Raw genomic sequence first — 57,671 nt, 5'->3', positions numbered from 1 at the left:
TCATCTATTATTGATTTTGAATAAGCTAACATTGTTGCATCACCAGTTGAAGTTGTATAAGTAAATTCATAGTTATAATTATCTCCATCAATTGGTTTTAAAGTACCTTTTACTTTAACTATTCTTTGTCCCCAAACAACAGCTGTATCCCAATCATTTTTGCTCCACAATTCTTTGTCAAGTGTAAAATAATTTATTGTATTTCCTGTACTTACTGTTGTAGAAGGAGAAGTTATGTTTTTAAATCTAAAGTTATGATTATATGTATCTTGATAAATTTCACCGTCTATCTTTATTTTGTCTCCAATATTTATTCCAGAAATTGAATAATTCACATATATACCAGTTTTATCATCGTTTAAGTAAGGCTTTCCACTCTTTATATAAACAACTTACCTTCAATGTTTTTAAATGTATTACTTGCAGAATTAGTTAAAAAATCATTTTTTACTTTTTCGATTCCTGTATAAGTTGATTCAGGTGTTGGTGCTGGTGGTGCTGCTTCTAAAAGAGTTGTCCAACTTGCATCTGATGTGAATACCCTGTAACCAAAACTTTGGCCAACTACACCTGTTACTGTATATGTAGAGTTTGGAGTTAATGTACCTATTGTTGAATGGGAATCAATTACAATAGTATCTCCATTTGCTAAAGTAAAGTTTTTATTTTGAAATTGATCAGAATCTACATACTTTCCAGTGAACTTTATTAAGTTTGCAAAATTAGAACCCGTTAAAGATGAAGTTTGATTTTTTGCACTGCTTAAAACAATACCATGATTTGCTTCTAATACAGTTATTGTTCCATAGTTGCTTATATCCATTCTCAATTCATAAACATTAGGATCATCCCAAGTTTTGTAGTATGGAACACCTTTTATTTTTATTTTATCATTTACATTAAATAAATTTTCATATTCATTTTTGTGTAAATAAGATAATTTTATACCATTTCCTTTATCATCAACAACATAAACATAATTTTTAGTAGAATCAGAATTCGAAACATATTCATAAGCTACGGTTCCTTCTGTTTCATAAAGTCTATCTTTTGCATCAAAATCTGTCCAAGTATCTTTGTTATTCATAATTAATGTTCTCAGTTCAGGTATCGTTTTTAAAGTAGCTGTACCAAATTTTGTCTTTGGTAAACATCCTGTAAATACCATTAATATGGCTACCACTAATACCGATAATGTTAAAACTTTTTTCACGTTAATCCCTCCCAGTTTTTATTGTGTTCGAATTATTATATATTTTTACATAGGAGTACATTATAACATAAAGTAAAAGTTTTTTAAAATTAATATTAAGCAAAGTAAAGTTTGTAAATTCTAATTATTTACAAATATTTAGTTTTAATCATGTTTTTTACAATTTTATACTTTATATTTAAAATTAACATCAACTTTTTTTATTAATTTATTTGTTTTTTTTCAAAAAATGTGATAAAGTTGATATTCTAAAGAATAAAAATTTGGGAGGTTGTAAAAATGAAATTAAGAAACTTGATATTTGCTTTTTTAATTGTTATTGCATTACTTTTTACTGGTTGTGCAAAACAACAAAATAAAAAAATTTTAACTCCAAATGGTTATGAAAGTTTTTCTATTTTAGATATTGCTGATGGAGATACTATTAAAGTATTAGATGATGGTCAACCAACGAGTGTTAGATTCATAGGAATAGACACACCAGAAACACATGTTAGTTCAAAACCACTTGGTGAATATGGAACGGAAGCTTATTATTATACAAGAAAATGTGTAAAAGTATACAGTAAAGATGTTGTTTACTTGGATTTTGATCAAGATAAATATGGAAATTATGGAAGACTACTTGGATACATTTACTATAAAAAAGATGGAAAATATCATTTTTTAAATGAAGAACTTTTAAAAAATGGTTTGGCAAGGCCTCTTTTTTATGATGACTCTTCAAAAAACAAAGAAATCTTCATAAAAGCTTATGAATATGCTTTTGAACATAAAAATGGTATTTTTTCAAAATATAATGATAATACCATAATAAAAACACCAAAACAATTGACAAAGAAAGATATAGGAAAAATAAGATGGATAGAATTTACTGTTGGTAATGTTGGACGCTCTGGAAGTTTTTACAAAATTTATTCAAATGAAAATGATTTCGTAGTTTCTATTAGACAAGCTGAATTTAATGCTTTTTTTAAAAATTTCAACTTATATGAATTAAAAGGTAAAAAAATAAGATACTTTGGTGAAGTTTGGAAAGAAGGATCAAAATATGAAATTTTAGGAAGGGCAAAATTTGAGATAAATGTTTTAAATTGACATTTATTTTTAAATATTCTCAATAATGTCTTCTTATACTGATTGAAAATTTTTTCATATTTAGTGTAAAATAGTTATGAGAATAACTATAAGGAGGCTTTATATGAAAGATTTTAAAGAATTAATAGCAATGGCTAAATCAAAAGGTAAAAAAAGAGTTGTTGTTGTTGGAGCAGAAGATTTAGAAGCAGTTAAAGCTGTTTCAATGGCATATGACGAAGGATTTGTAGAACCAGTTCTCGTTGGAAATGTTGAAAAGATAAAATCAAACTTAAAAGAAGTTGGAAAAGATTTTGATATAGTTGAAGCAAATGGAGATATTGATGCTTCTGAAAAAGGAGTTAGATTAGTTTCATCTGGAGCAGCAGATGTTTTAATGAAAGGTCTTGTAAAAACAGCTTATCTTTTAAAGGCAGCTTTAAATAAAGAATGGGGACTTAGAACTGGTAGTGTTCTATCTCATGTTGCTGTTCTTGATACTCCAGCTCTTGAAAAATTAGTAATGGTTACAGATGGCGGTATGATCCCTTATCCAACACTTGAACAAAAAGTAGCTATAATAAATAACTCTGTAAAACTTGCAAAATCTCTTGGAATTGAAACTCCAAAGGTTGGCATATTGGCACACGTTGAAGTTGTAAATCAAGATATGCAGCCAACTATGGATGCTGCTATATTAACTCAAATGAATAGAAGAGGTCAAATAAAGGGTTGTATTGTTGATGGTCCTTTAGCTCTTGATAATGCTTTAAGTGAAAAAGCAGCAAAGATTAAAAAAGTTTCAGGTGAAGTTGCTGGACATGCTGATATTTTAGTTGCTCCAGATATAATGGTTGGAAATGTTCTTGGAAAATCAGCTATTTATATTGGCGGAGGAAATATAGCTGGATTAGTTTTAGGTGCAAAAGCTCCTATTGTAATTGTATCAAGAGCAGACAATTCAGAAGCAAAACTTGCATCTCTTGCCATGGGGTGTTTAAATATTTAATGTCCTTTTTCTTTAATGTTTTTTTATTATACTCTTTAATAATATTACTTACATATATAAGCAAAACAATTGCCTTAATTGCAGTTGTTTTGCTTTTTTTGCTTGAAAAAAAATCTTTTAGAAGAAAGTTAATATTATTATTTATAATACCAGCATTTTTCTTTACTCCCTTTAAGTATAAGGGAGAAGTTGGAATAAATGGGAAAATAATAAACAAAAGAGACAATCAATACACAATATTGACAAATTCAATATATACAAAAAAATGGAACAAAGTAAGAAAAACATATACTTTTTATTATAATAAATTTTCAATTGAACCAATTTATTGTGGTAAAGATGTTTATATACATGGAACTTTAGAAAATAAATTAAGAGTAGATTATATTGCACCAGGATACAAAACTACAATCTTTCATTTAAAAGATATCGCAATAAAAAATATACAAAAAGCTGTTTCAAATAAAGATGAACAGGATATTTTAATTTCTTCATTTATGGGAGGAATTAAAAATAAAAATCTCTTTAAACAAACGGGTACTCTCCACTTATTTGCTGTTTCAGGAATGCATGTTTATATTATTTATTTTATCTTTTCATTCTTAATATCACATGTAATATACAAAAGAAATTTAAGAATATTATTAGTTTTACCTTTTTTATTATTATACTTAATCTTTACTGGATTTTCTCCAAGTTCTGTTAGAGCAGTTTTATTTTTAATAACAATAAATATTTTTAAATTATTTGATTATTATTATGAACCATTAAATATTTTAAGTTTTATTGGTTATTTAAACTTATTACTTTTTCCCGAATCAATACTAAATCCAGGGTTTCAAATGAGTTATTCTGCAACTTTTATGATACTATTAACTTTAAAGTATAATCCCAAACACTACGAACTTTTAATACCAATATCTGCTTTCATTGGAGTACTCCCATTTTCTATTTTATATTTTAATTCATTTTCTTTATTAGGAATATTATTAACTCCTTTATTATCTCCAATAATAGCAATTATAATATTTTTAGACATTATATTAATAATTTTTCCAATTTCATTTGTTGGTAAAATAGCTTCTTTTATTGCAATTACAACAAAAAGCTTTTTAACTTTATTTTGTTTTATTCCTAGTATTTCTTTAAATGAAAAAATAATTCCTTTAATACTTTCTTCTTTAATTTTAGTATTTTATATTTATTTTATCTCTTCAAAAAAACATACAGTAAAATTTTAGTGATTTTGTGATAAAATATTTTGGAAACGATTTCAAAAAGGGGTGATAGTTTTGAAAGGGGATAAAAAAAGATACTTTAGTTTTGGAAAAAAAGTAGGTGTATTGCTAATATCTATGGCTATTTTACCTGCAATAATAACTGTTTTGTACTTTTCATTTTCTGTAATTCAAAATTCAAAAGAAAGTGAAAACACTATAAAACAATCAGTGAACTCTTTAAAAGAAACTTATAAAAAATCTTTTGATACCTATAGCAACTCTGTAAAAAAACAAATTTCAGATTATAATAATTATATAAAATCAGAGACTAAAAAAATAGAAAAAGATATTTCTTTAAAATTCGAAAATTCTTATAAAAAATCTTTTGATAACTCTCTTGATACATTAAATAAAGTTTTTTCAAACTATATCTTTTCACAAAAAAATAATATTGAAAAAAATGGAAGGTTAATATCTTCAAATGAATTAATTAAAGAAAAAACATCAAAAAAAAGTATTTCTATATTAGATAGATATAAAATATTAACTCCATTTATAAATGCCCTTGAATACAATGGAATTCAATTATGGATAGTCAATCCAAAGGTTGCAACTAAAAAAAATAGATTTGATATAAAAATTAAAGATAAAGTTTATAAAGTTCAAAGAAAAGCTGAATCTTACTTACCAGGATACGATAAAATAAAAAATATAAATTTAAATACTTTTTTAACGGATATTTTTAAAGACTATTTATCTTCAGATAACAAATATCCCATAATAAAAACTTTAACTATAGAAAAAATACCTTATTTTTTAGGTGTTTTCCCAATTGTTGATCCAATAGCTCAAAGTACAATAAATGGCTTTATCGTAATTTTAAATCAATTTAATTATCAAAAAATACTTGAAGTTTCAAAATTATTAAATGCAAATATTGCTATTTATTCAAAAAACATGAATATAATTTTTTCAAATATGCCTTCTGATATTTTAAATATATCAAAAGAAAAAATAAATAAAAAATATATTTTAGAAAAAATTTTAAATAAAAATATGCGTTCTGTATACTCTAAAATAAATGAATTTGGAGGAATTTATATTCAAATTTCAAAAGAATTCAATTCAACAACAGCTCAAATAAACATTCCATTGAAGACAAATATAGAAATTCCAAAAGCTACAATAAAAGATGTAAAAATAAATATTGATTTAAACATTCAAAACATAATTAAAAACATTATAATGTGGTTAATAATAATATTTATACTATCTATAGTAATATCATATTTTCTTGGAAAAAATATAGGTAATCATGTAAAAAGTATAACTGAAAAATTGACAAAAATTTCTAATGGAGATTTACACTTTGATGATACAAAAATATTTAAAGTCAAAGATGAATTTGGAGTAATGGCTAAAGAACTTCAAAATACTGCAAAATCTTTAAAAAATTTAATAACAAATTTAATAAAAGATTCTAATAAATTAATTGAATCATCAAACAATGTAGATCAAAAATCGTCTGAATTAAAAAATACACAAAAAAGCCTTGAAAACATGCTAAAACAAACAAAAGAAATTGAAAATATTATGAATTATACTATAGATAATTTGAGTGAAAGTTTGGAAAAATTATCAGAAAGCTCCGAAAATATTAGTTCTTCAAACTCTAATATACATCAAATTTCATTAAATACAATAAAATTAGCTGAAAATGGTGAAGTTTTAGTAAAAACAATAACAGAAACTTCAAATAATGTTTCTGAAACTATGAAAGATACTGTAATGAATATTGAAGTTTTTTCAAAAGAAGTAAATAAAGTTTCTGATTTTATAGAAAAAATAACGGATATTGCCAATCAAACAAATTTATTAGCTTTAAATGCAGCAATAGAAGCAGCAAGAGCTGGAGAAGCAGGAAAAGGATTTGCAGTAGTAGCAGAAGAAATAAGAAATTTATCTGAAGAAACATCTACAACGGCAACTGGTATAAATTATGAAATGGATAAAGTGAATAAAAATCTTAAAAATGTAATAAACGAAGTAATGAACTCAAATGAGAATATGAACATATTAAACAAAAAAGTTTATGACTTTAAAAATGAATTTGATAAATTAAAAATTTATTCAAATAACCTTGGAAGTGTTGTTGAAAACTTAAACATTGAAGTATCTGAACAAAAAGCTATAATAGAAACTTTTAAAGAAATTTCTAAAAAAATAAAAATTGAAACTGAAAGTTCTGAAAAACAAATTGAAAGAACTAAACAAGACATAATATCAGAAACAAATTCTATTAATTCACTAATGAAACAAGTAGAAATTTTAAATGAAGTGACTAAAAATTTAAAAGAAGAAATAAATAAATTTAAATTATAAAATATACTCTCTCCTTGTAATACTATACAAGGAGATTTTTTTTATGGTAAAATAAAATATATAAAAATTAAATATTAAAGTTTTGAATATTGGAAAATGGTGAAATTCCATTGCGGACCAGCCACCGTAATTACGGACGAACTCTATAAAAGCCACTGAAAGGGAAGGCATAGATAGTAGAATGATGTATAAGCCGGGATACTTTATTCAAAATTTTAGTAACTTCTCAATCTCTAGGAGTGGATTGAGAAATCTTTAGTTTATGGAGGGAGAAAGATGAAAGAACAAATTCAAAAAAGGTTAGACAGCTTAACAAAACCTCAAGGAAGTTTGGGAAAATTAGAAGATATTGCTTTAAAAATGGGATTGATTCAAGGAAGAATACCAAAATTACCTAGAAAAAAAGCCGTTTATGTCTTTGCAGGCGATCATGGAGTTGTAGAAGAAGATGTATCAGCTTCTCCAAAAGAAGTAACACCTCAAATGGTATTAAACTTTTTAAATGGTGGAGCAGCAATAAATGTTTTTTCAAGGCATACAAATAGTGATGTTTTAGTTGTTGATGCTGGGGTAAATTTTTATTTTAAAGATAATCCAGGTTTAATAAAGAAAAAAGTAGGATATGGAACTAAAAATTTTACAAAAGAAAGAGCAATGAGTATAATAGAAGCAAAAAAATCTATAGAATACGGTAGAGAAATTGCTAGACATTCAATTGTAAATGGTGTTGAGCTTGCTGCTATTGGTGATATGGGTATTGGAAATACAACAACAGCTACAGCAATAGCTTGTGCTTTTGGTATCCCTTTAAAAGATATAATTGATATAGGTACAGTAATAACAAATGAACAGTTAAACAACAAGAAAAGAGCCGTTGAAAAAGCTATTGAACTTCACAAACCTTTTAAAGACAGTATAGATGTTTTATCAAAGGTTGGAAGTTATTGTTTTGGAGAAATGGCTGGCTTTTTACTTGAATGTGCTGAAAATAAAATCCCAGTTGTTTTAGATGGATTTCCAACAACAGCAGCAGCAATGATTGCCTATAAAATAAATCCTAAAATAAAAAATTTCATATTTGCTGGTCATAAATCTCTTGTAAAAGGTCACTCAGTAATTTTAAAAAGTATGGAATTAGATCCAATTTTAGATTTAAACATGCGACTTGGTGAAGGTACTGGAGCAGTTTTATCTTTTAGTTTAATAGAAGCTGCAATAAAAATGATAAATGAAATGGAAACTTTTGAAAGTGCTAATGTTAGCAAAAAAGAGTAGTGCAAAGCACTACTCTTTTTTTTAATTTTTTATTTATTTTAATCCACAATAACTCATTGAGTTATTTATTAATACATTCCTGGCATTCCGCCCATTCCTGCTCCACCCATATCTGGTGCTGGAGCTTCTTCTTTTGGTTCATCAGCTACTAAAACTTCTGTTGTTAATAACATAGAAGCTATTGAAGATGCATTTTGAAGTGTACTTCTTGTAACTTTAGCTGGATCAATTATACCTTTTTCAAACATATCAACAAATTCATTATTTAAAGCATCGTATCCATAGGAAGTTGAGTCATTAGATAATACTTTATCTACAATTATAGCACCTTCAACTCCTGCATTTTTAGCAATTTGTCTTATAGGAGCATCTAAAGACTTAAATACAGTAACAGCACCTATTTTTTCATCACCTTCAAGAGTTTCCACAACTTTTTCAACTGCTTTTTTAGTTCTTAATAATGCAATTCCACCACCTGCAACAATTCCTTCTTCAACTGCTGCTCTTGTTGCTGAAAGTGCATCTTCAATTCTATGTTTCTTTTCTTTTAATTCAGTTTCTGTTGCTGCTCCAACTTTTATAACAGCTACACCACCTGCAAGTTTAGCAAGTCTTTCTTGAAGTGTTTCTTTTTCATAATCAGATGTTGTTGCTTCAATTTGTGCTCTAATTTGTTTTACTCTTTCTTCAATATCTTTTGGATCACCTTTTCCACTAACAATTATTGTATCATCTTTTCCAATTCTTACAACTTCTGCAGAACCTAAATCTTCAATAGTTGTATTTTCAAGAGTAAGTCCTAAATCTTCTGTAATTACAGTTCCTCCAGTTAAAGCTGCAATATCTTGAAGCATAGCTTTTCTTCTATCTCCAAATCCAGGAGCTTTTACTGCTGCTGATTCAAGAGTACCTCTTAATTTATTTAATACTAAAGTTGAAAGTGCTTCACCTTCAATATCTTCAGCAATTATTAATAATGGTTTACCTGCTTGTGCTGTTTTTTCTAGAAGTGGTACTAATGGTTTAACGCTTGTTATTTTTTTATCTGTTATTAAAATATATGGATCTTTCAATTCAACTTCCATTTTATCTGTGTTAGTTACAAAGTATGGAGAAATATATCCTCTATCAAATTGCATACCTTCTGTAAATTCAACAAAAGTATCCATTGTTTTTGAATCTTCAACAGTTATAACTCCATCTTCTCCCACTTTATCCATAGCTTCTGCAATAATATTTCCAATTTCTTTATTATTTGCTGAAATAGAAGCAACATGAGCTATGTCTTCTTTTCCTTTTAATTTTTTACTCATTGATTTTACTTCTTCAACTGCTACTTTTGTAGCTTCATTAATACCATTTTTCATGAGCATTGGATTTGCACCAGCAGCTACATTTTTTAATCCTTCTTTAATCATAGCTTGAGCTAAAACTGTTGCTGTTGTTGTACCATCACCAGCTACATCATTAGTTTTTGAAGCAACTTCTTTAACAAGTTGAGCACCAAGATTTTCAAATTTATCTTTTACTTCAATTTCTTTTGCAATTGAAACACCATCATTAGTTATAGTTGGAGAACCCCAACTTTTTTCTAAAACAACATTTCTTCCTTTTGGTCCAAGAGTTATTTTAACTGCATTTGCTACAGTATCAACACCATTTTCAAGTGATCTTCTTGCTTCTTCACCAAACTTTAAAACTTTTGCCATTTCTTACACCTCCGATTCGTTAATCTTCTACTTTTGCCAACACATCATCAACGTCTATTATGATGTGATCTTCATCTTCAATTTTGATTTCAGTTCCTGAGTACTTTGCAAAGATAACTTTGTCGCCAACTTTTAAAGTACAATCTTCATCAAGTGTTCCTACTTCTACAATAACTGCTTTTTGTGGCTTTTCAGTAGCTGAATCTGGAAGTACAAGTCCTCCTGCTGTTTTCTTTTCTTCTACAACTGGTTTAATAAGTAATCTATTACCGAGAGGTTTTACCATCATTTTAAAAACCGCCTCCTTAATAAGTATTTTGATTTTATTTTTAGCACTTTTTAAGTTTGAGTGCTAATTACGTTTTTATGTTATCATTTAATATACCATTTTAGCAACACCAATTATTATCAATTAATTACAATTAACAACAAATAAATGCGTTTATATTTAAAATTCTTTGTTTTTTTTAATTATAATATATTTTGTTCTATTTTATAATAAAAAACGGCTTTAAAAGCCGTTTTTTATTAATCTCCAAATGAAACACCTATACTTTGAGCTACTCTTACTAATTCACCATTAGGATCAACTGTTTTTGTAGTTCCAATTACGTCTTCAAGCGAAACACTAACTATTTTATTTCCCTGTAAGGCAACCATTTTACCAAAGTCTCTATTATGAATTAAATCAACTGCTGCAACACCATATCTTGTTGAAAGAACTCTATCAAAAGCACTAGTATTTCCACCTCTTTGAAGATGACCAAGAACAGTACATCTTATTTCATGATCAGAAATTCTTTTTTCCAGATCTGCAGCAAGTTTATTTCCTATTCCACCAAGTCTTATAGGATCAGGACTATCTTTTACAACTTTATTTACCACTACTTCTCCGCCTTTTGGTTTAGCTCCTTCAGCTACTACTATTATACTAAATTGTTTACCTGAATTACTTCTTTGTTTTATTTTATTAACTACTCTATCTAAATCATAAGGAATTTCTGGTATTAATATAACATCAGCAGATCCTGCAAGACCTGAATGAAGTGCAATCCATCCTGCATTTCTTCCCATAACTTCAAGTATCATTACCCTATGATGAGATTCAGCTGTTGTATGTAATCTATCCAAAGCTTCTGTAACTACATTAACTGCGGATTGAAAACCAAAAGTAAGATCTGTTGCAGCTAAATCATTATCAATAGTTTTAGGAATACCTATAACATTTACTCCTTTTCTTGCAAAGTCTCTTGCACTCGTTAATGTTCCGTCACCACCCATTATTACTAAAACATCAACGCCTTCTCTTTTTAAGTTTTCAACGGCAACATCTGAAACATCTTTTTTTACCATTTTCCCATTTTCTTCTACTTGATAATCAAATAAGTTATCTTTGTTAGAACTATAAAGAATGGTACCCCCTTTGTGTAGAATTCCGGAAACCGTTTTCGTTGTCATTGGTATGTAATCGTTGTTATAAAGACCTCTGTATCCAAATTTGTAACCAATGACTTCATAACCATGTTTTAATATAGCTGTTCTGGTTACAGCACGAATAACAGCATTGAGCCCCGGACAGTCTCCTCCGCCAGTTAAAAGTGCTATTTTTCTAATTTCCTTGTTCATAATATCCCTCCATTCTCTGTAATCATTAATAATTATACACCAAAAATGTTAAAATAATAACGATAAGTATATCATAAATCATTTAAGATTCTATAAAACTCTTTAAAATGTTTTATTGAATATTTAGCTAAAATATTTTTTTCACCAAAAATATTAAAATAAACAGTATCTATTTTACAATTTATTCCTGCTTGTATATCAATTTCTCTATCTCCAATTGCAATCCATTTTAAATTATATTTTTTTTTAAAATATTCATAACCTTCTTTATTAGGTTTTCTTTTCAATCCATCTTCTATACTTTTTATTTCAAAAAAATATTTTTTTAAATCATAAAAATTTAAAAGCTGAAAAACAGATTCTTTATTTCTATGTGTAAAAATAAAGTTTTTTCCTCCATTTTCATTTATATATTTTAAAACTTCTATTATGTATGGAAAAGGAGGTCTATCTTTTAAATTTATTTTTTTTTCGTATAATTCTACATTTTTTATAAATTCATTTTTTAAATTATATTTTTTTTTAAAATATTCAATGCCTGTTTTTTTAGAAATCCTTATTTTTTCTAATATATTAATATCTTTTTCGGCAATGTTATAATCTAACAACGCTTTTTTAAAAGCAAATACCATTCCAGGATAAGTATCAAATAAAGTTCCTCCCAAATCCCATATAAATCCTTTGTATTTCATAAAAATCACCTCTAAAAAATTATATCATATTTTTTTAGTTGCGATAGCAACAAAAAAGATACATTTTTTAGTTGCTATCGCAACATTATTTTTATATAATTAAATCATAAAAATAATTGGAGGCCAAAAAATGAATGAATCATTTGGAAAAACAATTTCTCATATCTCAAAAAAAATGTATATGTATTTAAATAAAAATTTAGAAAAATATAGTATAAGTAAAGGTCAAATTCATTTTTTAATGTTGTTATACAGAAAAGGAAATGGATTAACTCAAGAACAAATAAGTAAATTCTTAGATATAGATAAAGCAAATACAACAAGGGCTTTAAAAAAATTAATAGAAAATGGGTACGTAGAAAAAAAACGTGACGAAAAAGATAAAAGAATTTTTAGAGTTTATTTAACTGATAAAGGATTAAATTTAAAACCAAAAATAAAAGAAATCTTAAATGAATTAGACCAAAAGTTAACTTTTGGTATTACTCAAAAAGAAATTGAACAAGTATTATCTACTTTAGAAAAAGTAGATAAAAATTTATTAAAAATACAAGAAGGTGATATATGTGAATAAAAATAGTAAAATACTTGGTAGTGAATCAATTTGGAAATTATTAATTAAATTATCTTTACCAGCAACAATAGGTATGATGGTTCAGGCCTTATACAATTTGGTAGATACCATCTTTGTTGGAAGAGGCGTAGGAACTCTGGGAATTACAGGAATTACACTTTCATTTCCTGTTCAAATGATAGTTATGGCAATAGCTCAAATGATAGGTATTGGTGGAGCTTCTATAATTTCAAGAGCTTTAGGAGAAAAAAACGCACAAAAAGCTGAAAAAACCATGGGAAATATTTTTACTCTTGTTATTTTAATGAGTGCAACTATTTCTATTCTTGGATTAATTTTTATAAATCCTTTGTTATCCTTACTTGGAACAAATTCTGTATCTATAAATGCAGCAAAAGATTATTTAAGTATTATTTTATTCGGTACTATTTTCTTTTCTTTTTCTATGGCTTCAAACAATATAGTTAGAGCTGAAGGTAATGCAAAAACTGCTATGTATACTATGCTAATTTCAGCAGGTTTAAATATAATTTTAGATCCAATTTTTATTTTTATACTACATCTTGGAATAAAAGGTGCTGCTATTGCAACTGTTTTATCTCAAGCAACAACAGCTCTTTATTTAATTTATTATTTTTTGAGTGGAAAAAGCTCTATAAAATTACACTTTAAAAATTTTAAATTAAAATCAGGTATAATTACTGAAATAATGGCAATTGGATCTTCTGCTTTCGTAAGACAATCTGCTGGTAGTTTATTAACAATTATTTTAAATAATATCTTAATGGTTTATGGTGGAGTTCTTTATGTCGCAGTGTATGGATTAACAAATAGACTTTTAATGTTTGTTTTAATGCCACTTTTTGGAATAGCTCAAGGATTCCAACCCATTGCAGGTTTTAATTATGGAGCTAAAAATTATTCTAGAGTAAAAGATGTTACAAAAGCTTCTATAATTACAACAACTATATTATCTTCAATTGGATTTTTTATTTTGATACTTTTCCCAAAACAATTATTAAGTGTATTTACAACAGATACAAATTTGATTTTAACAGCATCAAATGTTTTAAAAATAATAATATTATTTTTACCATTAATTGGTATTCAAATAATAGGAGCAACTATGTTCCAAGCTATTGGAAAAGCTTTTTCATCTTTAATTTTAGCTATGTCAAGACAAATAATTTTCTTAATACCCTTAATTTATATAATGCCAATATTTTTTGGAATAAACGGAGTTTGGATATCATTTCCAATATCTGATTTCTTAGCAACGTTATTAACTTCAATATTATTTTATTTTCAAATGAAAAAGTTTAATACAAATTCAACTTTATCAAAAGATATAAATTTATAAAGCAAGATGGTAAAAAGTATAAATATACTTTTTACCATCTTGCTTTATGTTCTTCAATTATTCCAAAAATATCTTTAAATTCAATCTCTTTATTTTTAAATTTAATTATTCCAGAAAAACTTCCAATTGCTTGTTTTAAATTTGATTTTAAAACTACAACATTTGTTTTTTCTTCTCGGATATATTCTGTTTTAAAAACTATATCAACTTCTGAAGATTTTATTATAACTTCTTTATCTAATTTATCATAAATAAATTCAACTTCATCATTGAGTTTATACATTTTATTATCATAAAACACACAATTTTCATTCACTCCACTACCTTTTGTCCAACCATAACCAAGATTTATTCCAAACTTTTCTCCATCTTTAAATCCCGAAAACGATGCCCAATTCCAAAATGTTTTGTATGGCCAAATTCCTCTTCCATAATCAAAAGAAGCAAGTGTATTTTTTATATGAAAAGAATAAATTCTACCTTCAATATTAATTCTTCCCATTGCAGGTAAACAATTTTGTTTTGAAGTAAAATGAAATTTTTTATTATTCCAAGGTACAATTAAGTTTAAACTCTCAACGTTTTCAGGATATTTAACTTCTATGTCTACCTTAAATTTCTTAGTATCAGCTTTTAATATTGCATTATTTCTAATGTATTCATTAGAAATTTGATACTCTCCTTTTTTCATACTGCTATTTCCATATACAAATTCAGATAACTTAAAATTTTTAGCAAATGGAACTTCTATTACTTCTTCAAAGTATTCTTTTCTCACTCTATCATAAAAAAATAATATTCCTTTTCCTGTATAATCAACATCCACTATTGCAATAGAAAATAAAAAAATATCATTTTTTACTGTCCAAAAATTAAATCTTTTCTTTCTAATTCCTTTTAAATTACTTATAATATGTGGATACTTTTCATATCCAATTGTTTCTAAATTTAAATTACCATTTTCACAGCATAATTTTTTTCTTTTTTTTATTAAAGTTTTCATTAAATCCCCCTATTTATTTACTTTAAATTCATAAAACTAAACTTTAAAGTTATTCATTTGTTCAACAAGAATATTTGCATTTTCTTTTAATTTATCACTTGAATTATTCAAAACTTCAATTTCATTATTTATTTCATTTAAATCTTCTGAGATTTTATCCAATTTTTCAACTATATCAGAAACACTTGTAGCAGCAGTCCCAATTGCTTGAGACATTTCATTTGAGGCTGTAGTTTGTTCTTGAGAAATTTGAGAATTTCTATTTGCCATATCACTCATTTTTGAAACTAATTCAATTACTTTTTCTTGTTCTCCACTAATTTCATTGGTTGTTTCAACAGCATTTCCAACATCTTTCAATACTACATTCACTTTTTTTTGTGCATCTTGAGTACCATTTTTTATAGAGTCAAGTATTTGAGCTATATTATCTGTTGCTTCTTTAGATTCTTCTGCAAGTTTTCTTATTTCATCTGCTACCACGGCAAATCCTTTTCCTGCTTCTCCAGCTCTTGCTGCTTCTATTGCTGCATTTAATGCTAATAAATTTGTTTGCTCTGTAATAGATGAAATTGTACTTACTATATCTTCTATATTTTGCGCATATTTGTTTACATTATTTATACTATTTACAGTATTGTTCATTTCTTTATTTATATTGTTCATAACTTTTACTGTCTTTTCAACTGTTTTTCCAATATTTTTTATAAATTTTTGAACATTTTGAGTTTCATTTGATAAGTTTTTTGAACTCTCAGAAACCGTTTGTGTACCTTCTGAAAAATCTGCAACACCTGCATTTAATTCTTCAAGTGAAGCTGAAATATTTTGAGAATTTTGATTTATTATATTCATCTCTTCAACAACATTTTTAATATATTCTCTTTGATCTAATGTCGTTTTGGCAAGATATTCAGAAGAGTTTTGTATTTCTTTTGATGAATTTATATTTATCTTTACTAATTCAGAAAGGCTCTCAATAAAATCATTGAAAGAAGATGCCAATACACCTATTTCATCTTTAGTTTTTATATTTAATCTTACTGTTAAATCACCCTTTCCTTTTGATAGTTCTTTAACAAGAACATTCATTTTTTGTAGTGGTTTTACTATTTTTAAAATAAATAAAACTATTATTATAATAATAATTGCACCTATTATTAAAGCAACTATTGATTGATATATCATAGCTTTAGAAATGTTATCTTTTGAATCTTTATTAAATTTACTTAACAATGATTCTTTTGTTTTTTTATTTTCAACTTGGAGAGTTAATAAATAATTTTTATCCAATCCAAGTTCAACCTTTCCTATTTTTTTATCTCCATACATTATATCTGCTTTATAAGATATTACATTAGATCCTTTTTTTTCACCTGCGAGTAAGCTTCCAGAATCATCATAAACTACTGCATATACAATATTTGGAAGTTTAATTACATTTTCAACATATCCATTTAAAAGATCTGTATTAAAGTTCCAAATTGGATCTGCAGATATTTTCCCAAGATAATCCGCTATACTTTCTCCATAACTTTTTAAATAATTAGCATCTTTTTTGTTTTTGGTTTCAATATCATTTGTTAAAATTTGATCTGTGGAATTTATTACAGCATTTGCATATTTGTTTAAAGAATTAGTAGATAGAATTATTAAAGCAATAACAACTGTGACAATCCCCAATGTACTTAATAATGTTAATTTAAAAAGTATACTGCCTTTTTTCATAAAATCACCCCTTTTTATTAATCACATTTTTAAAATCATACACCTTATTAATATTATACATCATTTTTTTTAATTTTGTGTTTCTAAAAATTTTTTTGATTTTAGCGTGATATAATAAAGTAAGTATTCCTAATTAATTAAAGAGGTGAAAACATGGCTACTTTGTCTATATTGTTGGGATTTTTATCGCTTATAATAACCATTAAGTTTTTCAAAAAAGTTTATATTGGGGTATTTAGTGCATTATTAACGACCGCTTTTATTTTTTTTAAACCAAGTTTTATTGTTGAAGGATTTATAAAAACTATATCTGGTACAAGTTTTTATGAATTAATAATAATAGTAACTGGGATTTACTTAATATCAGATACAATGAAAATTTCTGAAAATTCAAATAAATTTGCAGAAAATATACATTCAATATTCAATAGTAAGCAGGCAATAGCTTTTATGCCTATGTTTTTGGGATTATTGCCTATGCCTGGCGGTGCTATGTTTACTGCTCCAATGGTAAAAGACATAGCAGAAGAAAAAAACATAGATAATTTAACTGCAGCATCCATGAATTATTGGTTTAGACACTTAATGGAGTTTTTTTGGATATTATATCCAGCTGTAATTTTATTTAGTTCTTTAACAAATATAAAGATTACAAAAATACTTTTAATAAATATACCAACAGGAGTTTTTGCTTTTATTGGAGGATGGATTTTTTTTAAAGTTGGAAAGATAAAGTTTTCTGGTACATTAGAAAATTGGAAAAACCTGTTAAAATCATTAATTCCAATAATTGCTGTTATGATAGGAGTCATATTAAGTATACCAGGTTGGATAGTTGTTCTTGTTGTTTCAATATCTTATGCCATTTATTATAAAAATTTCTCTGGATTAGTGAAAATAAAATGGGAAATCTTAATATTATTATTATTAGTCTTTTCTTATAAAAATTTTGTTGAATTATCCGGATTATCTAAATCTTTTGTAAACGAACTACAAAGTATGGGATTAAGTCCTTGGTGGATAATAATTTTAGCTCCCTTAACATTAGGTATGATCACTGGAATAACTCAAGCCGCTTTTGCGGTAACTATGCCTCTTACAGTTTCACTTGTAACAGCTGGTGTTTTGCCATTAATGGCTGCCGGAATTACAACTTATTATTTTTCTGTAGTTGGTGTACTACTATCTCCTGTTCATTTATGTTTACTTTTAACTTCTGATTTTTTTGAAGTTAAAATGGAAAATATGATAAAGAAAATATTAATACCAATGATTTTTTCATCTTTTGGTTATTTACTAATGATGTTCATTTTATTAAAGTAATATGATAAAATATTATTGTTCATATAATTTTATTATTAAGGAGCTATCTATGAAAAAAATAATGCCTTTGTTTTTTGTATTAATATCAACAATATACTTCTCTTCAGCAAGAATAACTACATCTAAAAATTTTGATTATTATTTTTATAATATAAATACATATGATACACCCGTTTATTCAAATAATACAAATGAAGGAATAAAAAACTCCTTCATTTGCTATTTTCCATTTAAATATGAAAATAGAATTAAAAATGATTTTTTTATGCCAAAAGTTAGATATGAAAATTCATCTATAAAAGAAAATTTATTTAGAGATATAATAATAAAAAATGGAGATGTTTTTTCATTTGCCTTTATAAGTTCCTTTAAAGATACTTTTTTTGCAAGGTTTGCTCCAGACTTAATAATGGCAGATACTTCATATTTTCTTTACCCAAATATGAATTTTTATAACATAGATGACTTTACTAAAATTTCTGTTGATTTTCCAAGATTTTCATATCTTTCATTAAAAGAAGATAGCTTTGAATTTATACTTGGAAGAACTCAACTTTCTTCTGGACCACTTGACTACGATTTACTTTTATCAAATAATGCTCCATATTATGACAATATGAGTTTAAAAGTTTTTTTTCAAAATAATATTTATTATAGATTTAGTATGTTATCTTCTGTTCCATTTATGAGTAAAGAAGAATATACATATCTTTTTAATCATAATATAAAAGAAGGGTATAGAAATGATTTTTTTAATAGTCTACACTTAAAAAATAACAACTTTGAATTCTCTTTAAATTCATTAAATCATATAGGAGGAAAACTTCCTCAATTAACGGATATCTTTTTTAAATCAAATACTGGATTATTTTCTATAAATGGTAAATTAAGTGGATACCTTAATTTATATGGTGAGTATGCAATAAATTATGAAAACTATAACTCTTCATTTGGTATAGGTATAGATAAAGTATTTGATTTTAATTCATTCAAAATACGACCATATATAGAATATTATTCTGTAAATAAAGGGATTTATAAAAGCACTCCTTATAAAAGTTTATTTTATCGTTCAATAGCTCTTTCAAATAAACCCGGTTCAAGAATATTATTTGATTATCCCTTTGGTTTTAAATACGGAGAAAACTCCAATATAACAACTATAAACTTAATTTTAGGTGCCAAAAAAGGGTACTTTAAAATTAAGTATGATTTTGGAAATGTAGAAGAAAAACAACTTACATCTTTTGACTTCTTAATAAAAATAAATTTATTTTATGGAAACTTAGAAATTGGATATACAAACTTAAATTTTGAAAATATTTTTTCTTCATTCAACATAAATTATACAATAAAATTGGATGTGGGACTATGAAAAAATTTATTTTTTTTATATTAATTGAAATAATATATATAATTACTTTCTCCGAAATAATAAATGACAAAACTTACTTATATAAAGAATTATACTATGGAAATAATTATATAAATATAACCCCTTATCCAAAAATAAATCAAAAAGAATTAAAAATAACTAAAAATTATATTTATTTAAATACAAATCCTTTTTGGATTATTTATGGAAAATATAGAACTAATTGGTCAGATCTTGAACATGGTGTATACTTATCTGATTCATTACCTTATGTAAATGGTATAATGGGAGGATATGATACTAAAGTTTTAAAAATGATATTTGGAGTTTATTCTTTTTCACCAAATTTATCTTCGACTGAATCATTAATACAAAAAAATGGAAGTATAGATCAAAATTCAGATAGAGTTGGTTTTGAAGGATACACTTCAAAGTATAAAACTCTAATAATACACAGATTAGAATTAAAGCCTTTAAATACGATAAGAATATCCTTTAACGAATTAAACTTAGTTGGTGGGAAACTTCCAGATATAGTAGATATAAATCCAATGGGAATACTTCACAACACTTATGGAGAAGGTTTTTCAAATGCAATGTTGGGAGTAGATTTTTCTTTTAACCCTATAAAAAACTATCAATTGTACTGTCAATTTGCTATGGATGACTATATGGTTCCTGAAACAGAAGCAGGAGCAGAAAACTATAAACCAACTGCTTTTGCATATGGTTTAGGAAATAGATTCATATTTAAAATAAATAATTTCTTAATTTCTCCCAAAATAGAATATTATAAAGTTTATACTTGGATGTATAATCGTTGGCAAGAGTTATTAAAATTTACTGGAAAATATAATGATATAGATATACCAATGGGTTTCAAATATGGAAACGATATGGAAGGATATCTTTTTGGTACAGATATATTAAATAAAAAATTCAATATAAAATTATTATTTGAATTTTATAAAAAAGGTGAAATTGATTTAAATACACCATATAATGATCCAAGAAAACCTGAATCTGACAAATGGGAAGGGCCTTATGGAAATACAAAAAATTTTATTGTAATATCTGTTTTTTTTGTATTAAAATAATAAGTATCCTCAATGAGGATACTTATTATTTTATAATTATCCATAAGCATTAAAGGAATTTCCCATAGAACTCATAATAATTTCATTTAAATACATTGAAATATAAGAATCAATACTCCCTCCAGTATAATTTAAGTAATTTCCAGATGAATTTAATGCACTAGATAAGGAATAAGTTGATGATTCTGAAATTGTATTTGCTGTAGTTTTAACTTCATTTGCAACACTCTCTACTATTGGCTGCACTGTGGATTCTATATTATCTGGATTTTTTGCTAAATCATAAAATTTATCAGTTATTTCAAATTCACTTCCATTGTAGTTTATCCCTATAGCACTCAATGTACTTGCAACACTCTCTATACTTTGTGCCGAATTTTGTACGTTTTGAGAAATAAATTCACTGTTTTTTTCTACTGTACTTAAGTAATCATTTAATTTGTTTACAAAATTTTCAACAGAAGAAGTTACTCCTTCTGAATTTGCTGTTGCAGTTATTTCAAAAGCACCTGCCTTTGTAACATCTGCAGTTAAATTATCATCAATTTGTAGAGTGTTGGATTCACTTTCTTGTTCATTACCATTATTTACAGTGTATATTGCATTTTGAGCATTTTGAGTTGTATTAGAAAAACCTCCAACTTGGTTTATGTTTCCAGAAACATCATAAATATTAAATGCAGAACTTTCACCTGTATCGGTCGTTACAATTGAAAGTCCAATATTTCCACTTGTATCTTCATTTAATGTCGCTGTTAATCCAATGTCTTTGTTGTTTATATCATTTGCAATATTTTCAAGAACGCTCTTATTTGTTGAACTACCATAAACATATGTATCAAAAGTATATTTTTGGCCATCTTTTTCTATTGTAAAAAAATTGTGACCAGATTGAAAATCAAGATTACTTCCATTGATTGTATTTCCTTTATTTACTTGATTTGTTGCAAGTTGAGATACATTTACAGTATAGCTATTTTTATCCACTTTTCCTGTTGCTGTTGCAGTAGCTGAATCAGAATTAGTTTCTACGCTTGAAGTATCAAATATAGAATTAGATGAATATGAAGAGAGAGTATCGGCAGCTTCTGATAAGTTTTGAGCTGATTTTTGAATATCTGTAATAGAGTTCATCATATCAGATGGATTTGAATAATAATTATTAAAAATATTCATCATTGTTGGTGGAGAATAAAGCGTATTGTCTTGACCATTTATTGCATTTAAAAAATAACTCGAATAAACACCTAAAGAATAAAGATTTGCCATTTCATTGATATTCATAAAGAGTCACCACCTCTTTATAATATATAATATATCTTTATACATTTATTAGACTCTCATTTTTTAAATAAAGTTCAATGTGTTATAATTAAATGCATGATATATTTAAATCTTATTTTTTTAATGATGGTGATTAAAAAATGAAAAAAAACTTTATTTTATTTACTTTGTTTATTGTATCTCTATATAGTACTATATATTCAGAATTTTTTATTATAAATAATACTATAATAAAAGGAAAAATTTTATACGCTAATGAATTTCAATGTCAAATAGAAGTTAATGGACAAGTAAAAAAATTTCCAACAAATCTTGTTTCTAATATTGGAAATAACATAAATGATTTGCTTAAAAATGGAATTTTATTAAAAAATAACATAAAAATATATGGGAATTACTCAATTTTTGAAGTAAAAAAAGATATTATAACTTTTAAATCTACAGATTCCGTATTAAATATAAATATAAATGATTTAATTTCTTATTCAAACTCAAAAAATAACGAAAATATTATCTATATAAAAAAATCTGTAATAAACTATAACAAACTTAATTTAAATATCGAAAAAGGTATTATAAGTACAAATTTTGGAAGTATAAGCATGGATTTTAATGATTTAACAAAGTTTGAAATAGGTAAGTATTTAATTAGTGCAGAAGGATTATTATACTTTTTAAATTCCTTAAAAAAAGAAAAAAATAAATTTATTAGCAGTGAATTAAATTTTACTTTTGATAAAATCTATTCCATTATTAATTTAAAAGAAAATAAACAAATATACGAAAAAGAAAACCCTTATCTTGTATTTAAATTACCTTATAATTTAAAAATAGAAAATATTATTTATTCAGAAAACAGTATGTACATTCTTGGAAAAGATAACTTATATATTTATGACATACATGGATTCATTAAAAAAATTATAAATGTTAAGTATAATACTTCAATCAGAATTATTGATTCACACTTAATAATTTTTTCAGACAAAAAAATAAGTTTTTATGATAAAAAAACATTAAAGTTAGAAAAAAGTTTAAGTTTAAATTTTGATAAATACATTAATAAAATAATTGAGCCACTATCAAATGATACTTATTTATTTGGGACACTTATAGATAAAAATCTTTTTTTATATAATTTTAAAAAAAATAATATTACTTTTCTAAATTTAAACTATATTCCTCATAAAATAATAAATAATAAAGATGAAAAGATACTTCTTGAACTCAATAAAATTATATTTTTAAACAATAATTTAGAAAAAATAAGAGAAATAAACAAAGAAGCTTCTTTAAAAAATAAGATTGTCTTTCAAAACAACAAACTTTATTATTTTTATACAAAAATAAATTGCTATAACAAAGAAAAATTGTTATATTCTTTTGATCCAAAAATTGATTATAGAAGAAACTTTTTAGATAATAAAGATAACTTATACTTAATTTCAAAAAATACTATTAAAAAATTTTACTTTGGTAAAGAACTTTGGAAAAAAACTTTCAAAGAATATATAGTAGATTCTTTTTCAACAACAAATGGTATATACGTATTATTTAAAAATAAATACATAGTACTAAACAATACAGGTAAAATAATTAAAACAGAATATCTGAAATATAAAATAGATAAATTTTATGGTATTATAAAAGATTTTATAATCTATAAACAAAATAATTCATTAATTTTTGTCAAAACAAATTTTCTTTTAAATTCATGGAGCATTGATAATCATTATATAAATAAATTTCATAATGCAAAATAAAAAAGTGCCTAAGGCACTTTTTTATTTTTAAACTTTAAATTTATCTATTTGTTCTGAAAGATTTTCTGATAGAGCTTCCAATTCTTCAGAACTTGCACTGACTTGTTGAGATGATTCAGATTGAGAATTAATACCTTCATTTACATCTTTTATTCCATTTGTTATTTCATTTATTATCTTTGAAACACTTGACATTGAAGCATTGATTTCTTCCGTACTTGCACTTTGCTGTTGTGAACTTGCACTTAATCCTTCTATCATATTATTCATATTAGAAACTTTATCTTCAATATTTTTAAACTTTTCAATCAATCTTTCAGAACCTTTTTCTACTTTTTTTATCATTTCTGCTGTTTCAATAGTTTCAGAGTTTGCTATTTTTGATTTATTCTTTAGTTCTCCTAAAATTTGAGCTATCTTTTCAGTTGCACCTTTAGATTCCTCGGCTAATTTTCTTATTTCATCGGCTACTACTGCAAATCCTTTTCCTGCTTCTCCAGCTCTTGCTGCTTCTATTGCTGCATTTAAAGCTAAAAGATTCGTTTGTTCTGTTATAGAATTAATTGTTTCAACTATATTTTCTATATTCTCTGCTTCATCTGCTAATTCTTTTACAACTTTTTCTGTATTTGATGATTTTTCATTTGCAACTTCTACAATTTTAGAAACTTCACTTAAAATATCTGAACCTTCTTTTGTTTCTTTTACTGTATGATTTGCAGAATCATTTAATTCTTGAGCAGCTTCAGAAACACTTTGTGCTGCCATCGAAATTTCATGTATGGCTTCTGCCATATTTTCAACATTAATTGCTGCATTTTCTGCATTTTCAGTTATATTATTACTTCTTGCTGATAATTCTTCATTAGTTGCTGTACTTTCTTCTGCATTTGCTGCTAATTCTTCCGATGATTCAAGAATATTTTCAGAAGCTTCTTTTATACTTTTAATTGTACTACTCAAATTATTACTCATATATCCTAAACTTGCTACCATTTTACCTATTTCATCGTTTGTTTTTTGCTTAAATCTTATAGTTAAATCACCACTACCAAATTTTTCAACTTGTTGTGAAAGATAAATTACAGGATTTACAATACTCATACCAACAAAATATGCTACAACAATAGAAATTAAAGCAAATATTATACCAATTATTAACAATAAATTTGAAATTTTTCTTGTTCCTTCATATAAATCACTTTTTAATATTGAAATACCAAGTCCCCAATTTGCTGATTTAATTGGCATATAATAAATAAAAGCTTTTTTATTGTTTGATAAAGTTACTTCATCATTTCCACTTTCTCCATTTAAAAGTTTTCTTATAGCTTCAGAAGCACCTTTATAACCATATTTTGAATCTAAATTTAAAGCATTTTCTTTTCCTATAAAATCTTTGTTTTCATGTTGAACAAAAATTCCTTTTTGATCAATAAGCCAACCATATCCTTTATTCATTATTTCTATATCATTTACCATTTTTTGAAGATTATCAAGTAAAACAGTTGCTCCAAAAACTCCCACTCCTGTTGAAGTTTTTATAGGAACTGCTATAACAACAATTACATTGTTAGTTGCCTTTGATACCAAAGCTTCAGAAACATAATAATTTAATTTTTCTTGTGTTATTTTTTTAAAGTATTCTCTATCAGAAATATTTACTATACTACCTGATGGTATCAACGCATCACCATTTTCATCCGAAATAAATAACATTTCAAATTTTTTTGAATATTCATCATTAAATAAACTAAGTTTATTAATAGAATCACTATTATGTATATCAATATTCTTAAAGTTTTTAGAAATCATATCAACATAATGAATAGAGCTGTTTATCCATTGATCTATTAATTGGCTTTTATTACTTAAAATTTCCGATGCCATTTCATTAGAAACTTCATTTACACTTTTGGTAACAAAAAATATAGAAATACCGCTATAAATCATTAAAAATATTATTACGGTAAGACTAAATACTAATATTAACTTAGTTTTTAAACTTTTCAATTTTGATACCCCCTTCAATAATAGTTTGTTTACCGAATATATTTTACCACAGTATTTTAAAAAAGTATATTTATTATATTTTAAATATGTATTAATTAACAAATATTTTTTAACTTTATTTTTACATTACTAGCATAAGTGATATTTTAATTATTTTTTATATAATTTAATTTGATTTTTTTTATAAAATATTGTATATTTTATATATACAATATTACCTTAAAAAATTATTTAATATTTTAACTGGGGGGAAAAATGAACAAATCTTTTAAAAGTTCCGAATTAAAAATTTTAAACAAGAGAAAAATTTTAAAACACATATTTTTAAATAAACAAGTAACAAGAAAAGAATTGGCAAATATAACAGGGTTAAGTAATAGTTCTATAACAAGAATTATAACAGAGTTAATTTTAGATAATTATATAATTTCAACACAGAAAATTAATGAATCAAAATATGGAAGGAAAAGCGAAGTTTTAAGTATAAACAAAGAAAAAATGAGTGCTTTGATAGTAGATATAGATATAAAAACTACTATGCTTGGATACGGAAGATTCGATGGGAGTGTTGAAATATTAAAAACAATTCCAACTTTAAATGATTTTAAAAAATTCAAAGAATACATGATAAAATTTATTAAGCTATTTAATTATAATTTTGAATATATAAGTTTTTCTATACCAGGTATTGTAGATTCCAATAATAAAAAAATAATAAATACTCCCAATCTTGGATGGAAAAATTTGTTTTATAAAGATATAAAATTAAAGAATGTTTTATTGGATAATGATTCAAACTTATCTATGTTAGCAGAAAAAACCTTTTCAAAAGATATGAAAAATATAGAAAATGCAATTTTTATTCTTGTAAAAGAAGGAATAGGTGCTGGACTTTTAATAAATAATAATCTTTATAGAGGGAAAAATTATGGTGCTGGAGAAATAGGTCATAATATAATCTTTAATAAAAATAAAGAAATTCCATTAGAAAAAACTGTTGATTTTCAAAATAATTATAATAATACTTTAAAAATTTTGGCTCAAAATATTTCTCATTCAATAAACTTACTTAATTTAGAAAAAGTAATTCTTGGTGGAAAAATTTTGAATTTACAAAATGAATCAATAAATAAATTAAAAGAAATGATAATTGATTTTACTTTTAAAAATAATAAAATTTTAGATATACGAACAACAAATTTTAATTATGTTCCAGCTAGTATGATAGGCGCTTGTTCGAATGCAGTATTAAATTTTATAAATAAAATTTAATATTAATCAAAATGTATTTAAATAAATTCTTATTTTGTAATCTAAAAAAAACTAAAAAAATAAAATACCTTCAAAGTAATTAGTAAGAATTACAAATTAACTTTGAAGGTATTTTTATTATATAAAATTACTTTAATTCAACACTTAATCCATAATATCTTTGATTAGAAGATAAATTTAAAGAAGATTCAAGTTTAAATCCTAATCTCATGCTTTTAAGAACAGACTTTGGATCTTTTATTGAAAATCCAACAATAGTTTTAGTTTTTTTATCTTCATAATAAAAACTTTTTTTTGCCTGATATATAACAGCTTCTTTATTTTCTTCAATAGCTCTCCTTAATATTGCCCTAATATAAAACTTATTAAATTCATACTCAGAAAAAACCCTATTTGATATTGTTGATAAAACTGAAGTATATTTTCCTATTTTTAAAATTTTACCTTTGTCATCTTCAAAATATTCTGGAAGCAGATTTTTTTCTAAAGTTTTTTCATTTCCAAATTCTATAGCATTTTTTAATATTTGTGGATATAATTCATTTCCAATTTCATTAAATCGTAAACTTTTATATAAAAAATTTTTTTTTATATCTAATTCAACTTCTTCTAACATATATTTTCTAGTTTTTTCATCTAAATTTTTAAAAAAATAACTCATTCTATCTGCCTCCAAAGATAAAATGCAAAAAAACATATCTTATCTTTTTTCTTTTATAATTTTTTTTAATTCTTTTATTAATAAATCATGTTTTTTTGAAATATCTTTTTGATTAATTGGTTTTTGAGCAAGTATTTTTATAAGTTTTTTATTTAAATTTTTATCCATAAAAATCTCCTCTAAATTTATTTTTACTAATAATTATTATTAACAATAGGCGAAGTTCCTTCTTCTGGACTAATTATATCACTTGGATCAGCAAAACATGAACTAACGAAAATAACACTCAAAATAACCATTAAAAATATAATCTTTTTCATAAAACTCCCTCCTTTTTCGTTCTTAATAAAATTATATATTATAATATATGATTTTAAGTTTTTTTTTATTATTTAAAAAATGTGTTATAATTAAATTATATAAGTTTACAAAAAAATAACATTAAAAAAAATAAAATTAAGTTTACTGAGAGGAAATTTATGAAAAATTATGAAAATTCTATAATTGAAATTTTACATACACAAGGATCTTTTTCAAAACCATTTATAAAGTATGGTATATCTCTTTTAAAAAATTGTCCATTAAAAAAATATCTTGAACTTCGTATTTTTTTGTGGAATAGTAATGATTCTGAAAAAAATTTAAAGATGATTAAAGAATATGAATTTTTTATAAAACAAAATAAAAACTTATATTTTAAGCTAATGAATGAAAAATTAATAAATTTACAAAGATCAAAAAAAAAATATGAAAGTATAATTGTTTATAAATGGTTGAAAAAAAATTTTAAAAATATATCTCCAAAGTTTAGGTCTATTATATCTATTTCTTTATTTAATTATGTGGCTTTTTCAAATTTTAAAGTCAATAAAGTAAGATTATGGGGAGAAGAAATAGAAATAAATAAAACAATAAAATTATTTTATTTAATTGGAAAATCTAGAGAATCTGCAAAAAAAGAACTTTATGAAGAATCTTTAATGTATCTAAATGAAGCTTATATTATTTCAAAAAAAATATATCATATTCCTGGTATATTAAATTCTCTAAATGATTATGCCTGGTACTCAAAAAAAATATTAATTAAAAATTATAAAATCATTGGTAGAGAATTATTTTATATTTTAGGTTATTTCAAAGAAAAAAATGAGATTAAAATAAATATTTTAGATACTTTAGATTATGTTTTTGATGATTTTTCAAAAAATAAAATAGAATTATATTTATTAATTAATACACTTGAAAAAAAAAATATACCAAAAAAATATATAAAATTATTTAAAGAAGCAAAAAAATATGAACTAAAAACATATATAAACTCTTATGAAATAAAAGAAGATTTAATAATTTTTTTTAAAGAAAACAATTACTTAAAAAAAGGAATATCTAAAACAACTTTTTTTAAAATAGTAAACAATAAAAATAAAACTATTAAAAGTAATACAATAAAATCTATATTAATGAAAAATCCAAATATAAAAATCATTGATAATATTCCCTACGATTTTAAAAATGAATTATATAAAATACAAATAATAAAAGAATATGAAAAAAATAAAAAAATTTTTAAATCATTGAAATCTATCAAAAATAAATTAATGTCTACATATTCGGCAACTTTAAATAGAAAAAAAATTTTTCCAAATATAATTAAAAACTATGATATCTTTATAAAAAAAGATTTTAAAGAAATAGAAAAAAGTATAGAATACATGTTTTTTGTCTTAAAAATTATAAAAAGTGACGAATTTACAGAATCGAGAAAGGATTTATTTAATAAATTTATAAAAAAAATAAAAAACAAAGAAAAATTTTTAAATTCATATTTAAACTCATATGAATATGAAAAAAATGTTATGGATATTTTTATAAGAAATTATGTACGATATAATATAAAATGGAAAATAAAATTAATTCCAAATAAAAAAATTTTTAAATTTATAAAAGTATACGGATTAAATGAACAAACAGCAAATATATCTCTTTGGTATTTTGAAAATAAGGAAAAATTCTATTTTTTTAAAGCAATAAAAAATTTTCTATAAAAATTCATTTAATTTTCAAAACAAAAATATTCAACTAATATGATATAATAGTATAAAGAGATTTATTAAAAAAATTTTCATATAAAAAATATATTATAAAAATTTATATAAAGGAGGTAATATAATATGGTTGATGTACTTTCTTTTAACATAGGTGACCAAGAGTTTGCTGTTGATGTTGATTTAATAGAAGTAGTTACAGAAATTGATGATATAACCCCTGTACCAAAGTCAAAACATTTTATAAACGGATTGATAAATCTTAGAGGTAAAATAGTTTCTGTTTCTGATATTACAAAAATATTAGATATAGAATTACCAGAAAATCATGAATATGAAAACATATTAATTTTAAAAATGAATAATGAAGAACTTGGTATCTTTGTTGATGAAGTAAAAAATGTTTTAACAGTAGACAATTCTAATTTAGAAAATATAAGTAATAATATTACTTATAAAGAAAAATCAAATGGTATAATAAAAATCGATAACAGACTTATAGTTTATTTAAACATGTTTAAAGTTTTTGATTTAGAAAATAGTTTATAAAAAAAAATCTTGAAGAGAAAACTCTTCAAGATTTTTTTTATTTTACTCTATTTTTTAATTCTGTTCCTGCCTTAAATTTAGGTGCTTTATGAGCTGGTATAGTTATAGATTCTTTAGTTTTTGGGTTAACCCCTTTTCTTTCTGATCTTTCAACAACTTCAAAAGTTCCAAATCCAACTAATTTAACAGCTTCACCTTTTTCAAGAGTTTCAGAAACAACATTTACAAATTCATTTATAAATGCTTCTGATTCTTTCTTTGTTATTCCTGATCTGTCTGCAAGTGCAGCAACTAGTTCTTTTTTGTTCATACTTTTTCCCTCCTGGTTTTATAATAATACATAGCAATTATACCAGATATTTTAAAATATTAAAAATTTTTACTTATAATATTTATAAAAAGGTTTTTCATATTTAACCTCTTTTTTTGAGATTAAATATTTTAATCCATTTTTTGCATATTTAGTATCCTCTTTATTATAAACGTATTTTGAAATTTTTGCAAGTGACTTTTCATGAATATCTTCATCTTTTAATATTCTTTTAATAAAAAACGTATCTAATACCTCTTTAAATTCCTCAAAATCACCTATTAAGCTAACTGGAGTTTTTAAACTAACATAATCACTACCATCTTTACCTCTAAATAAACCTGAAAATTTTAATGCCATTCCAAAAGATCCTATTATTTTATTTGTTAAATTTAAATTTTCTTTTGAAACATGTAAAGCTTCAGATATATTTGAAACTTTTTTACTTTCAAAAAGATTAAAAATAAATTTAGCAAATTTTACTCTTATTTCTGGATAAGGAAGAATTTTTTCATACCTTATTTCCCATCTTCTTGGCGCTGGTACCTTTAAAATTCCTAGTGAATTTTTCTTTATTTTATTTGATTCTATCATATTTTCTATAAAATTTTTCAATGAATATTTAGAATTTTTTGTTATCCATTGATGTCTTGAAGAAGCTATTTTTTCGAGTTTTTCAACAGTTAAAGGAATATTTTTCATAACAATTAAACGTTCTAAAAATCTCATATAATTTTCTTCATATTCACTAAGTTCTTCGTCTGTAAATAAAGTATTAGTCATTCTCTTTTTAATATCTTCTACAAAAGAACTAAATGTACTATATCCAAGATTTATATAATTAACTTTAATACCTGTTAATATTCTTTTTATTATATTTTCATCTGGTGTAAGATTTTTTTCTTCCATTATTCTTGTTACTTCATCAACTATATCTTCAAAAGTATCCGTAGAATCAATTTTTTCTGATTTAACTATATCTTCATATGGAATATAAGAATCAGCAGATGTTTGCATATCAATAGAAGTATTTTTACTTCTACTAATTACCACAACATCTTTTCCATAAGTTCTTAATTTCTTTATTAATGGGACAAAATCAGCATCTCCAGTTACCAAAATAAATATTTCTATATGAGGTAAAGAAAACATGGTTTCAATGGCATCTACTGCAAGCTTTATATCATTTCCTTTTTTATTTGCAAAACCATCTTCTGGTCTTTCAATCAACTCAATTCCATGTCTTGAAAAAGAAAACATAGTTGCAGGATATTTAGACCAATGCCCATAAGCCTTCCCACCAACCATTTTCCCAAATTCTTCAATTTTTTGAACTATTAATTCAGGGTCTACTGGTTGATTTTGATAATCCATAAATATAAATGTATTTTTTATATGTTTATCATTCAAAACTATCACTCCATTTTATAAAATCATAAAAGGTGTGGTTAATTTAACCACACCTAATTTACTTTATCTTTCACCTTTTAATACAGCCGCACACCTTGGACATACATCAGTATATTCTGAATCATTTCCAACTTCAGTATCTATTTTCCAACATCTTTCACATTTTTTACCCTCAGCTTTAGTTACCTTAACTTTAACTATATTACCTTCAAATCCATTTTCAACCTTACCAATTTCAAACTGTGATGCTATAATTGAATCTGCCAAAAAATATGTATCAAAAGATTTTAATATTTCTTCATATTCTTTTGATTTTGCTTCAACAACAACTTTCGTTTCCAAAGAATGACCTATTTCTTTATTTTTTCTCTTTTCTTCAAGAGCTTTCATTATTTCTTCTCTCATTTCAAGCAATTTATTCCATTTCTCTTCAAGTTTTTTATCATTGTATTCTTCTTTTATTTCTGGCCATTTTTCTAATTGAACTGTTTCAAATGTCTTAGCTTCTTCTGGAAGATTCAAATAAATTTCTTCACCTGTAAACGTTAATATAGGAGCCATCATTTTAGTTAGTGCAATTGCTATTTCATACATAGCAGTTTGAGCAGATCTTCTTAACTTTGATTTAGTACTTTCTGTATACAATCTATCTTTTATTATATCAAGATAAATAGAGCTCATATCAATTGTACAGAATTTATTTAAAGCCTGATGAACCTTATAAAATTCATAACTTTCATAATAATTAGTAACGGTTTCAATTAATTTATTTAATTTCAACAATGCCCATTTGTCTATTTCTTCCATATCTTTATATTCAACATAATCATTTTTAGGACTAAAATCAGCAATATTTCCAAGTAAAAATCTTATAGTATTTCTAAACTTTCTATAAACTTCTGCTTGTTGTTTTAAAATATCAAAAGATATTTTTATATCCCCTCTATAATCAGCAGAAGAAACCCATAATCTTAAAATATCTGCACCATATTGGTCAATTATTTCTTGAGGGCTTATTACATTACCTATTGATTTAGACATTTTTTTACCTGATTCATCTTTTATAAAACCATGAGTTAAAACAGACTTATAAGGTGCTTTACCATACTTTGCAACAGATAAGAAAATAGAACTATTAAACCAGCCTCTATGTTGATCACTACCTTCTAAATATAAATCAACAGGAAATTTATTTAATTCTTCTCTTGAATTAACAACCGATTCAAATGAAGCACCTGAATCTATCCAAACATCTAGTATATCTTCCATTTTTTCAAAAGTACTTCCTTTATCATAATCTATTCCTTCAGGAAATATTTCTGATAATTCTTTTTTAAACCAGGCATCAGTACCTTCTTTTGAAACTATATTTATGAATTGATCCATCATTTTTGTAGTTAATACAACTTCACCAGTCTCAACACATCTAACAGCAGGTATAGGAATTCCCCAAGACCTTTGCCTTGAAATACACCAATCTGGTCTATCTGCTATCATAGAGGTTATTCTATTTTCACCCCATTCAGGAATCCAATTAACTTCTTTTATTTCATCTAAAACCTTTTGTCTTAATCCTGCATTATCTACACTAACAAACCATTGTTCTGTTGCTCTAAAAATTATAGGACTCTTACATCTCCAACAATGTGGATAAGAGTGTTTAATTTTTTGTACAGCAACTAAATGACCAGATGCTTCAAGGTCTTTTATAATTACACTATTAGCATCCCAAATTTTCAAACCAGCATACTTTCCTGCTTCTTCTGTTAAAAAACCTTTTTCATCAACAGGAGAAATAACAGGTAATTTATATTTTAATCCTGTTTGATAATCTTCAGCTCCATGACCTGGTGCTGTATGTACACATCCAGTACCGTCTTCAAGAGTTACATAATCTGCAAAAACTATTAAAGAATCTCTATCAATAAATGGATGTTTTGCTTTCTTACCTTCCATTTCTTTTCCTAAAAACTTTTCAACTATTTCATAATTTTCTATTTTTGCAGTTTTCATAACTTTATCAACTAATTCTGTTGCCATTATCCAATATTCATTATTAACCTTAACTTTTGAATACTCAAATTTTTCATGAAGTGCTATAGCAACATTTGCTGGTAACGTCCATGGTGTAGTTGTCCAAATAACTATATAAGTATTTTTTTCTAATTCAAATTTTACAAATATAGATGGCGAAGAATGATCATGATATTCAACTTCTGCTTCTGCAAGAGCAGTTTGACACTCAGAGCACCAATAAATAGGTTTTTTATTTCTATATACATTTCCAGATTCAACTAAACTTTTTAAAACATTCAAAACACCAGCTTCATACTCTGGAATTAATGTGAGATATGGATTTTCCCATTCTCCCCTAACTCCTAATCTTTGAAATCCTTTTTTTTGTTTTTTTACTTGTTTTAAAGCATAATCTTTACAAATTTTTCTCAATTGTACTTTTGAAAGTTGTTCTGCTTTTTCACCAAGTTCAGTTGTAACTTTGTGCTCTATTGGAAGTCCATGTGTATCCCATCCAGGAACATATGGTGCATTAAATCCTTGCATAGTCTTATATTTTATTACAACATCTTTCAAAACTTTATTTAAGGCATGCCCCATATGAATGTCACCATTTGCATACGGAGGTCCATCATGTAAAAGAAATTTTGGTGCGTCTTTTCTATTTTCTCTAACATATTTTTCAATGTTCATCTTATCCCATTTTTTCAACATTTCTGGTTCTTTTTGTTTTAAATTTGCTTTCATTTTGAAACTCGTTTTTGGCAAATTTAATGAATCTTTATAATCCAATATAAACACCTCCGTAAATATTTAAAATTTTTATTATTTTTTAATTAATACAATCTAAGGACGCTCTAAAAGAACGTCCAAACTTTTTTGATATTAATATGTTTTTACAATATAATAATCAATTTTTTATTTCTTTTGCGTTACAATTTCAATAAGTTGTTTATAGTTTCCTTTAGTTCAGTTAAATCCATAGATTTAACAACATAAGCATCAGCTGCCCAAGACGCCATTTCACTTTTATAATGAGAATATGCAGTTAATAAAATTATTTTTTTATTTGGATATTTTTTTCTTATTTCACCAGCAAGTTCTAATCCATTCATATCAGGCATTTCAATATCTGTACAAACTATATCGAATTCTTGATCATTTGAAAGAATTTGAAGTGCTTTCTTAGCACTTGGAGCATCTACTATTTCAAAATTACTATCTTCTAATTCTTCTTTTATTAACATTCTAATGTTATCTTCATCGTCAACAATTAAAATTCTTGCCATTAATTATCCCTCCCTCATTAATTTAAAGGTATTTCTACTCTAAAAATAGTCTCTTTTTCATCTGATTTAACAAGAAATAACTTACCACTATGTTCATTTTCTATTATTTTTTTACAAATTGGTAATCCAAGACCCGTTCCATGTGTTTTTGTAGTAAAAAAAGGTAAAAATAATTTTTCTTGATTTTTATGAGATATTGGTTCTCCATTGTTACTAACTTCAAAAAAAGCATTTAAATCTTCTACCCCAGAAATTATTCCTATAAATCCATTTTCTTCAACCACTTCTATTGCATTTTTTACTAAATTTATTATTACTTGTTTTAAACGACTTCTATCTGCATAGATTTCTATTGGATCCATTCCATAATTTAATTTGAGCCTTATATTTTTTTGTGCAAAAAAATCTTCAAACATAAAAACAATATCTTTAATTAAATCATTTAAATTTACTTTTTCAAATTTAGGCAATTTTTTGCCCCTTGAAAATTCGAGTATTTCAGAAACTATGCCTTCTAATCTATACAATTCATCTTTTATTATAGTACTATACTTTTCTACTGCTTCAGGATTATCTTGTTTTTTTAACATTCTATTTAAGAATCCACCTATTACAGTTAATGGATTCCTTATTTCATGCGCAATTCTCGCTGTCATTTCTCCCATAGATGCTAATTTTTCGCTTCTTTCCATCTCTTGATGCAAAACAAATATATCAGTAACATCATCAAAAACTATTATAACTCCTTCAATTACACCAATTTCTCTATTCCAAAGAGGCGAAAACTGTATATCAAAAATTTTTTCCTCATTAGACATAACAAGCTTATAATTTGGATACTTTAAACTTTCTCTTGTTTCATATATTTCATCTATAGTATTAATTATATCATCTCCAACAAATTCTGCCAAAAAATTTATTGGACTTCCTATTACATTTTCTCTTGGTCTTGAAAAAATAGTTTCAGATTTCTTATTCCATTCAACTATCTTTCCGTTTCTATCTACAACAACAATACCAACATCTAAGTTTTGAAAAATATTTTCTTTAAATCTTCTATAATAGTCCATTAAATCTTTTTGTTCTTCTAAACTTTTTGTTTTTTCACGAAGTTCCTCATAATTTTCAATCATTTCAAAAGCAAGGCCTATACTATCTTGAAACAATCTAATTATTTCTATATCTATATTAGTTATAGGAACATTATTTATTTTATTATCAATAATTATGACACCCTTTGTATCAAATTTACCTGTTATTGGAAAAATTAAAAATTCATCACATTTTATAATATCATAAATATCTTCTAATTCTTCTTTTTTTATTTTTAACATATGCGGAACAACATGAATTATTTGTTTTTTGTTTACTACTCTTTCAAGAACAGGATGTCCCTTATATGCAAGTAATTTATTTTCTAATTTTAATGTAAGTTTATTGTTAGAAGGTAATTGTAAAGATTCTTCTCTTAAATATTGAATTAAATCACCATACTTTAATGAACGTCTATTTGCCTCTTTCCAAATATTTTCAACATCTTCATCTTCATTTGGTCCCAACCAAAGTTTTGGTATTAAAAATCCTCTAACTCTATCTCTTTCAAGATAAAGAGCTCTATTATATCTTAACCCTCTTCCTGAAGTTAAACCTAATAAAGTAATTTTTATAGCATTATTTTTATCATAAGTAGATCTAACAGCTTGACTTATTTTGTGTAATGAGTTCATTTTATCTAAATGCTCTTTTTGTAACTTAATAAGAGCTTCATGACTACTTTTTAAACTTGTTAATTTATCAATTTCTGTTTTTATCTTATTATAATAATTTATACGACTTAAAGCTAAACAAAATCTTCTAGAAGCATCTACTAAAAATTTTAAATCTAATTCATCAAAATTTTTATAAGTTTTATAATTATTTTCATCCATTCTATTATATAGAGCAAGAACCCCTATTATTTCTCCATCAACTTTTAAAGGAACATACATTGAAGATTTTATTTTATTTTCAAATGGAAGTTCCATATTTTTTAATTTATCATATCCAATTATTAAAAAACCTTTATCATCTTTTAAACATTTTCCTTCAACGGAATTATTTAAACTCAACATTGATTTTGGAATATGTTCTCCCAAAGAATCTAATTTAAATAAATTATCCTCTTCTACTTTCCAATAAACTATGTCCAATGCTCTCAAAGAAATTTTTATTTCAGTTAAAACCATTTTAATTAACTCATTTTTATCCAAAGTATTTTCTATTATTTGAGTCATGTTTTCGCTTAATCCTATTTTTTCTTTTAATTCTTCTATTATTAAAGATTCTGTAACTAATTTCATAATAACAGCAAAAGGTTTAAATATTTCTTTTATAAAATTTTTTCTAACACATTTTTCAAATAAACCAATAGCTCCTATAAAAACATCATTAGAAAAAATAGGATATAAAAATATTTTTTTATTTGCAAAAAAACCATTTGTATCATCAAAAATATACAATTGTTCTTTACCATCTTTCAAGTTATTTAAAACTTCTTTTTGATATGATAAAAAAATTTTATAATTTTCAATATCATCAGCAACAAAAGTTTTTCCAAGAAGTTTTAAAACTTTCCTTGGAGATTCATAAACAAATATCATAGTTTCTTGATTTATTTTTTTTTTCAATTGTTCAGCTATTTCTAAAGAAACTGTTTTAAGGAGCACTGTAGGATTTTCATTAGCAATTATACCAAGAATATTTTCCACACTCAACCACCTCATTTTTAAAACTTATATATTAATTATTTTTTTTCAAAAAATCATACTCATTATAATTATACTATAAAATTAACAAAAATTAAACACATTATATAACTTTTTAAGTGTTACAAAAAAACGGATACATTGGTATCCGTTAATATTCTATTCCTAAAAATAAAGTCATTGGATCTATCCATAAACCTATTTTAAAGTATCCCTCCCAATTTCTTAATAAAATACCAAATTGTGTACCATTTTTTGTATCGATAGAAGCAAATAGTTTTGATCCAAAAGTACCAACTTTTAATGAAGCATTTGCTGCAGCTTCTGGAAGAAGAATTCCACCAACATCTAAACTGTAGTTAAAATTTTCTGCAACAATTCCCTTTAATAAAGGAAGTTCAACACCAGATACAAAATTCAAAGAGCCTCCAAAAGGATATGATATACCAAAAGTTCCTCTTGCCATGTCGAGAGTTGGAAAAGCCGTTTCAAGGGTTAAAATACTTGCTGAAAATGTAAAAATAGAAATAAAAATAATAAAAAATAAAAGTATACTCTTTTTCATAATCCACCTCCGATCTACTAATTACTTTAATTATACTCCAAGAACTCTAAAACTCAAAATATTTAGTTTTAAATTTTTTATGTTATAATATTTTGTACTGATACAATTGAAGAGGTGAAATATGAATTTTGATTTTGAATTAAAAAAAAGGAAAGATAAAAATCTTTATGTACAGTTATATGATGGACTAAAAGAAATGATAATAAATAAAAAATTTAAAGAAAATCAAAAACTTCCAGCTATAAGAAAAATAGCTAATTTTTTTAAAGTAAATACTTCAACCGTTGTAAAAGCTTATGATTTGCTTGAAAAAGAAGGGTTTATTTATAAAAAAACTGGAAGTGGTTGTTTTATATCAAATTTAGAAATTAAAAATAAAAAAGAAATCAATGATTATGATACAAAAGATTTTGAGAGTTTTAAATATGGTCAAATACAATTGCATTCAAATATAAATTTTGCAAGTTCAACACCCTCAATAAATCTTTTTCCCATTAAAAATTTTAAAAAGGTAATAAATAAAGTTTTAGATAGAGATGGTGGAGAAGCTTTTACTTATCAAGAAACACAGGGATATTATCCTTTAAGAGATACAATAAGTAAATCTTTAAAAGACAAAAATATAAATTCTTCTGCTGATAGAATACAAATTGTTTCTGGAGCTCAACAAGCAATAGATATACTATCAAAAATTTTAATAACTCCAGGTGATAAAATAGCTGTTGAAAACCCAACTTATTCTGGAGCAATTTCTTCTTTTAAAAATAGAGGAGCAATTATACAAAGTTTTTCAATAAAAAATGATGGTATTGATTTAAATGAATTTGAAAATTTTTTAAAAAAAAATAAAATAAAATTTTTATACACAATGACTAACTTTCATAATCCTACTGGAATAAAATGGAGTAGTAAAAAAAAGAAAACCCTTTTAAATTTAGCTATTAAATATAATTTTTTAATATTAGAAGATGATTGTTTATCTGAATTATATTTTTATAATAAAGAACCATTATCTTTAAAATCATTAGATACTGAAAATAAGGTTATTTATATAAAGAGTTATTCTAAAATTTTTATGCCTGGTTTAAGACTAGGATTTATCATTCTTCCAGAAAAACTATACATTCCAACACTTGCAGTTAAATATGCAACTGATATTTCAAGTTCAGGATTAAATCAAAGGGCCTTTGAATTATATTTAAAAGAAGGATACTGGAATAATCATATTCAAACAATGAAAAGTTTATTTAAAGAAAGATTTGAATTAATGCTAGATTTAATTCTTAAATATAATATGAATTTATATGCAAAACCACAAGGTGGACTTTATTTTTGGTTAAAAACCAATATTAAAATAGAAAAAGTATATAAAAAAGCTTTAAAAAGAGGAGTTTCAATTTTACCTGGAAGTATTTTTTCATTAAATAACACATCAAATTATTTTAGATTAAGCTTTGCAACCGTTGAAAAAAATGAAATTATTAAAGGTATGAAAATTTTAAATGATATTATAAATAATGATGAAGAAAAAAAGACTTACTTTCCAATAGTTTAATTTAAAAGAGCAATAAATATCTTATTGCTCTTTATTAACAATTACCTTTAAGTTCTTATTACACACACCACACATAGAACAAGAACTCCATCTACAATCTTCAGTTTTTTCTATATTTTTTGACTTTTCCCATTCATTTTTTAAAAATTCTTTTGAAACACCTGTATTTATAAAATCCCAGGGCAAAATATCATTAAAACCATTTAAGTATTTTGATGCATCAAACTCATTTTTATTAAAAATCCTAGCCCAAGAGTTAAAGTTAAAGTTTTCATCCCATTGCTGAAAAATTGAATTTTCTTCAAAAACTATATCATAAAGTATTTTTGAAACATTTTGATCTCCTAATGCAAATATTGCTTCTACATAACTTTGATATGGATCTTGTATATTTACTCTTATTTTATATTTTTTTAATTGATAAAGTATCTTTATTTTATTTTTTAAAGACTTTAAATCTTCAAATTTAGAGTATTGAAATGGAGTATGTGGTTTTGGTATAAAAACAGAAATATTTACCGTGATTTCCTTTAACTTTGAATGCTTTTTTAAATTTTTTGCAAGCTTTACAATTTCCTCAACATCTTCTTCTGTTTCGTTTGGCAACCCTATCATAAAATATAATTTTATTCTATTCCAACCATTTTCTTTTGCAGTTTTTACTACATCAAAAATTTCTTTTTCATCTATTCCTTTATTTATTATATCTCTCATCTTTTGGCTTCCAGCTTCTGGTGCAAAGGTTAATCCTGCTTTTCTACCACTTGATAACTTTGAGCTCAATTCAACGCTAAACTTATCAACTCTACTTGATGGAAGCGATAAACTAACATGTTTTTCATTTAAATAAGGTAATATTCTATCTATTAGTTCATTTAACATTGAATAATCTAATGTACTTAATGATAGTAAAGAAATTTCATGAAATCCTGTATTTTCTAAAATTTCATATATAATCTTTTCCATATTTTCAACTGAACGTTCTCTTGTTGGCCTATAAAACATACCAGCATGACAAAATCTACATCCTCTATTACAACCTCTCATTATTTCAACAATAGCTCTTAAATGAACTATTTTTATATTAGAAACTATTTGATTTATTGGAAATTTAAAATTATTTAAATCACTTAATTTTATTGAGTTTATTATTTTATTTTTATCATGTACAAGTAATCCATTTTTTAGTATTGGTTTATTTAACTTTGGAACATAAATACCTTTTAATTTTGATAGTTCTATTAATCTTTGTTCTCTACTTTTAAATTTATTAAATACTTCAACAATATTTTTTACAATTTCTTCTCCATCACCTATAAAAAAAGCATCAAAAAAAGGAGCTACTGGTTCTGGATTAGAAGAACAAGGACCTCCTCCAAGTACTATCGGATCTTCTTCTTTCCTATCTTTAGAATAAATAGGTATATCTGACATAGACAATATTTTTAATATATTTGGATAACTCAACTCATATTGTAAAGTTATACCTAATAAATCAAAATTTTTAACAGGTGTATATGTTTCAAGTGAATATAATGGAATTTTATATTTTTCCATCTTTTCAATCATATCTATCCAAGGCAAAAAAACTCTTTCAGCAGATACACTATCATAATAATTAAATAAATTGTATAATATTTGAAATCCTGTATGAGACATTCCAATATCATATATATCTGGAAAACATATAGCTATTTTAAGTTTAGTTTTATCTTTTATTATTTCATTGTATTCTCCACCTATATATCTTCCAGGTTTTAATACATTATGAAGAACATCTGTAGAAAAAAGAAATTTAGAAATATTCATAACTTTTTACCTCCATTAAAAAAAAACGGATTCCTTTGGAATCCGCAATAATGTTCTGAGTTTATCTCAGGGGGGATAGGGGGATCTATCTTCATTTATATATTACTATAAAATATGTTAACTAACAAGGATAAATGGTAAAAATTAAATATGAAATAGTTAATGTTAAATAATACATTGTAACAAAAAACGCAGTAGAAATCTACTACGTTTTTTGTTAATTTAATTTAAATTTACTTGAAAATTCATTCAATGAATCTATTGTATTATTAAGCTTAACAGCAAGATCTCCAAGTTCTTTAGCTGAATCTAATTGTTCTTCAATTTTATTAAATACTTCATTTATTTCCTTAACCACATTTTGAACAGATACATTTATTAAAGCCATAGATTCATCAATTTGTTCAAGAGAGGCACCTTGTTGTTGTGAACTTGCAGCAGTATTTTCAACCATTTCAGAAATTTCTGTTACTGCACTGAGCACACCTTCTAAACTGGTTCCAATATTTTTTATACTTGAAGTTATTTCCGTTACATTACCAGTCATTTTGTTGCTTTCTTTTGCAACACTCGTTGCATCTTTTACTAAATAATCTATATTTTCTTCTATTTTCCCAGCAGCAATATTACTTTCTTCTGCTAGTTTCCTTATTTCATCTGCAACTACAGCAAAACCTTTTCCTGCTTCTCCAGCTCTTGCCGCTTCTATTGCTGCATTTAATGCTAAAAGATTCGTTTGTTCTGCAATTTTGTGTATTGATTCTGTTATATCTTTTATAGAAATAGTCTTTGTAGAAAGATTTTGTATACTTTCATTATTCCTTGTCATCATAACTTGAATATCATCAACACTTACCATCATAGAATTTATTTCGTTTTTACTATTATCAATTTTTTCAACAATATCAGATGTTTTTATTGATAAATCAGCAGAAGCCGCAGAAATACTCTTTGCCCCTGTTGAAACATCTTCTATACTTGCTGTTGTTTCCTCAACTGAAGCTGCCATACTTTCAGTATTAGCTTGGATTGACTGCATTGAAGATTTTATTACTTCTGAATTATCAATATTTTTATTGCTCTCTTCTTCAATTTTTTCTGCATTTATTTCTATGTTTTTAGACTCTCCACGTATTTTTTCAACAATATCTATAATTGTTTTTTGTACATCGCCAAACATTCTTCCTATTATTCCAAATTCATCTTTTCTCTTTATTACTAATTTTTTAGAAACATCACCATTTGAAATTGCTTTTACAGATTCTTGTATCGTTTTTACTGGCTTTACTAAGTATTTTGTAAATATAGTTACTAAAATTAAAATAAATACAATAACAGAAACTATTATTATTAAATTAACTTGAACTAACTTATAAACAAAAGCTAATGCTTCTTTTTCATTTACTTCAATTACTATATATTTTTCATTTCCTGGAGCATTTATTTTTCTATATGCTCCTATAACAGTATTTCCATCAAAAGATTTATAGTTAGCTATTCCATTTGTTCCCTTTATAAAAGATGTATCAACCTTATCTTGAAATTTTTTTAAATTCTTAATATCATTCATCAATGTTCCGTCTTTTAAAATTATATATATTTTTGCACTTTTACCTAGATTTGTTTTTTTATTTAAAATAGAATCTAATGCATCTACTTTTTTAGAAATTATCAAATATCCATCTATTGCATATTTTTTTATTGGTATACCATAATATTCTAAAACCTCTTTTTTTGATTTAGAATATGTGAAATCCTTTAATATAGGATGTATGTGATCTTTATCTTCCTTTTTTAACTCATAAAATAAATCTCTTAAATTACCAGGTATTTTATTCAAATTTCTTGCAAAAGCTGGTCCCTTTTTATTAGAATAAACAACTCTTCCTTTTAAATCAATTAAATAAAAATCATCAAGTCCCTCAACTTTTACATAATCATTAATTATTTTATGATTTTGACCATGGAATAAATCATAATCAAAAATTCCATAAGCATCATCACCAAATTCTTCTTCTAATTTATTTTGTAAATCATCATTTAATCTTAACATTTTAGAAGGATCCTTAGGATTGGTATTTAATTCAACATAAGCTTTTCTAAAAAATGGTGTAGGATTTTCATATTCATCAAATTGTCTTGACATTGATTTAACCATAGAAGATAAAAAATCTAACTTAGCCATACTGTCTATTGTTTTAGAAAAGCTTTCATAATAATTTGTTACTTTTTCAGAAAAATTACTTGCTATAGTATCTATGCTACTGTGTGTCTGAGTTACAAGTGCATTTTTTGACATATTATAACTTATTCCCCAAACTAAAAAAAGAGGAATCAAAGCAAAAGAAAGAACTACTAATAGCAACTTAGAAGATAATTTCATCAGTACACCTCCAAAAATATTCATTTACGAATATTATAACATTTTTTTATTGTATCATCAATGTTTATTTTTTTATTTTGTAAATAAACTTGTAACAATTTAGAAAAGAATTATTTTTTGTTTTCTTTATATTTTTTCATCTCTTCATGTTCTAAATTTAATTCTTTAATTAATTCTTCTACAGTCCATTTTTTACTAGTTTCCGTAACAGTTGCAAAAATAATTTCTGGCATTCCTTCTAAACTTTTAATAGCTCTCATTATTTTTAAAGTTTGTTCATTTGTAAAACCATCCATTATAATTGTTGAAATATCAGACATTTTATTACCTCCTTATTCTTACTTCATATAAATATTATAACACATCATTCTCATTTATTAGTAAAAAATTTATTTTTTATAGTTCGATTTTTACTCCCAAAATGCACACTAAAGTTTACATTATTTGAGTATAACTTTAACGCATTGAACTATATTATGTTACCTAAAAATTATTTAATATAAAGCGAAAAAACAAATCTAAATTTGGAGGTGTCGGATTTTGAAACTCAATGAATTAATAAGAAAAGCAGCAAATATTTTGGATACTCCTTTTCTTGTTTTAGATCTTAGCTATGTAGATAAAAATTATGATAGATTAAAAAAATCAATAAGTAATGTTGAAATATATTATGCGGTTAAAGCTAATTCACACAATGAAATTCTAGAACTTTTAAATAATAAAGGAAGTTCTTTTGATGCAGCATCAATTGGAGAAATAAAAAAGCTTTTATCAATTGGAGTTGATCCTAAAAAAATAAGTTTTGGAAACACAATAAAAAAGGAAAAAGACATAAAATTTGCATGGGAAAATGGTATTGAATTATTTGCAGTTGATTCAGAAATGGAAGTTGAAAAAATTTCAAAAAATGCTCCTGGAGCTAAAGTATATGGAAGAATAGAAACGAGTTCTAACGATGCCGATTGGCCTCTTTCAAACAAATTTGGAACAGATGTTGATCATGTAATAAGTATTCTTGAATATGCTTATAGAAAAGAATTAATCCCTTACGGAGTTTCATTCCATGTTGGATCACAATCATACAACAAACATAAATGGAAAGAAGCAATATTAAACGCAAGTGAAGTTTTTGAAAAATTAGCTGAAAAAGGAATTTATTTAAAACTATTAAACCTTGGTGGTGGAATGCCTGTACAACATGTAAAACCTATTCCAGAAGTTGAAGAAATTGGAGAAGTAATAAACGAATCAATAAAAGAATATTTAGGTTGGGTTGATGGACTTAGAGTTTTTACAGAACCTGGAAGATCAATGGTTGGAAATGCTGGAATTATGGCATCAAGAGTTCTTTTACGTTCAAGAAAAGGAACAAAAAGTTGGGTTTATTTAGATGTTGGAGTATTTCACGGACTTATGGAAACTATTGAAAACTTTAGATACGAAGTTGTAGTTGACAAAAAAGAAAATCATGAAAAAATGATTATGACACTTGCAGGACCAAGCTGCGATAGTGTTGATACTATATATGACGAAGTTGAACTGCCAGTAGATATAGATTACGGAGATATTGTTTACTTCATAAACACTGGAGCTTATACTATAGAATATGCATCTCCACATTTCAATGGAATAACTCCTCCAGTAGTTTATACTATAAAAGAACTCGAAATAGAAGTTGAAAAATATTTATCAAAAAATATTTAATAAAAAACTATATTCTTAGTAAAAAATGAGAAGCCAAAGCTTCTCATTTTTTACTATCTTTTAAATTATTTTTTCATATTTTTGGCAATAATCATCAATCATATTTACTTCTTCATTAGATAATGTATCTAAAACTATTTCTTCTTCAAAAATTTTTTCAAAGCCAACTTTAAATGTTTCTTCTAATTCTTTTAAAGAAATCTTTTTATTTAATACAGTATATATGTCTATAACATTATTTTTTAAATGTTCTATCATTTTTTCTTTATTTTTCAAATTAAAACTATTAACATAGTCAATATAATTAAATTTTTGTGGAATAGAACCATGTTGAAGAATAAATTTTTCATTTCTATACTGTGCACTTCCAATAAATTTTTTTCCTTTTATAGTAACCTCATACATAGATGAAGCATCATAACATATATCTTTTGATAATGTATTTTTTTTCTTACTTTCAACATCACAACTTATATTTAATAAATTCAATGATTCTATAAGAGCTTTTGAAATAATTTTATAACTTCCAAGAACTGTACTTGGTAATTTTATATTTTTTGATGATGCAGAGAATGAATAAGTTATTTCATCATCATGTAAAACTGCTCTACCCCCAGTTGGTCTTTTAACAACTTCTATATTCTTCTCTTTTAAGTATTCAAAGTTTATATTATTTGTTTTTTGATGTTTTCCCAAAGATAAAGTTGGAGAAGACCATCCATACAAACGTATTGTTGTTGGACTTTTTTTATTTCCAACATTATTTGCTATTGCTAAATCGCATGCCATATTCCAAATACCATTGTGGTAATCATCAACAATTAACCTTATCATATCTTACCTCCCAAAGGTCTTTTTAAAGGTATCCCTGTTTTCCTTGGATATTTATTAGGCGTTTCATCATATTTTTCATATTCTATTAAAAATCTTTTTTTATCTGATAAACTATACTCTATAATTTTTTTTTGAATAACTTTTAAAATTTGAGAAGCTTTATCTGCAAATAACTTTTCCTCTTCTTTAAAAGCTGGTCCTTTATATAAAAATACTTTACCAAATTTTTTTATAAGAGGTACGGTATATTCTAAAGCCACATCAGCCCTTGCAAGTGCTCTACAAGTTCCATAATCAAATTCATCTTTATGATTATTTGCAAACTCTTCTATTCTAGAATTAAATATAAACACATTATCTAAATTCAAAACATCTTTAAATATTTTTAAAGCATTTGTTTTTTTCTTTATTGATTCAACCAAAAAAAAGTTTATATCAGGATAACATATTGCAAGTGGAATTCCAGGAACGCCTCCTCCAGTTCCAACATCAACAAATCTTTTCCCATTTAAAGTTATTTTTAAAAATGGTGTAAGAGAGTCTATTATATGGTATTCAAAGGCTTTATTTATATCTTTTATTGAAGTTAAATTTGATTTATATTCAATCAACATTTTAGTATATTCAATAAGTTTTTCTTGTTTTTCTTTAGGAATATCATAACTTTGCAAAAAATTTACATTATTTTTATTTAAAATCATTGACAAAAGCCCACCTTTATGATAGAATATTTTCGTAGTTGGAGACGTAGTCTAATTGGTAAGGCGTCGGTCTTGAAAACCGATGAGGTAACCCCTCGTGCGAGTTCGAGTCTCGCCGTCTCCGCCACAAACCGCCGTTAGGCGGTTTTTTATTTTATTGTACCAAATCTTTTCATTGGCCAAATTCTCAAAAATGGAGTTCCTATTATATTTTTTTCTGGAACTAATCCAAAAAATCTACTATCATAGCTTTCTAATGTATTGTCTCCCATAAAAAAACAGTATCCTTTTGGAATTTTTATATTTATATAATTATCTTTATCTCTAAATATAGCTTTAGATAAATCTACATTTTTAATTAATTTTTCATACCAAGTCGTATAATCATTATCATTATTTTGTTGTTTATAAAAGTTTATATTTAACTTTCCTATATATAGTTTATTATCAAAATTCCCTTTATAAAAAAAGTATACGTTTGAAGAATATATTTCTTCTTTCAATTTTTCTGGATAAGCTAAGTACTTATAAAAATTTTCATTTTCAAAAATAGCATTTATTAAGTAATATCTATTTTCAAATCCTTTAGGGATTTTACCATTTACTTCGAGTTGTGAAACTTTAGATTTTATTAAATCTGGAACATACTTAATTTCTCCATAATACTTAATTATAAAATCTAACCATGGAGGTACTTCTTTTAAATTTCCACTTTCTAAATCTTTCCAAAACGATTCTTTTACTGGAACGAGTCTTATAGTATCTCCTGGTAATCCTACAAGCCTCTTAACATATTTCACATGACCATTAAATTCTTTTGGAGCAAAAAAATCCATAAATTTATCAAAAGCTCTTAATTTTTTTTGAGATGATTTATCTATAAAAGGGGTCCAAAAAGAAATAATATCTCCTCTTTTTGGCTTTGTATAATTATAAGTTACTTTTTCTATAAACATTCTATCTCCAACTTCAATAGTCGGAACCATTGATACTGTTGGGACCATCATCGTTTCAAAAACAAATAATCTAATTATTGTACCAAAAATAACAGCATATATTATTGCACTTAACCAATCAAGCGTTTCATGTTTAATCTTTTTTTCAATATTTTCTTTCATTTAATCCCTCCTATTCCAACTATAATTAATATAACACCAAAAAAAAGTTTCTGCAGAGACTGCAGAAACTTTTTTTATATTAGTCTCTTCTTTGTTTAATCTTAATTTTACCTCTGATTTTTCTTATATAGTAAATCTTAGCTCTTCTTACTTTACCTTTTCTTGTAACTTCTACTTTATCAATTACAGGTGAATGCATTGGGAATACTCTTTCAACACCTATTCCATCTGCACCAATTCTTCTTACTGTAAAAGTTTTACCCATTCCAGCTCCTCTAATTTGTAAAACAATACCTTCGTAAGCTTGAATTCTTTCTCTTCCACCTTCTATAACCTTTGCATATACTTTTACAGTATCTCCTGGTCTAAATGTTGGAAGGTCGTCCCTCATATAATTTTTTTCGATCGCTCTAACTAAAGCGTCCATGTTAATCCCTCCTGTACGCGATTTATTTTTTTATATTGTTTCTTCACCAATTAACCTATCCAAAGAAATAGCTACTGCAGCTCTAACAGACAGATGATTAAATTCAGCTTTACCTCTTATAGGATCTAAATCATAATCACATATCTCTCTTATTTCTTCAGGCATTCCCCAACCTGTTCCGTAAAGAATTAAAATTGGAGCAGTTTCTTCTCTTATAACTTTTTTCATCTCATCAAAAGATATTTCTTTTTCACGAGGCTTTGCTGAAGTAAAAACCAATTTTGGTCTTTTTCCCTCTATCTCTGTTATTTCTTCAATAACATCTTCAAGATATTTTCTTATTTCTGCTATTGAAAGAGCATCATTTCTGTTTGGATTGTGTTTTTTACCAAAACCTTCTTTCCAATATCTAAAAACTCTTTTAACAATTTCTCTTTGTGCAGAAAGATTTGATACCATAAAAAATTTTTTTATATTATATGTCCTACAACTCCTTGAAATATCATGTATATCAAGATTTGTAACTGCTGTAGATATTATACTATCATCTTTTCCAACTATTGGATAATGAATTAAAGCTACATAAAGCTTATTGAGCACTTTCATACAACTCCTTGATAATCTCTACGATTATCTTTTTATCTTCTTTTTGTAAATCTCTTTTTAAAAATAAATCTGGTCTTTTTAATATAGTTCTCAGAAAACTTTCTTTTTTTCTATATTTTTCTATATTAGAATGATTTCCACTTAACAATACTTCAGGTACTTTTAAGTTTCTAAGTTCAGCTGGTTTTGTATAATGTGGATAATCAAGCAATCCATTATAAAAAGAATCGTTTATTACACTGTTTTTATCTCCAACAACACCTGGAATAAATCTTAATAATGAATCTATCATAATCATTGCTGGTAATTCACCACCAGTAACTACAAAATCACCTATTGAAATTTCATCGTCTACAATACTCATTACTCTTTCATCCGGCCCTTCATATCTTCCACAAAAAAATACAATATTTTTTTTTGACGCAAGTGTTTTTGAAACATTATTATCAAATTTTCTTCCTTGTGGAGATGTCATAACAACATATGGTTTTTCATATTTACTACAATAATCATCATAAAATTGAAAAAATGGATCTGCTAACATAACCATTCCATTATTTCCACCATAACCTGGCTTATCAGTTACTTTATGTTTATCATTCGTATAATCTCTTAAATTTATAGCCTCAAAATCCACAATAGAATTTTCAATTGCTTTTCTAATTACTCCAAAGCTTGTTAAACTTGAAAACATCTCTGGAAAAATCGAAACTACTTTAATGTTTATCGTCTGATTCATCATAGGTCATTCTCTTTACAATGATTTTTTTATCTTTTTTATTCATATCTACAATAAAATCTTTTATTACTGGAATAAGTATTTCTTCATTTTCAAACCTATTCACTTGTTTTTCAACAACTAAAACTTCATTTGCACCAGTTTGAAGAATGTCTTTTACTTTACCTACAAATTCATCATCTTCATAATAAACAGAACAATTTTGTAACTCATATAAATAATATTCGTCTTTTTCAAGTTCTGGTAATGCTTCTTTTTCTATATAAAGTTCAAATCCTTTCATTTTATCTGCAGAGGATATTGTATCAATTCCTCTAAATTGAAGAATTTTGAGCTTATTAAGAGGTCTTACATTTAAAATTTTTGAAAAAAAGAACTTTTTCTTTTCTGGATTATAAAGTAAAACATCTGATACATTGTATATTAATTCTTTCATATTGGTATAAGGAAAAAACTTAACTTCTCCATTTAATCCATGGTGATTAACTATTTTTCCTATTACAACTTTTCCCTCGAGTAAATCTTCAAGTTTTTTCATTTAATCACCTTAACACTTTAAGAACAAATTTTTTCCCATCTATACCTTTTGCTGCATTGAGAATAGTATTTATTGATTTTATAGTTCTTCCATCTTTACCAATAATTTGACCAACATCTCCTGAATTTACTGAAATTTCGAATATTTTTTGAGTTTCTTCATCTCTTTCAATTATCATTATATCTTCAGGATTCTTTACTATTCTCTTTAAAATATTTTCTAGTAAAGATTTCATGAATTATTTTCTCCTTTTTTCGTACTTCATTTCGTCAAATTTCTTCATAACTCCTAATTTTGAAAGTATACTTTTTGCAGTTGCTGTTGGTTGAGCTCCCTTTAATAACCATTCAATAGCTTTTTCTTCATTTACTTTGTATAAATCATTATCATTTATTGGATTGTAATAGCCCAATGATTCAAGATATCTTCCACTTCTTTTTTCATGAGAATCTACAACAACTATTCTGTAAAATGCTTGATGCCTTCTACCCATTCTGTTCAATCTAATTTTTACCATGTTAAAAAAACACCTCCATATATATTTATATATTTAATTGATATTTAATTTATTTACATTCCAAATTTTTTCATATTTCCAAGAAACTTTCTTTTTCCCATTTTTTTTACTTGCTTCATCATTTTTTTTATTTGCTCATAAGATTTTAAAATTTTATTTATATCTTGTAATGTTGTACCACTACCCGCAGCAACTCTTTTTTTTCTTGAAAAAGTGAGTGTTTTAGGATTTTTTCTTTCTTTTATAGTCATGGAATTAATTATAGCTTCCATTTTTTTCATTTCGCTTTCGCCTTTTTTTAAATCAACATTTTCTTTTGGAACACCTGGCATCATTTCTAATATATTCCCTAATGGTCCAAGTTTTTTTATTTGCTTTATTTGAGCAAGAAAATCATTTAAATCAAACTTACCTTCCATAAACTTTTCTGCATCTTTTTCTGCTTTTTCTTTATCTAATTCACTTTCAACCTTTTCAATTAATGAAAGAACATCTCCCATTCCAAGTATTCTTCCAGCATATCTATCTGCATAAAAAGGTTCGAGAGCCACTATTTTTTCACCAGTACCAGCAAGTTTTATAGGTTTACCAGTAACATGTCTTATTGAAATAATAACCCCGCCTCTTGAATCACCATCCAACTTTGTAACAATAAACCCATTTAATTCTAATCTATCATTAAAATCTTTTGCAGTTCTTACAGCATCTTGACCCATCATAGAATCCACAACCATCAATATTTCTTCTGGTTTTATATAATTTTTTATATCTTCTAACTCTTTCATCATGTCATCATCTATATGAAGTCTACCCGCAGTATCTATTATTACTATATCATGGAGCATTTTTTCAGCATAATTCTTTGCTTCTTTAACTATTTTTCTGGCATTTACTTTATCTCCAGAAAAAACCGGAACATCTATTTGAGTTCCAAGAGTTATTAATTGATCAATAGCTGCTGGTCTATACGTATCTGCTGCAACTAACAAAGGTTTTTTTCCTTTTTCTTTGTACATTTTTGCTAATTTTGCTGCCGATGTCGTTTTACCACTACCTTGCAAACCAACGAGCATTATATATCCAGGATTTCTAGAAATAACTAATTTTTCTGGCTCTTTTCCACCCATTAACTCAATTAATTCGTTTTTTAATATTCTTATAAATTCTTGATCTGGAGTAAGACTTTCAAGTACTTTTTCTCCAAGTGCCTTTTCTTTAACCGAATCAATAAAGTTTTTAACAACCTTATAATTTACATCTGCTTCTAATAAAGAAAGTTTTACTTCTTTTACTGCATCTTTTATATTTTTTTCAGAAATTTTACCTTTTCCCGAAAGATTTTTAAAAGCAAGAGAAAATTTTTTTTGAATATTTTCAAACATTTATTTCACCCCAAATTTTTATCTAAGAAAGTATTAAAAGAAAGACTTAAATAATCCCTGATAAGTATACTATAAATTTTATTAATTTAAGTGAAAATGATGATAACACTACAACATTGTGTATACAACATTGTTGCAATTTAGTTAAGAAAAACAGAAAATAGTTTTAATCAATTGTTTTTAAAACTTTTCTAATCTTCTTTAATTCTGCTTTATATTAAAATCATATTTAGTTAACAAACTTATCTTTTATTTAAATTTGTGTTAATCAATTGTTCTATTTCGTCAAGAAAATCATCTATATCTTCTGTAAGTTTTTCAGCAGGTTTTTTATAAGAATGTGAAGGATTATTTTTTACAATTTCCATTGCATTTAAAGTTTCTCTTAAAATATCAGCTCGATATTGAGTTTTTAATGTTTCAAGTTCAGTAAATACTTTTCCTTTTAAAGTTACAGAATACTTTGGTGGAAATTTATTTAATACCATAATTAACGTATCTAATTTACACCTATTACAAGTGCACATATCTAAATTTGGCATTAAAAACATTTCCTCAACAACTTCGGAAACTAAAGCTTCCATTAAATTAAAAACTTTTAACTTTTTAGGTATCATAAAAATCTCTCCTCTTTGTTTATCTTTTATATAAAAAAATTATAGCACATAATTATTCTTTTTTTGCTATTAATTTTATTCTATTTTTATTTTATTAAATTAATTATCACTCATAAATAGGATATTAAACATCATATTTTAGCTCTAAACTTAATAAAAAATTAACAGTAATATGCTTTTAAAAAATAGGTGAAATGGTATAAGATAAGTAGGCACATTTTTTTATTTAAGGAGGACAAAAGATGAGCATGATTTTAGTACTTACCATTACAGTCATTGCATATTATTTTATTATTTTTGGAAAAAACATTAAAAAATCCATAATTACTCTTTTTTTAGGTGTTTTACTGTTTGTATTACATCCAGTAGAGGGATTAAATCTTGAGAATATGGGAGAAATTGTAAGTTTTGAAACATTGGGAATTTTACTTGGTATGATGATAATAGTTGAAATTCTCAAAGAAAGTGGTGCTTTTACCTTTACTGCAGTTAGTGCTATTAAACTAAGTCGATACAAATTTTGGCCAGTTATGTTTTTATTAATGATAATAGTAATAATGTTTTCTGCTTTTTTAGATAATCTTGTAACTATAATGATTATTGCTCCTATCATCTTTCTTGTTGCAGACACACTTGAAATAAATCCAACACCTTTAATATTACTTTCTATTTATGTAGATAACATTGGAGGTATGTCTACATTAATAGGCAGTCCTTTAAATATTGTTTTAGGATCTGTTGGAAAATTAGATTTTACTTCATTTTTAATAAAAATGCTTCCACTCACAATAATAACATTTATTACAACTATGCTCATTTATAAATTCAATAATAAAGTCGATACAAAGGAATACAATAAAAAATTAGAAAAACTAAAAACAATGGATGCTTCAAAAACAATACAAGATAAGTCTGAAATGATAAAAGGTATAGTGATTTTTTCTATTGTATTAGCTGGATTTATGCTTCACAACACAATTAATATAGATATAGCTTTAATTGCAATGACTGGAGCTCTTGTTCTCATGCTTCTTACAAAAAAAGGCTTTGAAGAAATGGCAACTGTTATAGATTGGGATACAATGTTTTTTTATGGTGGATTGTTTGCAATAGCTTTTTCTCTTGAAAAAGTTGGAGTTTCACAAGCAATAGCAAACATGTTTATGCCATTAATCAGTACGAAAATTCTACTTTTATTTGCAATGCTTTTTGCTGGTGCAATAGCAATTCCATTTTTAAGTGCCGTTCCTGGAACTTTAATTTTTGCTCCAGTAATCAAAATTTTAATAGACAATGGAGCTCCATTTGATTTATGGTATGCTTATGCAATAGGAGCTAACTTAGGAACTAACTTAACACCACTTGGAGCTGTTCAAAATATAGTTGGTGCATCGTTAATTTTCAAACAAACTGGAAAAGAAGTTTCTTTTGGTGAGTATATGCAAAAAGCATTACCAACAACATTGATAACAACCTTAATAGGGGCTATATACTTAGTTGTAATTACCTATATTTAATTAATACAAAAAATCAACGCATGGTTTTAAATAAAACCATGCGTTTTTTAGTATTAATTTTTACTATTTTCCAATTTATTTTATACAAAATTAATTATTATACTTGACAATTTATTCTACATTAAAAATATTATCTTTTATCAATAATTAATATAAATTAATCAATTTGTTTTTTACTACGTATTCATCTTTGTTGGTATCAATAACAGAAATCCTATACTCTCCTTCTGAATCGTCCTCAAGTACGAGTTTATTATCATACAACCTCATTTCATAAACAGAATTATTTCCTCCAAGATTGTAAAATTTATTTTCTGATATACTGTATTTAATTATTGAATTTCCTTTTTCAAGATCTGAATACATAAAAGCACTCATATAAATATTATCCCCATCAGATACAGAATAACCTATAAACCAATCTTCATCATCTGTTTTTTTACCAAAAACAAATTCAGACGATGGCATTGGAATTACCTTTTCTTTTTTTCCATCTTCTCCAATAACAATTATATTGTTTGTTTTAAAATTTTCAGGTAATACTTCTACATCATGTACATGGCTTGGTCCAACTACTATATAAACCTTGTCATTTATATTTATTGTAGCATTTGCTACATAAGCTGGTACTCCTAAATCATAAAATTTTTCAACTGCATCAGTTTTTATATTTATTCTTTCTATAAATGTATTTCCAGTTATATCAGACTCCTCATTTGTAAAATAAAAGTAATCTCCTTGATAATCGTTTGAATTAAAAAGTGGCATACTTCTTACAACGTTATCAACAAAGACTTCTTTTTCAATACGCTCATTTTCAATATCAACAAGAATTAATGGCATTTTCCAACCTGGTAATCTTATATTTGAAAGAATATATGCTTTCCCATCTTTTGTTGGTCTGCTCATAATTCCTGGATAACTCAATTCAAGAGTCTTTAACGACCCTGTTTTCGAATTGATTATGTATATTTTAGATTTTATGTAATCATTAAGACAGTACTTTCCATTAAAACTCTCTACAGAACTAAAAAATGCATTAAAATCTTTAATTGGAATAAATTTTTGTTCAAAATTTTCAGTGTTAAAAAGGTTTAAATAAGATCCGTCCTTAGGATTTTTTTCCAATTTGTTGTGATTGCATATGTGTTTTTAGAAAACTCTGGAAATGGTGTTGATTTATAAACAGGTAAACTGGGACCTATACATGATCCCAGCAAAATTATCATAAAAAGAATAATAATTACATAATATTTTCTCATGTCATCTTTCCTTTCATTATTTATTAAATACAAAGACTGTATTTAAGTTATCATCTCTCCATATATCCCAAGGGACAACTATTGGACTTATCCACCAGCTATGTTGAATATCTATTCCTTGATAAATCTTTTTAATTTCATCGAGAGCTATTTTATTTTCATATTAATTGTACAAGAAACCATTAAAAAAATCAATAATAAAAAAATAGACAAAATCTTTAATTTTTTTATAAAAATAGTTGACAACGTTTTTTTTTGATATAATTTTTATGACATAAATAAAAAAATAATTTGTTTTATTTTTTTAATGCATTATCATTTAAATATAAAATTTTTATAAATATAAAACAAATGAATTAATTTCGGGGCTTTTTGGAGGTTTAACAGTAATTTTATCGATTTACAAAAAAAAATTAAAGTGCTAAAATTAAAAAAGATTTAATAAAAATCTGTAACTCTATTTAAAAAAATCAAGAACAGTTTATTAAAATGGAAAACTTAAAGGGGATACATTTATTAGATACAGTCAATACAAATATTTTTTATCCAGACCAAATATATGAAGATGGTTTTATGGAAGATAAAATAAACGAATGTACAGAAGAGTATTTAAAATGCTCTTTTAAATATAAGAAAAATATCATAAAGGAGAATTTTCATGGAAAATAAAAATATACTCGAGGTCGTAAATGTTTCTAAGAGATACAGTCAAAAAAAAGTTTTAAACGATGTAAACCTTAGTGTAAAAAAAGGAGAAATCATAGGATTAGTTGGACCAAATGGAGCTGGAAAAACTACATTAATGTCAATAATCGTCGGTTTGATTAACAATTACGAAGGTGATATTTACATAGATGGTGAAAATATAAGAAAAATTAAAAAGAAGAAACAAAAACAGAAGCTTACAGGATGCATTATAGAAACTCCCGGATTCTATCCACATCTTACGGGGTACGAAAACCTTAAATTGCTTTCAATGTACTACGGAAAAGTTAGTAAACAAGAGATACTCGATGTTATTTCCCTTCTTGAATTAGAAAATGCTATGAAAAAGAAGGTTTCAAAATATTCTATGGGAATGAAGCAGAGGCTTGGTATTGCACAAACCGTTTTAGGAAATCCTAAAATTTTAGTTCTTGATGAACCAACAAATGGACTCGATCCTACTATTATTCCAAAAATAAGAGATTTTATCAGATATTATGCTAAAGAGAAAAATATATCAACATTCATATCAAGTCATATTCTTTCAGAAATTGAAACTATCTGTGAAAAGGTTCTGTTTTTAAAAAATGGTGTAATTGTTGACAGAATCGACCTTGAAAATGAAAGAAACAGCAAAAGAAAGATGTTTATCTTTAAAACTAACAAAGCAGAA

General features: G+C 25.5%; 53 protein-coding genes, 1 tRNA gene and 1 riboswitch (2 of these 55 cut by a window edge). Of the genes, 20 read left to right on the top strand and 34 right to left on the bottom strand.

The features are described from left to right. Both IGS63_RS04420 and IGS63_RS04415 read right to left on the bottom strand, forming a co-directional pair. Positions 1–335 carry the 5' portion of a hypothetical protein gene (locus tag IGS63_RS04420; protein WP_190615791.1) on the bottom strand. The gene continues 115 nt to the left of window position 1, outside the view, so 335 of the gene's 450 nt are visible here — the first part of the coding sequence; its start codon is at positions 333–335; the stop codon falls past the left edge of the window. Between the two features lie 44 nt (positions 336–379). After that, a complete protein-coding gene (locus IGS63_RS04415) occupies positions 380–1,213 on the bottom strand; it encodes a hypothetical protein (protein WP_190615790.1) in 834 nt (277 codons plus the stop codon). A 279-nt stretch (positions 1,214–1,492) separates the two neighbouring features. Between IGS63_RS04415 and IGS63_RS04410 the strand changes: the two genes are divergently transcribed. From IGS63_RS04410 to cobT, 5 genes are all read left to right on the top strand, one after another. Further along, the gene (locus tag IGS63_RS04410; RefSeq protein ID WP_190615789.1) at positions 1,493–2,311 is read left to right on the top strand and encodes a thermonuclease family protein; all 819 of its coding nucleotides are present in this window, start codon (positions 1,493–1,495) and stop codon (positions 2,309–2,311) included. Positions 2,312–2,414: 103 nt separating this feature from the next. After that, on the top strand, positions 2,415–3,299 hold the full coding sequence (locus IGS63_RS04405; RefSeq protein WP_190615788.1) for a bifunctional enoyl-CoA hydratase/phosphate acetyltransferase: 885 nt from the start codon (positions 2,415–2,417) through the stop codon (positions 3,297–3,299). After that, a complete protein-coding gene (locus tag IGS63_RS04400) occupies positions 3,299–4,540 on the top strand; it encodes a ComEC/Rec2 family competence protein (protein WP_190615787.1) in 1,242 nt (413 codons plus the stop codon). The genes IGS63_RS04405 and IGS63_RS04400 overlap by 1 nt, the downstream gene beginning before the upstream one ends. 51 nt (positions 4,541–4,591) lie before the next feature. Beyond that, entirely contained in the window at positions 4,592–6,901 is a 2,310-nt protein-coding gene (locus IGS63_RS04395) for a methyl-accepting chemotaxis protein (protein WP_190615786.1), read from the top strand. A gap of 67 nt (positions 6,902–6,968) precedes the next feature. Continuing rightward, positions 6,969–7,126: riboswitch (cobalamin riboswitch) on the top strand. Between the two features lie 51 nt (positions 7,127–7,177). Next, positions 7,178–8,176, top strand: a complete 999-nt coding sequence (cobT, locus tag IGS63_RS04390) for a nicotinate-nucleotide--dimethylbenzimidazole phosphoribosyltransferase (RefSeq protein WP_190615785.1) — start codon at positions 7,178–7,180, stop codon at positions 8,174–8,176. A 68-nt stretch (positions 8,177–8,244) separates the two neighbouring features. Here the strand turns inward: cobT and groL are convergent, their stop codons facing one another. From groL to IGS63_RS04370, 4 genes are all read right to left on the bottom strand, one after another. Further along, the gene (gene groL, locus IGS63_RS04385; RefSeq protein ID WP_190615784.1) at positions 8,245–9,885 is read right to left on the bottom strand and encodes a chaperonin GroEL; all 1,641 of its coding nucleotides are present in this window, start codon (positions 9,883–9,885) and stop codon (positions 8,245–8,247) included. 19 nt (positions 9,886–9,904) lie between these two features. After that, a complete protein-coding gene (groES, locus tag IGS63_RS04380; protein ID WP_190615783.1) occupies positions 9,905–10,174 on the bottom strand; it encodes a co-chaperone GroES in 270 nt (89 codons plus the stop codon). A 239-nt stretch (positions 10,175–10,413) separates the two neighbouring features. Continuing rightward, positions 10,414–11,511 (bottom strand): 6-phosphofructokinase, encoded by a 1,098-nt coding sequence (locus IGS63_RS04375; protein WP_190615782.1) that lies wholly within the window; start codon positions 11,509–11,511, stop codon positions 10,414–10,416. Between the two features lie 71 nt (positions 11,512–11,582). Continuing rightward, entirely contained in the window at positions 11,583–12,203 is a 621-nt protein-coding gene (locus IGS63_RS04370; protein WP_190615781.1) for an HAD-IA family hydrolase, read from the bottom strand. 130 nt (positions 12,204–12,333) lie between these two features. Here IGS63_RS04370 and IGS63_RS04365 point away from each other — a divergent pair, with 130 nt between their 5' ends. Both IGS63_RS04365 and IGS63_RS04360 read left to right on the top strand, forming a co-directional pair. Continuing rightward, on the top strand, positions 12,334–12,777 hold the full coding sequence (locus IGS63_RS04365) for a MarR family winged helix-turn-helix transcriptional regulator (RefSeq protein ID WP_190615780.1): 444 nt from the start codon (positions 12,334–12,336) through the stop codon (positions 12,775–12,777). Beyond that, a complete protein-coding gene (locus IGS63_RS04360; protein WP_198423084.1) occupies positions 12,770–14,137 on the top strand; it encodes an MATE family efflux transporter in 1,368 nt (455 codons plus the stop codon). Before IGS63_RS04365 ends, IGS63_RS04360 begins: the two co-directional genes overlap by 8 nt. Positions 14,138–14,168: 31 nt before the next feature. Here the strand turns inward: IGS63_RS04360 and IGS63_RS04355 are convergent, their stop codons facing one another. Then, a complete protein-coding gene (locus tag IGS63_RS04355; protein WP_190615779.1) occupies positions 14,169–15,140 on the bottom strand; it encodes a DUF2804 domain-containing protein in 972 nt (323 codons plus the stop codon). Positions 15,141–15,176: 36 nt separating this feature from the next. Further along, on the bottom strand, positions 15,177–16,868 hold the full coding sequence (locus IGS63_RS04350) for a methyl-accepting chemotaxis protein (RefSeq protein ID WP_190615778.1): 1,692 nt from the start codon (positions 16,866–16,868) through the stop codon (positions 15,177–15,179). Between the two features lie 153 nt (positions 16,869–17,021). Here IGS63_RS04350 and IGS63_RS04345 point away from each other — a divergent pair, with 153 nt between their 5' ends. The 3 genes from IGS63_RS04345 to IGS63_RS04335 are packed head-to-tail and all read left to right on the top strand — an operon-like array spanning position 17,022 to position 20,663. Continuing rightward, positions 17,022–18,191, top strand: coding sequence for a DUF401 family protein (locus tag IGS63_RS04345; RefSeq protein ID WP_190615777.1), 1,170 nt, complete (start codon positions 17,022–17,024; stop codon positions 18,189–18,191). Between the two features lie 49 nt (positions 18,192–18,240). Next, positions 18,241–19,566, top strand: a complete 1,326-nt coding sequence (locus IGS63_RS04340; RefSeq protein ID WP_190615776.1) for a hypothetical protein — start codon at positions 18,241–18,243, stop codon at positions 19,564–19,566. Continuing rightward, positions 19,563–20,663 carry a hypothetical protein gene (locus IGS63_RS04335; RefSeq protein WP_190615775.1) on the top strand — a complete coding sequence of 367 codons (1,101 nt, stop codon included), beginning with the start codon at positions 19,563–19,565 and terminating at the stop codon, positions 20,661–20,663. Before IGS63_RS04340 ends, IGS63_RS04335 begins: the two co-directional genes overlap by 4 nt. A gap of 36 nt (positions 20,664–20,699) precedes the next feature. Here IGS63_RS04335 and IGS63_RS04330 read toward each other — a convergent pair whose 3' ends face one another. Next, positions 20,700–21,947, bottom strand: coding sequence for a flagellar cap protein FliD N-terminal domain-containing protein (locus IGS63_RS04330; protein WP_190615774.1), 1,248 nt, complete (start codon positions 21,945–21,947; stop codon positions 20,700–20,702). Between the two features lie 140 nt (positions 21,948–22,087). Here IGS63_RS04330 and IGS63_RS04325 point away from each other — a divergent pair, with 140 nt between their 5' ends. Further along, positions 22,088–23,710 (top strand): hypothetical protein, encoded by a 1,623-nt coding sequence (locus IGS63_RS04325; RefSeq protein ID WP_190615773.1) that lies wholly within the window; start codon positions 22,088–22,090, stop codon positions 23,708–23,710. 27 nt (positions 23,711–23,737) lie between these two features. Here IGS63_RS04325 and IGS63_RS04320 read toward each other — a convergent pair whose 3' ends face one another. Then, a complete protein-coding gene (locus tag IGS63_RS04320; RefSeq protein WP_190615772.1) occupies positions 23,738–25,723 on the bottom strand; it encodes a methyl-accepting chemotaxis protein in 1,986 nt (661 codons plus the stop codon). Positions 25,724–25,978: 255 nt separating this feature from the next. On the opposite strand from IGS63_RS04320, the gene IGS63_RS04315 reads away from it, so the two are divergent. After that, positions 25,979–26,995 carry an ROK family transcriptional regulator gene (locus IGS63_RS04315; RefSeq protein ID WP_190615771.1) on the top strand — a complete coding sequence of 339 codons (1,017 nt, stop codon included), beginning with the start codon at positions 25,979–25,981 and terminating at the stop codon, positions 26,993–26,995. 127 nt (positions 26,996–27,122) lie between these two features. Here IGS63_RS04315 and IGS63_RS04310 read toward each other — a convergent pair whose 3' ends face one another. Genes IGS63_RS04310 through IGS63_RS11765 form a run of 3 tightly spaced genes read right to left on the bottom strand, consistent with a single transcriptional unit; the run spans position 27,123 to position 27,976 of the window. After that, entirely contained in the window at positions 27,123–27,656 is a 534-nt protein-coding gene (locus IGS63_RS04310) for a hypothetical protein (RefSeq protein ID WP_190615770.1), read from the bottom strand. A gap of 39 nt (positions 27,657–27,695) precedes the next feature. Then, positions 27,696–27,824: a hypothetical protein gene (locus tag IGS63_RS11770; protein WP_269777949.1), complete on the bottom strand. Its 129-nt coding sequence runs from the start codon at positions 27,822–27,824 to the stop codon at positions 27,696–27,698. A 26-nt stretch (positions 27,825–27,850) separates the two neighbouring features. Beyond that, a complete protein-coding gene (locus tag IGS63_RS11765) occupies positions 27,851–27,976 on the bottom strand; it encodes a hypothetical protein (RefSeq protein ID WP_269777948.1) in 126 nt (41 codons plus the stop codon). A 159-nt stretch (positions 27,977–28,135) separates the two neighbouring features. Here IGS63_RS11765 and IGS63_RS04305 point away from each other — a divergent pair, with 159 nt between their 5' ends. Continuing rightward, positions 28,136–29,701, top strand: coding sequence for a hypothetical protein (locus tag IGS63_RS04305; protein WP_190615769.1), 1,566 nt, complete (start codon positions 28,136–28,138; stop codon positions 29,699–29,701). A gap of 126 nt (positions 29,702–29,827) precedes the next feature. Beyond that, positions 29,828–30,250, top strand: coding sequence for a chemotaxis protein CheW (locus tag IGS63_RS04300; RefSeq protein WP_190615768.1), 423 nt, complete (start codon positions 29,828–29,830; stop codon positions 30,248–30,250). A 37-nt stretch (positions 30,251–30,287) separates the two neighbouring features. Here the strand turns inward: IGS63_RS04300 and IGS63_RS04295 are convergent, their stop codons facing one another. The 6 genes from IGS63_RS04295 to IGS63_RS04270 all read right to left on the bottom strand — a co-directional run bounded on the left by IGS63_RS04295 (position 30,288) and on the right by IGS63_RS04270 (position 38,584). After that, positions 30,288–30,560: an HU family DNA-binding protein gene (locus IGS63_RS04295; protein ID WP_190615767.1), complete on the bottom strand. Its 273-nt coding sequence runs from the start codon at positions 30,558–30,560 to the stop codon at positions 30,288–30,290. Positions 30,561–30,629: 69 nt separating this feature from the next. Next, a complete protein-coding gene (locus IGS63_RS04290) occupies positions 30,630–31,970 on the bottom strand; it encodes an NYN domain-containing protein (protein ID WP_190615766.1) in 1,341 nt (446 codons plus the stop codon). 63 nt (positions 31,971–32,033) lie between these two features. Next, positions 32,034–34,778 carry an isoleucine--tRNA ligase gene (ileS, locus tag IGS63_RS04285; protein WP_190615765.1) on the bottom strand — a complete coding sequence of 915 codons (2,745 nt, stop codon included), beginning with the start codon at positions 34,776–34,778 and terminating at the stop codon, positions 32,034–32,036. Between the two features lie 140 nt (positions 34,779–34,918). Then, positions 34,919–35,275 carry a response regulator gene (locus IGS63_RS04280; protein ID WP_190615764.1) on the bottom strand — a complete coding sequence of 119 codons (357 nt, stop codon included), beginning with the start codon at positions 35,273–35,275 and terminating at the stop codon, positions 34,919–34,921. A gap of 17 nt (positions 35,276–35,292) precedes the next feature. Continuing rightward, entirely contained in the window at positions 35,293–38,022 is a 2,730-nt protein-coding gene (locus IGS63_RS04275; RefSeq protein WP_190615763.1) for an ATP-binding protein, read from the bottom strand. A 148-nt stretch (positions 38,023–38,170) separates the two neighbouring features. After that, the gene (locus tag IGS63_RS04270; protein ID WP_190615762.1) at positions 38,171–38,584 is read right to left on the bottom strand and encodes a hypothetical protein; all 414 of its coding nucleotides are present in this window, start codon (positions 38,582–38,584) and stop codon (positions 38,171–38,173) included. A gap of 121 nt (positions 38,585–38,705) precedes the next feature. On the opposite strand from IGS63_RS04270, the gene pdxR reads away from it, so the two are divergent. Then, positions 38,706–40,139: a MocR-like pyridoxine biosynthesis transcription factor PdxR gene (pdxR, locus tag IGS63_RS04265; protein ID WP_190615761.1), complete on the top strand. Its 1,434-nt coding sequence runs from the start codon at positions 38,706–38,708 to the stop codon at positions 40,137–40,139. 21 nt (positions 40,140–40,160) lie between these two features. On the opposite strand, the gene IGS63_RS04260 is transcribed toward pdxR, so the two are convergent. From IGS63_RS04260 to IGS63_RS04250, 3 genes are all read right to left on the bottom strand, one after another. Beyond that, positions 40,161–41,948, bottom strand: a complete 1,788-nt coding sequence (locus IGS63_RS04260) for a TIGR03960 family B12-binding radical SAM protein (RefSeq protein ID WP_190615760.1) — start codon at positions 41,946–41,948, stop codon at positions 40,161–40,163. 217 nt (positions 41,949–42,165) lie between these two features. Beyond that, the gene (locus IGS63_RS04255) at positions 42,166–44,331 is read right to left on the bottom strand and encodes a methyl-accepting chemotaxis protein (RefSeq protein WP_190615759.1); all 2,166 of its coding nucleotides are present in this window, start codon (positions 44,329–44,331) and stop codon (positions 42,166–42,168) included. A 110-nt stretch (positions 44,332–44,441) separates the two neighbouring features. After that, positions 44,442–44,651, bottom strand: a complete 210-nt coding sequence (locus tag IGS63_RS04250; RefSeq protein ID WP_190615758.1) for a DUF3783 domain-containing protein — start codon at positions 44,649–44,651, stop codon at positions 44,442–44,444. 220 nt (positions 44,652–44,871) lie between these two features. Between IGS63_RS04250 and IGS63_RS04245 the strand changes: the two genes are divergently transcribed. Further along, a complete protein-coding gene (locus tag IGS63_RS04245; protein WP_190615757.1) occupies positions 44,872–46,035 on the top strand; it encodes a type III PLP-dependent enzyme in 1,164 nt (387 codons plus the stop codon). A 60-nt stretch (positions 46,036–46,095) separates the two neighbouring features. Here the strand turns inward: IGS63_RS04245 and IGS63_RS04240 are convergent, their stop codons facing one another. After that, entirely contained in the window at positions 46,096–46,869 is a 774-nt protein-coding gene (locus IGS63_RS04240; RefSeq protein ID WP_190615756.1) for a lipoate--protein ligase family protein, read from the bottom strand. After that, positions 46,866–47,570: a 16S rRNA (guanine(527)-N(7))-methyltransferase RsmG gene (gene rsmG / locus IGS63_RS04235; RefSeq protein WP_190615755.1), complete on the bottom strand. Its 705-nt coding sequence runs from the start codon at positions 47,568–47,570 to the stop codon at positions 46,866–46,868. Before rsmG ends, IGS63_RS04240 begins: the two co-directional genes overlap by 4 nt. Before the next feature lie 40 nt (positions 47,571–47,610). Here rsmG and IGS63_RS04230 point away from each other — a divergent pair. Beyond that, positions 47,611–47,697: transfer RNA gene (locus IGS63_RS04230), tRNA-Ser, on the top strand. Positions 47,698–47,719: 22 nt separating this feature from the next. Here IGS63_RS04230 and lepB read toward each other — a convergent pair. The 9 genes from lepB to IGS63_RS04185 form a co-directional block, all read right to left on the bottom strand. Further along, positions 47,720–48,688 carry a signal peptidase I gene (lepB, locus tag IGS63_RS04225; protein ID WP_190615754.1) on the bottom strand — a complete coding sequence of 323 codons (969 nt, stop codon included), beginning with the start codon at positions 48,686–48,688 and terminating at the stop codon, positions 47,720–47,722. 79 nt (positions 48,689–48,767) lie between these two features. After that, positions 48,768–49,115, bottom strand: coding sequence for a 50S ribosomal protein L19 (gene rplS, locus IGS63_RS04220; protein ID WP_190615753.1), 348 nt, complete (start codon positions 49,113–49,115; stop codon positions 48,768–48,770). 30 nt (positions 49,116–49,145) lie between these two features. Next, positions 49,146–49,715: an RNA methyltransferase gene (locus tag IGS63_RS04215; protein ID WP_190615752.1), complete on the bottom strand. Its 570-nt coding sequence runs from the start codon at positions 49,713–49,715 to the stop codon at positions 49,146–49,148. Then, complete coding sequence (gene trmD / locus IGS63_RS04210; protein WP_190616103.1) at positions 49,705–50,448, bottom strand: tRNA (guanosine(37)-N1)-methyltransferase TrmD; 744 nt, start codon at positions 50,446–50,448, stop codon at positions 49,705–49,707. Before trmD ends, IGS63_RS04215 begins: the two co-directional genes overlap by 11 nt. Continuing rightward, a complete protein-coding gene (gene rimM / locus IGS63_RS04205; RefSeq protein WP_190615751.1) occupies positions 50,438–50,998 on the bottom strand; it encodes a ribosome maturation factor RimM in 561 nt (186 codons plus the stop codon). Before rimM ends, trmD begins: the two co-directional genes overlap by 11 nt. Before the next feature lie 4 nt (positions 50,999–51,002). Then, on the bottom strand, positions 51,003–51,233 hold the full coding sequence (locus IGS63_RS04200; protein WP_190615750.1) for a KH domain-containing protein: 231 nt from the start codon (positions 51,231–51,233) through the stop codon (positions 51,003–51,005). A 3-nt stretch (positions 51,234–51,236) separates the two neighbouring features. Continuing rightward, positions 51,237–51,515, bottom strand: a complete 279-nt coding sequence (gene rpsP / locus IGS63_RS04195) for a 30S ribosomal protein S16 (RefSeq protein ID WP_190615749.1) — start codon at positions 51,513–51,515, stop codon at positions 51,237–51,239. Positions 51,516–51,568: 53 nt separating this feature from the next. Beyond that, complete coding sequence (ffh, locus tag IGS63_RS04190; RefSeq protein ID WP_190615748.1) at positions 51,569–52,897, bottom strand: signal recognition particle protein; 1,329 nt, start codon at positions 52,895–52,897, stop codon at positions 51,569–51,571. A 242-nt stretch (positions 52,898–53,139) separates the two neighbouring features. Then, complete coding sequence (locus IGS63_RS04185; RefSeq protein ID WP_190615747.1) at positions 53,140–53,514, bottom strand: late competence development ComFB family protein; 375 nt, start codon at positions 53,512–53,514, stop codon at positions 53,140–53,142. A 242-nt stretch (positions 53,515–53,756) separates the two neighbouring features. Here IGS63_RS04185 and IGS63_RS04180 point away from each other — a divergent pair, with 242 nt between their 5' ends. Then, a complete protein-coding gene (locus IGS63_RS04180) occupies positions 53,757–55,031 on the top strand; it encodes an ArsB/NhaD family transporter (protein WP_190615746.1) in 1,275 nt (424 codons plus the stop codon). Between the two features lie 147 nt (positions 55,032–55,178). On the opposite strand, the gene IGS63_RS04175 is transcribed toward IGS63_RS04180, so the two are convergent. Next, a complete protein-coding gene (locus tag IGS63_RS04175) occupies positions 55,179–56,159 on the bottom strand; it encodes a hypothetical protein (RefSeq protein ID WP_190615745.1) in 981 nt (326 codons plus the stop codon). A gap of 623 nt (positions 56,160–56,782) precedes the next feature. On the opposite strand from IGS63_RS04175, the gene IGS63_RS04170 reads away from it, so the two are divergent. Further along, positions 56,783–56,962 (top strand): hypothetical protein, encoded by a 180-nt coding sequence (locus IGS63_RS04170; protein ID WP_190615744.1) that lies wholly within the window; start codon positions 56,783–56,785, stop codon positions 56,960–56,962. Continuing rightward, positions 56,952–57,671, top strand: the 5' portion of a protein-coding gene (locus IGS63_RS04165) for an ABC transporter ATP-binding protein (RefSeq protein WP_190615743.1). 207 nt of this gene lie beyond the right edge of the window; only the first 720 of its 927 coding nucleotides appear in the window; the start codon lies at positions 56,952–56,954; its stop codon lies beyond the right edge, outside the window. Before IGS63_RS04170 ends, IGS63_RS04165 begins: the two co-directional genes overlap by 11 nt.

The organism is Tepiditoga spiralis (genome assembly GCF_014701195.1).
GTDB classification, from domain to species: Bacteria; Thermotogota; Thermotogae; order Petrotogales; family Petrotogaceae; genus Tepiditoga; species Tepiditoga spiralis.
This window is presented reverse-complemented; position numbering and strand designations above follow the sequence as displayed.

Bases quoted from the DNA above. Each gene is read 5' to 3' on its own strand.
- IGS63_RS04295 (WP_190615767.1), bottom strand. From the start codon at position 30,560: ATGAACAAAAAAGAACTAGTTGCTGCACTTGCAGACAGATCAGGAATA.
- rimM (WP_190615751.1), bottom strand. From the start codon at position 50,998: ATGAAAAAACTTGAAGATTTACTCGAGGGAAAAGTTGTAATAGGAAAA.
- IGS63_RS04350 (WP_190615778.1), bottom strand. From the start codon at position 16,868: ATGAAAAAAGGCAGTATACTTTTTAAATTAACATTATTAAGTACATTG.
- IGS63_RS04305 (WP_190615769.1), top strand. From the start codon at position 28,136: ATGAAAAATTATGAAAATTCTATAATTGAAATTTTACATACACAAGGA.
- lepB (WP_190615754.1), bottom strand. From the start codon at position 48,688: ATGAAAGAAAATATTGAAAAAAAGATTAAACATGAAACGCTTGATTGG.
- cobT (WP_190615785.1), top strand. From the start codon at position 7,178: ATGAAAGAACAAATTCAAAAAAGGTTAGACAGCTTAACAAAACCTCAA.
- IGS63_RS04185 (WP_190615747.1), bottom strand. From the start codon at position 53,514: ATGATACCTAAAAAGTTAAAAGTTTTTAATTTAATGGAAGCTTTAGTT.
- IGS63_RS04335 (WP_190615775.1), top strand. From the start codon at position 19,563: ATGAAAAAATTTATTTTTTTTATATTAATTGAAATAATATATATAATT.
- IGS63_RS04270 (WP_190615762.1), bottom strand. From the start codon at position 38,584: ATGAAAAAGAGTATACTTTTATTTTTTATTATTTTTATTTCTATTTTT.
- IGS63_RS04375 (WP_190615782.1), bottom strand. From the start codon at position 11,511: ATGAACAAGGAAATTAGAAAAATAGCACTTTTAACTGGCGGAGGAGAC.
- IGS63_RS04315 (WP_190615771.1), top strand. From the start codon at position 25,979: ATGAACAAATCTTTTAAAAGTTCCGAATTAAAAATTTTAAACAAGAGA.
- IGS63_RS04260 (WP_190615760.1), bottom strand. From the start codon at position 41,948: ATGAATATTTCTAAATTTCTTTTTTCTACAGATGTTCTTCATAATGTA.
- rsmG (WP_190615755.1), bottom strand. From the start codon at position 47,570: ATGATTTTAAATAAAAATAATGTAAATTTTTTGCAAAGTTATGATATT.
- pdxR (WP_190615761.1), top strand. From the start codon at position 38,706: ATGAATTTTGATTTTGAATTAAAAAAAAGGAAAGATAAAAATCTTTAT.
- IGS63_RS04180 (WP_190615746.1), top strand. From the start codon at position 53,757: ATGAGCATGATTTTAGTACTTACCATTACAGTCATTGCATATTATTTT.
- IGS63_RS04345 (WP_190615777.1), top strand. From the start codon at position 17,022: ATGGCTACTTTGTCTATATTGTTGGGATTTTTATCGCTTATAATAACC.
- IGS63_RS04250 (WP_190615758.1), bottom strand. From the start codon at position 44,651: ATGTCTGATATTTCAACAATTATAATGGATGGTTTTACAAATGAACAA.
- IGS63_RS04325 (WP_190615773.1), top strand. From the start codon at position 22,088: ATGAAAAAAAACTTTATTTTATTTACTTTGTTTATTGTATCTCTATAT.
- rpsP (WP_190615749.1), bottom strand. From the start codon at position 51,515: ATGGTAAAAATTAGATTGAACAGAATGGGTAGAAGGCATCAAGCATTT.
- IGS63_RS04400 (WP_190615787.1), top strand. From the start codon at position 3,299: ATGTCCTTTTTCTTTAATGTTTTTTTATTATACTCTTTAATAATATTA.
- IGS63_RS11765 (WP_269777948.1), bottom strand. From the start codon at position 27,976: ATGAAAAAGATTATATTTTTAATGGTTATTTTGAGTGTTATTTTCGTT.
- ffh (WP_190615748.1), bottom strand. From the start codon at position 52,897: ATGTTTGAAAATATTCAAAAAAAATTTTCTCTTGCTTTTAAAAATCTT.
- IGS63_RS04370 (WP_190615781.1), bottom strand. From the start codon at position 12,203: ATGAAATACAAAGGATTTATATGGGATTTGGGAGGAACTTTATTTGAT.
- IGS63_RS04200 (WP_190615750.1), bottom strand. From the start codon at position 51,233: ATGAAATCTTTACTAGAAAATATTTTAAAGAGAATAGTAAAGAATCCT.
- IGS63_RS04255 (WP_190615759.1), bottom strand. From the start codon at position 44,331: ATGAAATTATCTTCTAAGTTGCTATTAGTAGTTCTTTCTTTTGCTTTG.
- IGS63_RS04410 (WP_190615789.1), top strand. From the start codon at position 1,493: ATGAAATTAAGAAACTTGATATTTGCTTTTTTAATTGTTATTGCATTA.
- IGS63_RS04170 (WP_190615744.1), top strand. From the start codon at position 56,783: ATGGAAAACTTAAAGGGGATACATTTATTAGATACAGTCAATACAAAT.
- IGS63_RS04280 (WP_190615764.1), bottom strand. From the start codon at position 35,275: ATGGCAAGAATTTTAATTGTTGACGATGAAGATAACATTAGAATGTTA.
- IGS63_RS04340 (WP_190615776.1), top strand. From the start codon at position 18,241: ATGAAAAAAATAATGCCTTTGTTTTTTGTATTAATATCAACAATATAC.
- groES (WP_190615783.1), bottom strand. From the start codon at position 10,174: ATGATGGTAAAACCTCTCGGTAATAGATTACTTATTAAACCAGTTGTA.
- IGS63_RS04240 (WP_190615756.1), bottom strand. From the start codon at position 46,869: ATGATAAGGTTAATTGTTGATGATTACCACAATGGTATTTGGAATATG.
- IGS63_RS04355 (WP_190615779.1), bottom strand. From the start codon at position 15,140: ATGAAAACTTTAATAAAAAAAAGAAAAAAATTATGCTGTGAAAATGGT.
- IGS63_RS11770 (WP_269777949.1), bottom strand. From the start codon at position 27,824: ATGGATAAAAATTTAAATAAAAAACTTATAAAAATACTTGCTCAAAAA.
- IGS63_RS04310 (WP_190615770.1), bottom strand. From the start codon at position 27,656: ATGAGTTATTTTTTTAAAAATTTAGATGAAAAAACTAGAAAATATATG.
- IGS63_RS04330 (WP_190615774.1), bottom strand. From the start codon at position 21,947: ATGAATATCAATGAAATGGCAAATCTTTATTCTTTAGGTGTTTATTCG.
- groL (WP_190615784.1), bottom strand. From the start codon at position 9,885: ATGGCAAAAGTTTTAAAGTTTGGTGAAGAAGCAAGAAGATCACTTGAA.
- IGS63_RS04300 (WP_190615768.1), top strand. From the start codon at position 29,828: ATGGTTGATGTACTTTCTTTTAACATAGGTGACCAAGAGTTTGCTGTT.
- rplS (WP_190615753.1), bottom strand. From the start codon at position 49,115: ATGGACGCTTTAGTTAGAGCGATCGAAAAAAATTATATGAGGGACGAC.
- IGS63_RS04365 (WP_190615780.1), top strand. From the start codon at position 12,334: ATGAATGAATCATTTGGAAAAACAATTTCTCATATCTCAAAAAAAATG.
- IGS63_RS04405 (WP_190615788.1), top strand. From the start codon at position 2,415: ATGAAAGATTTTAAAGAATTAATAGCAATGGCTAAATCAAAAGGTAAA.